Source organism: Psychrobacter sp. UBA3480 (assembly GCF_002377945.1).
In the GTDB taxonomy this organism is placed as follows: Bacteria; Pseudomonadota; Gammaproteobacteria; order Pseudomonadales; family Moraxellaceae; genus Psychrobacter.
Window position 1 is genome coordinate 1 of record NZ_DFQV01000015.1, and the last position, 57,671, is coordinate 57,671.

Below are 57,671 nucleotides of genomic sequence, written 5' to 3' on the forward strand. Positions count from 1 at the left end.
TTGAGCACTTGGTTGTCTAGAGCCAGTTGAATAAATTGATGAGATGAAAATGTAGGGTCTTGAGGGCGTGTTACATGAGACATTATGACATTCCTATCAGCAAAAAGAGGGGGCAAAAAATTTGCATTATTGTACGCATTATTGATCAGCTTGACCAACCATTGATCTCATAATCCTGCATATTGGCATAGCGAGTCAACAAACCACTACGCGACGAGATATTAAAATAGCTCTGTCCATCTGCTCGGACTTGTATCTCCCAACCCAAATGATAAGCGGCAACAATAATATGACCAGCAAATAGTCGAATCTGACGATATGCGTGGCGCTGCGATGGCTCACAAACGATCTGACTCAGCAAATAGCTACGCACATGCTGACATATTTCTGCGGCGCTATAACTATGATTGATACTCTTACGGGTACTACATTGCTTTAGCACATGGACGGCCACGCTACATGCCATGATATCCGTGGCCAAACTGCCCTCGCCTGTCTCAAACTGCTGCGGCTGTAGTATCACTTGCCAATCGTCGGCATACAGACTGTTGAGTAGCTCATCAGGATTATAGCGTTTGGTCAATGCGCGCATAGATAATGCAGAATTTTGAGCTTTGCTGTCATTATCTGAATCGTTGTTTGACTCAATTCCTGTAGCGCTATGAGTAGGCAAAAACCCATAACGGTTCAGTTTTGGATAAGCGCGAATCGCCTGTTGAATATCTGACATATCTAACAACGTCATATCCGATAATGTCGATATTAGTGGCTGCTCACTATGATTTTGATAAAAGCTATCCGGCAATTCGATAAGCTGTGCCGCATTCAGCAATGATAAATGCTCAGCCAGTGCTTCTGAAGCAATCAGCGACCATTTCGATAAGCTGTCTGCATTGGGCTGATAGAACCGAGTCGAGTTACCGTAGAGCCTGCGCAGTTGACCATTCAGGCGACGAGCAGGCTCAGGAATATCACTCAATGGTCTGGCAGGGTCAAGAGGAGATTGTTTGGGATCAAAGTTAGGATGTACGATCGCAGGTTGCTGTGAATCAGCTAATATAGACGATTGCTCAGCCTTTTTTTGGACATGACCTTCTGCTAGCTGCCCGCTTTCTGTTGCCAGATTAGCATGAGACAAACGGTCATCAGAAGTAGAAGGCTGGGACATGAAATCTCCATAAAATATGAAACAAATAAAAACGATTATACCAAGGGCTATTTTACTCTTTAAGGCTTAACTCTAAAGGCTTACTCTTGATGATTTAAAATATCGCGGTAGCCTGTCTGCCAGTCAGCATAATCAAGCCAAGCTAACGGAATGTTGCTGTGCAAACGTTTTCCTGTCACTGAGGTTTTTGTATTATCAATAGTAGGAGGTGTCTCGCCAACCTGCTCACTGAGCCAAACCCCTAGCTCAAACGTAGTAACAGGTCGATAGTCCGTTGCTAGATAGACAGACTTTGGTGTCTCTATCGTCAACACTTTGGCGATGATATTGACCAAGTCGCAATCCATAATACGGTTGCTCCAATGCTCAGCTGGCACTGGATCTTTATTTGGCTCACGAGCCTTGCGTAGTCGCATTAAGCGCTCGCGACCGTAGATACCACTGGGGCGAATAATAATGGCTTTATCACCAAAGCCTTGTTGCAGCGCTTGTTCTGCTTGCAATATGAATTTCGAGGCTTCACGCGCAGGCGTAACAGGTACAGTATGCTCATCAATCCACTCACCATTGTCCTGACCATAGACACCAGTAGAAGAAATAAATACTACACGCTCAAGTTTGGCGAGCTGTGGAGTAAGCGCTGCCAAATGCTGACTAATCGCTAGATAACTGTTGTGATAACCGCTGGTCGAATACTCATCAGGGGTGACGATAATCGCAATATGAGTAAACGCTTGTAGCTGATCGACCGTCAGCGTCAATGCATCAGCCTGCAAAAAATCTGCGCTATCTACCAAATCATAGTGGTCGCGCTGACTACGAGCAAGCCCAGTCACACAATAGCCATCTTGGGCAAGTTTATTGGTCACTGGCAGGCCGATATCACCTTGTCCGATAATTAGTAAATTTTGCGTACTCATAAAGCATCTTTTCCTTTATACAACTTCCTTTATACAACCATTACAGCACTTAGAAGCCATTTTGTTTAAATTAACGCCTAAATCAGTGTCTAAAAATACCGTCTGTACGATAGCTGTATATTATCATTGGCATCGATACGTTCTTGCCATTCGTAATTGGCATTGATACGTAATGCCTGTTTTTCATCAATGTCGTATTGCAGCCCTAAGCTTGAGATTGGTTGCCAATAATGACCACGGACGTAGGTTTCATCGCTGCTGCCATGATACCAATATGGCAATTGCAATTCAGCTTGCGCGCGTAACTGATTGTTAATCTGATAACGGCAGCCAGCATTGATACCTGCGCCTAGACGAAAGCCTTTATTGATACCGCGTCCTACTTGCCCCGTACCTGCCAAAAACGTATAGCACAGTTGCGGCGGCATCTCACCAGTACCTGCAGCTGGTGTACCAAATGCCCATGACCAGCCTTTTTCGTAACCCACGCTACCGACCAAATGATCCGTACCTGCCTCTTGCGATCCATCGTTTACTCGCGTCGCCTCAATACTGGCGCCCCAAGTATTGCCTTTTTTGACAGCATTAACAGGGTTAAAAGAGCGGCCACGAATCAACGTGACGTTTTGCAAGACCACACTGTCTGGCTGATTGGGCTTACTGTCATCTGTGTCATACAATCGTAATGTCGCAGCCAGCCCTTCTAAATTAAAGAATTGTGGATACCCTGAGGCGTGGTCAAGCGTATCATGAAACCCCGCTCGAAACCCAATATCCATATAGTCATCATCGCCACGCTGCCCTATACCTATCGTACCCAGTTGTAGCGGATGCCTGTCTATCGGATTATTATCCGATACGTCGATTTGACGCTTGAGTAGTGTTTGCCCATCAGCTGACATGCTCGATACAGGATTGAGCTGCGCAGACTTGATCTCATTCACGGTTTGTTTAGCGCTATTATGATAGCCCAACTGCGCGCGCTGTTGTTTTTTCTCATTGAGCTGAGATTGACGTAAGGTATTATCAGCAGGCGTATAAATCGTACTTGCCAGCAACTGCTCATCATTTAATAGTTGAATCACATCAGAAGGCACGACTGCGTAAGACAATTGACTCAGTAGGTTTTGCTGCGGACGGACCACATCAATAAGACGTAGAATCTCAGAAGCACAATTGTCCGTGGTAAAGTAATACGGCATCTTCAATGCTTTGGTTTCCCAAACGTGGCGCATAATCTGCTGAACTTCCTTCGGCGTCAGACCCAACTGATATGTCCACGTATCCCGTTCATCGTCTTGCAGGTATTTCGCTAGCATCTCTGGATAAGGGTCAATTTCGATAGCGCTGTTGTAGCTACCAATCATTGACTTAGTAGCATAGATCGGGAAACTGTCGTTTGGATCACCGTCTACCGTGTAGTTCAGCGCATAAGCCTTATCGATTTGATTTGGGTCGGTGATGCTCGCTTTTGAGTCAATGCGTAACAGCGTATGAGCAAATGCAGAGAGCGGATTGTCCAAATACTCCTGCGCAAACATGATAGATAGCTGCTCAGGTGCAATGGTCTGCATCCATTCATCCAGCTCTGGACACTCAGCAGATAGACTTGCAGCATCGATCGCTAGCACCTCTGTCAACCATGCCACTCGCGCTGGAAAACGGCATAAGACAGAATTGTTATTGGTATCAGTTTTTGCTTGGTCATTATCAGTCGCCGATGATGACACCAACTCTTGTGCAAGTGCCGCGAGCATTGCATCCAACTCTGCACCTGAATCTCGTTGACCATTTTCACTTAAAAAAAAGCTCGGATCATCAACCAAACTCTCGGTTTTCTTTTTACCCAATACACTGTTTTTATCATCGTAAAAATATAATAAACGTCGCCATGTTGTATGCTGTGCCAACTTGTCTGCTTTTACTTGTTGCCGCCATGTTGATAGTAGCTGCTCTGTCGCTAAGCTTGATTCAGATAAAGTACTATTTTGAATATTAGGTTCAGCACTACTGATGCTACCCGACTCAGATAATGCATCTGAATTAGAATAAGTAGGTGCTGTGCTAGTAGGTGCTATGCTAGATGCCTCAGGTGACAATGTATCTGATTCAAGGACAGAGAGCGGCGTTGGTAAAAACGCCTGTGTTTGAGCCGAGAGCAATAACCCTGCTACAGCTAATGGCAGACGTGCTCGCAGGCCAATGGTCATTAGCGTACAATCGATAGGTATGGACGTCAGTTTTATAGACATGAGTTAAAATCTCGCACGTTATTATTCATACGCTATCAGCGTTATTAAAGTTTCTGGGTCAAAAAACCAAACACGTCGCCCACTATCGTTTAGCTATTTAGATAGATTATCTATCACACCATTATCAATACTAGTATAAAAAGAGAGTATTATGCCCGTATTATCACCAAACTCAGCATCTACCTCACCAATGTCCATCAAAGATGGTCTACTATCAGCAGCCACTTGGCTAGCCTCACCCAATTACAATGTAAGGCCAAAAGGTTTAAGTATTGACGCAATCGTCGTACACAATATCAGTCTACCACCGAATGAATTCGGTGCCTGCGACGCTAGTGGCACGCATTATGTAAAAGCATTATTTACCAATCAACTAGACTGGGATGCTCATCCTTATTTTCAAACAATCAAAGGTGCGGAAGTATCAGCGCACTTGTTTATCGAGCGTGATGGCGCTATCACTCAGTTTGTCAATTTCAACGAACGGGCGTGGCATGCTGGGCGGTCTAGCTATTTGGGTCGACCTGAATGTAATGATTATAGCATTGGCATCGAGCTTGAAGGGTCGGATTTTGTGTCCTTCACCTCTGCTCAATATGAGCAGCTAGCCGAAGTAATTGCCGCCATCTATAAGGCCTATCCCAAAACACGTCGCCACTTAACAGGCCATAGCGATATCGCGCCTGGGCGTAAGACTGACCCTGGTGATTATTTTGAATGGGCAAGGTTGCGTGAGAGTATCTCGAACTTATTAAAGCAGGAAGTGGTCTAATATGAATTACTGTATGGAGAATTTATGACTTGAATCGAGGTAGTTGATTCAGCAGTTAAGATTGGCTTGGGTGCATTTATAACAGGCATTATTGCTTTTGTACTGTCTACAACTCAGCATCGTAATGATCGCAAGAAGGCGAAAGTTGCACGTGAATTCGAGATGCTAAAAGAAGTGGCAGAAAAAACAGAGTCTTTCAATAACGTTGCTTTAAGGTATTGGTCATTATATTCTGATTGGCGTAGAAGGTTAATACTAGATAGCTCTGTTCCCAAATCAAACATTTTATTAGATGCTCAACATGATCTATTCAATAGCTTTAGTGAATTGACTACAGCAGAATCCTTATTATTGCTATTTGGTTATAGCGAAGCTTCAGTTTCACTAAGATTATATGGTGAAACAGTGATAGCCTTCAGAAAAAGAGTGGCATCTTTAGATATACCTTTTGATGAAAATGACGCAGCTAGCTACAGAGAATCTATGATTGATAAGCGGGCTCAGTTATTTCAAATACTAAACGAAATTTATAAAACGATCTAAGATAAGAAGTCTCATTTTTCCACATATCATATTCCACACTCAATCCATTTATCTCAATGGTGAAAGTGATATAATTCGTCAGTTTTTTATCCATATCACATCAGCACATAACTCAATCTCAATATACAACTTAGCAAGATAGGTTCTCATGGCAAAAAGTCGGTTATTTCGTTCAACCATGGTGGTCAGTAGTATGACCATGTTATCGCGTATTTTAGGTTTGGTACGTGATGTTGTATTGCTAGGGGTTTTTGGTGCAGGTGGTTTGATGGATGCCTTTTTGGTCGCCTTCAAAATCCCAAACTTCTTAAGACGACTATTTGCAGAAGGTGCGTTTAGCCAAGCGTTCGTGCCAGTACTGTCTGAATACAAAGAAAAGTACAGCTTACAGCAAGTGCAGATTTTGGTCAGTCGTACCTCGGGCGCATTATTGCTAGTATTATCGATGCTGACAGTGGTTGTCATCTTAATCGCACCTTGGGTAGTGACGTTGTTTGCCCCTGGGTTTGCCGATCAACCCAACAAGTTTGCCATTACCGCTGAGTTATTGCGTCTTACCTTTCCATATTTGCTATTCATCTCTATGACAGCCTTTGCCAGTGGTATTCTACAAAGCTACGGTCGTTTTGCAGCACCCGCCTTTGCGCCAGTGCTGTTGAATCTGTGTATGATTGGTGGTGCTCTTATTTTTGCGCCAATGTTTGATACACCCATCATGGCGCTTGGCTATGCCGTTGCTATCGCAGGTTTGCTACAGTTTTTGATTCAACTGCCGCAGCTCTGGCAACAAAAGCTGCTTGTCGCGCCAAAAATCGACTTCCAGCACGAAGGCGTTCGTCGAATTTTAAAATTGATGTTACCTGCTATCTTTGGTGTTTCTGTTACTCAGATTAATTTACTATTAAACACCATCTTTGCCTCGTTAATGATTGGCGGTTCCGTCTCTTGGCTCTACGCAGCTGAACGTATGAGCGAGCTGCCATTAGGTCTGATTGGCGTGGCGATTGGTACCGTCATATTACCAAGTCTGTCAAAAAGTGAAGCTCAAAAAGACGATGTCAGTTTTAAAAAGACCATCGACTGGGCAGCACGTCTTATCATCTTGGTCGGTGTGCCTGCCTCAGCCGCCCTATTTGTACTCGCAGATGTATTGATGCAAGCGCTGTTTTTACGTGGTGAGTTTACCTTACGTGATGCCCAAATGAGCTCACTGGCTCTACGTAGTATGGCAGGTGGTATCTTAGGATTTATGCTTATTAAAATCTTTGCTCCTGCATTCTTTGCGCGTCAAGACACCAGAACCCCTGTCAAAATCGGCATCATCTCTGTCATCGCCAATATGATCTTTAGTGTTATTTTTATCGGGATATTTTATTTCTTAGAGATACCGTTACATGGTGGTCTAGCATTGGCTACGACTGGCGCTGCTTTTGTAAACGCAGGCTTACTATATTACTTCTTACACAAGCGTGATATTTTCCGTTTCGGTCCGCATTGGAAAAAGTTATTTACGCAGTTTGCTATCTCGACTGGCTCTATGATTGGCGTGCTTTATTTTATGCTACCTTACTTTCCTACCGATCAGGCTCAGTGGCAGCGTATCGTCGCGCTGATTATTATGTGTGCTGTCGGAGCGCTGGTTTACGGTGTGGTATTGCTAGCGACAGGGTTCCGTCCGCGTCAGCTAAAGCACGGTTAGGACAAAGTATAAGCAAACTTATGGCAGGCTTACGAAACCAAAACAAGCCTGTTATGAGAAATGACAATGCGCGCTGCTAATAATTGTCATAATAGATCATTAATGAATAAATGACATTTGAGGTTTGATATGACAACGAAACAGCCAATCTTTCAGCGCTTACCAATTTTGCTAGCAACTGGTGTACTAAGCACTGGACTCCTTATTAGCGGTTGTAGCAATAATGAGTCGGCTGAAACTGCTATCGATAATGAAGATGTGGCAGCGACCGTGGATACCTCAGAAGACGTCACATTAGACAATGATACGACTGACCAAGCAATGACCAATGACAGTGCTAGCGAAACAGGTAAAACTACAGATAGCGCTGAAGACAAGACAGCGATTGATAGTGATAATCTTAATCCAGTCACTGAAGCGGCCGAACAAAAAAGCCTAGTGACCAATCCGACTCAAGCCGGTACGCCAGACGATACTGTCAAGCAAGCCCTAAACAGCTTATATTACGGTGACGTGAAGGATGCGGCGTCATATTACCAAGTTGATATGGCAAACTTCGAAGAAGAGCTTGCCAATACCCAGTCTGCGTTTCAGCAAACGGTGGATGGCGTTACGATTACTGATACCAAATACAACGATGATAAAACTCGTGCCACCATCACCGGCGAGCTGATGCTAAAAGGACAGAGCGAACCTGCACCACTGACCTACCAGCTACAGAAGATAGAAGGTCAATGGAAGATTTTGGGTTAGAGCGTTTTAAGTTAAATTGTTTCAGACGCTTTATCTGAGATATCGTCTGATGTCACTGATTTACCAAGCATCACAACATCAGCGATAAACCCTTCCATATCACAAACTTCGGGCATATAACCCCATTGCTCAAAGCCAAGCTTACGGAATAATCCTAAGCTTGGATGGTTGTGAGCAAAGACGAGGGCGATGATATTTCGAATACCTAGGCTTGGTGCTTGCGTCAACATCCAACGAGTCAGCAAACTGCCTAACCCTTTGCCTTGATAATCTTGATTTAGATAAATGCTAATCTCGGTACTAATGTGATAGGCCGTACGTGCGTACAAATCACTAAAACTGCCCCATGCGACTATTGGCGCCTTTGTCTGAGCTCCATCATCTGATGGTAGTACTTTGACCACATATATCGGTCTGGTTGTGCTATCCAAATGTTCATTAAACCAAGCAGCACGCTCCTCTAGCGTAACCAATGCAAGATTGGCTGTTGCTTGTTTGCCCGGTATGCTTTGATTATAAATGGCTAAGACTTCTGCTAAATCTTCTTTACTTGCACGCTGCACAACGAACTGATCGGTGAGCTGATATGTCGATAGTTCGGTTGGTATAGTATTTAAGGCAGCAGCAGACATAAGATCTCCATCGTTGTCGAGATTGTTGTTAGGATTGGTATTAGCATCATTGGCAATAAAGAATAGCCACCCTATGCGCCATAGTTGCATTACACGTAGACTATAGGATGTTAGTGTGGCTATTTTACTTTATAATGGCTGGTTTTAGACACATCAATTTTAAGCATAGATGTGTTTTTTCGTTTTTTATTTGGTCTCATCATAGCTGAAAACTTATGAAAACCTATTTTCTTGAGCAACTGATTTCGTCGCCACACACTTCATCTACGGACACTGTCCCAGTAGAGTTGGCATCTTGCGTGCTCACTATCGGCAATTTCGACGGTGTGCACCTTGGTCACCAAGCCATGCTAGCCCAAGTTCGTGAGATTGCACATACCCAAAACTTGGGTGCGGCGGTCATGATCTTTGAGCCGCAGCCACGCGAATTTTTTGCACCTGCTAAAGCGCCTGCGCGTCTGACGAATCTGGCAGAGAAGCAAGCACTGCTAGCAGAATATGGCGTTGAGGCGTTGATCGTAGCAGGTTTTGATACAGAATTTCGCTCGCTATCAGCACAAGCGTTTGCCGATATATTAGCCAAGCGTTTGAACGTAAAAGCATTGGTGCTGGGCGATGACTTTCGCTTCGGCCATGATCGTACTGGCGACAGTCAGTTTTTGCGTAGTTATGGTTTGGATGTGACCAACCTGCATACGGTTACTGATAGCGACAGTATTGATACGACCGATAACGACGCTGCCCGTATCAGCTCTACTCGTGTTCGTGACTTACTATTGGCAGGTGACCTTCAGGCGGCCAACAGATTACTTGGTCGTGACTATGCAATCACAGGAGTGGTTGTGCGCGGCGACCAGATAGGACGAACAATAGACTTCCCTACCGCAAATATCGATTTGCAACGAATAAAGCCTGCCCTGCATGGTATTTTTGCAGTCGATGTGGTGAGCTTAGATGATAATGGTAATGTAATAGCTGATGGCTTGACTGCGCTTGCCACCGATAGTCATACAGGTATTGCCGGATTGCGTCCGCATAGTTTGTTCGGCACGGCTAATATTGGCAAAAGACCTTCTGTTGATAAAGGTGATGACTGGCGACTAGAAATCCATTTTCCACAGTTACAAGCTGACTTATACGGATTGAACTTACACGTACGTTTCCTACACTTTTTGCATGGTGAGCGTCGCTATGATGGAATAGAAGCATTAAAAGCAGGTATTCATCAAGATGTCGCAGATTTACTTGAGTGGCGCGAAAAGCAAATTTGATGTTTAGTGTTAGTCCAGACATAAAAAACCCCGCGATATTAAGACTATCGCGGGGTTTTTTATAATATCGTTATAAACTTCTATGCGTCAGGATGTAAACGGACATTTAGCTCATCGATGGTTTCTACCCATGCTGCATCTTTTTGCCATTCTTCCTGCAGGAACATACGCTGATTATCCGTCCAAATACTAGCCTCTGTTAGTTTTTCTTCGCTATCTAATTGGTTTGCTGCGATAAAATTATCAATTGCCTCATCAGAGCTGTCGAGGCCTAACTGAGCAAATAACTCATTCATACTGTATTCTGGTTCACCCAACATAATTTTTCTCCTTAAATGGTACGAATATAGTCGTACTTATTGTTTAATGTGCTTATTATTCAAATTGACATATTCATTGTAACAAGCTTTATTTTAATAGCTGTTAATCAACGTTTATCTAACGTTATCAATTGTATTAACGGTAAATCGCTTTTACCAGTTTAAGAAAGAAACATAGGTTATTTTCACTTGCCTACTTCTCATAGACACAAAAAAGCCCTCATATTTCAGAGGGCTTTTTTATACTACTTATCTTTACTACTTAAATCATAGCTTACTGGATAGCAGCTTAGATTTACGGTAGTAAATGTGCTACTGCATCACGCTCTTCACTAAGCTCTTGCTCAGTGGCAGCCATTTTCTCTTTTGAGAAATCTGATGATACATCAACGCCGTCTACGATAGACCAGTCGCCGTTAGTGCATGTGCATGGGAATGAGTAGATCAAACCTTCAGCAATACCATATTCGCCGTTTGAGTAAACGCCCATAGATACCCAATCGTTTTCATCAGTACCTAGCGCCCACGTACGCATGTGTGCGATAGCAGCGTTGGCAGCAGAAGCGGCAGATGATGCACCGCGAGCTTTAATGATCGCAGCACCGCGCTGTTGTACTTCTGGGATATAAGTCGCTTCGTACCATTCACGATCAACTAAATCTAGCGCAGGCTTGCCGTTTACTGTACAAGCGGTTAGATCTGGATACTGAGTTGACGAATGGTTGCCCCAGATGATCATTTTCTTCACGTCATTTACAGTGCTGTCAGTCTTGCCAGCCAACTGTGCCATAGCACGGTTATGGTCTAGACGAGTCATTGCAGTGAAGTTGCGTGGATCAAGATCTGGTGCATTACGCTGAGCGATAAGTGCGTTCGTGTTGGCAGGGTTACCGACTACCAATACTTTTACATCACGGCTAGCGACTTCGTTCAATGCTTTACCTTGTGCTGAGAAAATCGCAGCGTTGGCTTCTAGCAAATCTTTACGCTCCATACCTGGGCCACGAGGACGTGCACCAACCAGTAAAGCATAATCGATATCTTTGAATGCGACGTTAGCATCGTCAGTTTGGACGATACCAGCCAACAATGGGAATGCACAGTCTTCTAGTTCCATGACCACACCCTTTAGGGCGTCAAGAGCTGGCGTAATTTCAAGTAATTGCAAAATAACTGGCTGATCTTTACCTAGCATCTCGCCAGATGCAATACGAAATAGCATCGCGTAGCTGATATTACCAGCGGCACCAGTGACGGCAACACGTAAAGGCTGTTTCATTGACATTGAATACTCCCTAATTAATTATTAGATAATTCTAATGAACGATTATCATTTTAGATATCGACTTGTTTGCCGCATAGCAGCATGTATAAACCGAGAGCTAGTGTAGCACTTCATCGCAGTGACCGTCTAGATACAGTCATAGACCCGTCAGGGATTATATTGTTACATTTTATACGAGAGGATTTTTGTAGAGGCTAAGCGCTTACGAATAAAGTGCTAGAGAGCTTTATCACATGATAACTAAAGCACATTTTCACTATGTTATGCGTAGATATAATGGTCAAAACAGGCAATTTGTACTATTAAATTCGACTAAGTGAAATGAAAAACAGTATCAAAAAAGAAGTTTAAGCAGATAACTAAGTAAAGGCTATCGCCCGCCTGAAATGATAAATTTACTGCCACAGCTGTCTACAACGTCATGACAAGTGCCAAAGTCACTACCTTCATAACACACGTGTATATCAGTGAGTATCGATTGGCGACGGCTGCCTTCTTGACAGATGAGGTCCACGCTATTGGAAGACATACCACTATTAAGACGGGTCATTTGACTGACAAACCGTGATTTGGAAACGGTATAACTATTACCCGTATTTAGCTCATTCGGTAATTTCAATCCACCTGCATAGTTAGTAATCTGCCGAAAGTAACTGCTGGCGCTAAGCGGACTACAGGCTCCGTAACGTTGCCACGTCTGGCTACGTACCGTTGTGTCAGGCATGATGCGGTTAACGACTTTTAGTTGTAGCGGGGTAAGGCGTGGCTCACTACCGCGACCGCAGCGCTCACCATATCCCATGTCCAGACCAGATACGGTCAATGAATACCCTTCTAAACACTGACGCATACGTGCCCGCGTTGGCTGCATATTACATAATGCTGGGGTCATCTCAATCATCAGTACACGCTGACCAGTCTTAACCGTGCTAGCTGCCTGTGCTGGTAGCAGTATAACGCCTTGTATAAGCAGTAAAGCGCCGAAGCTCAATGTCGCTTTGATACTACCTACACGGTGTTTGCTAGCCAACTCTGCACGCAATCGCATCATAGAGTTAGCAGCCTTGTTGCTCAGGTTTGTATCTGTCTTTGTATTTGCCTTCGATAAAAAGCATATCCGATTAGATAACGAATATTTGGTTTTTGACGACGTAGACAGACTAAAATATTTTTTGATCATAGGACTGAAGGCAGTTAGTTAGCAATGATAAGACATAGGCTATAACTTAAATCATTAGACGCGATACATAAAACACGCATTGACCTAAGAACAAGACTGAAAAATAGGGTTTCCCATTAAGGCAATGGTAACAAAACGTTTTTTTTAATCTATAGCAAAAACGTAAACGTTGACGACATCGTCAGGAATCTCGATAAATGTTGATAAAGTACTGAAGGATAAAGACTGTGAAATTTACCTTGGCCAGATTAGTGCTGCCTGAGCAAATTAGCAGATAAAAATAAACCACTAACAATGAATCATTAGTGGTTTATCAAATGCAAGTTCAGTGATCAAAATCCAGCTGGCACCGTACCCATACGCTGAGTAATCGGCTGACCACGACCCAACAGACTGCTATAAATAGTGGCGTTTTCCATTACGTGTTTGACATAGTTACGTGTCTCAGGAAATGCAATCGACTCTACATATTGATCTGCGGCCAGTGAACCATAAACTGGCTGCCAGCGTTTGGCGTTATTAGGACCAGCGTTATAGCCTGCGGTTGCCAGTACTGGCTGATAATTGAGTTTGCCCAAGATATCACCCATATACCACGTACCATAGCGGATATTGGTATCACCACTGTTGGCACGGCTCGCACTATACGTCTCGCCTAGGTTGCGAGCGATATATTTTGCGGTATCAGGCATGACTTGCATTAATCCACTCGCGCCTACGTTTGAGCGCGCAGAAGATACGAAACGGCTTTCTTGACGCATGATACCGTACGCCCATGCTGGATCAATACCTGCTGACTCACTATAACGCACAACTGCGCTTTGATGCGGCATCGGATGCGAAAGTGCTAAGCTATCCACTCTATCAGTATTATCAACGGCATAAATCGCTCGATCGAGCCAACCCATATCATAGGCTTGACGAGCAGCGGCAATAATTAAATTGTCATCACGATTATCACGAGCTTGCTTCACCGCCCAGTTCCACTCGCGATTGGCATAAGCACGACTAGCCTCAGAGTTGTATAGCGCAAACGCACGAGCGAAGTTAGCGTCTTGCATGACACGCGCGCGGTCAGCAGTACTAACATTAGGCAAATTACTACCACCTAAACGGCTGGCATCGAAACGCTGCCCTATTTTATCTTTTGCCATCAAACCATAGTAGTCATTACTCTTTGCTAGGTTCTGATACATTTTTTTGGACGTATTACGCTTGCTACTATCGCTTGACTGCTCATACGCACGAGCTAGCCAATACTGCCACTGGGCTTCTTTTTGCGTTTCGCCATCCATTTTTGAGATAGCTTCTACCACATCATCCCAACGACCGAAGCGAATCGCCGCCATAGCGTAATCTTCAGCTTCTTCAAAATTAAAGTCATTGTCCAAACTATTGCGGAACCAATCGACTGCTTCAGCGTTAAACCCATCGTCAGTGTTGTGATTCATACGCTGTACGCCAAGCGTACGATAAGCATAGCGTCGGGTTTCGTCATTCAACAATCTGACCGCGCGCTGATTGTCTTGTTTGATATCAAAGTCTAACTGTAGCGCCGCCTCACGATAAGACTTATCAGCCATACGGCCGATTGCATACATATATAGGTATTGATTGGTTTGGCTTGCAGGCTCACGACCAAAACGGCTAAAGAAAGAAGACGGATTTAGCTGAATTTCACTGAGCGCCGAATAAGCAATTGGCGTACCAAGACGTGAGGACAATGCCATAATATCACCAGTCTTGCCTTTACGTAGCATACGCTTGAGACGATCCGCACGATCTTGATTACTAATTAGCGCGTTGTTGTTCATCTCCATCGCTAGCTGATCGCACAATGCTGGTTGCTTTTTGGTGGTCAGCCACACATCAGATTTGGCTGCCATAGCACGCATGGTGTCACCACCATTATTGAACCCAAGCGCAACCGCACAGCGCTCACTGGCATCCGCATTGGTAATCAAATTGGCTACCTGTCTAACCGAGGCATAATCATTCGACCCCGCTTTGGTCTCCGCAAAATCAGCCACCAATTTCTCAGCCATAACCGTATCTGGATACTGACGCACAAACTGCGAGACAGCTGCTGAACTCTGTGAATTGAGGTCTATATTCATACGCCAATAAGTGGGATACATCGCAAACAAGCCGCCACTCATGACCTGCTCATAATTATAGAGCGCACTCACATCACCACGATCTGCGGCGATAGCGGCTGCCATAAATGAGTCAATACTACTGTCTTTCTGATAATCTTGTTGATAGTTACTTTCTTGTTGGTAGCTTTCCTCATCGCCCCATGTCAACTCGGCACAAGCGACTTGTGACACACCAAGTGCACTTACCGCTGTTGCCACGCTCAACGCGCTCAACCGTAGCGTACCTACTGTAATTCGCTTTGACGCGTGTTTTTGACTGATAGACTTTTCATCCTTGATGCTATGCGCAACACGCAACTTTGTCATACTGACTCTCTTTATGATATCTCTATAAACATGTGAATAACGGTTCGCTAAGTACCGCCAAGGGTATAGCAATCATCATACTATACTCATTGTGCTTTCAACTATCTCCTTTACCTTTTGTTAATAAATAGGACAGCACGGTGTAACATAGAAGTGATAACGAGCCGCAGTTTTTATGAATAGTAATATGAACGACAGTAAATAATTGATACTGCTATGAATTATTTATCATATTGATACCCCATCGCTCGTGCTAATTTTTCACATTGGCACAGGGTTGTGATAAAATACGCCACCTGTTAATCGGCTACTCCGCTATATTTTTGGTCAATCATGGACTTATCCTTATGAGTGTTACTGTATTCAATCCCCGCATCGATGACGATGCTGTTGCTGAGACGACTGTCACCGCACGTGCTGTCACTGCACTCAAAGAAGCAAGTTCAGCCCAAGCGCCTGTCGAAAAAGTAGCGACAAAAAAGGTCTTTGTCACGACCCAAGGCTGTCAGATGAATGTCTATGACTCTGGCAAAATGCTAGACGTGCTAGGCGATTCACATGGTATGGAAGTGACCCATGATATCGATGAGGCCGACGTACTACTGATGAACACCTGCTCTATCCGCGAAAAAGCACAAGAAAAAGTCTTTTCAGAATTGGGTCGCTGGCGCAAACTAAAGGAAAAACGCCCTGACCTCGTCATTGGCGTCGGTGGTTGTGTGGCCTCACAAGAAGGCGATAACATTCAAAAGCGTGCGCCTTATGTCGACATGGTATTTGGCCCACAAACCTTGCATCGCCTACCAGAGCTATACGATCAATCAAATGAACAACGTGAAATCGCGCCTAAAAACCGTATTGGTACGATTGATGTGTCATTCCCTAGCATTGAGAAGTTTGACTTTTTGCCAGAGCCAAGAGTAGAAGGCTATAAAGCCTTTGTCTCTATCATGGAAGGCTGCTCAAAATATTGCTCATTCTGCGTGGTACCTTATACGCGCGGCGAAGAGTTATCCCGTCCACTTGATGACGTATTGGCAGAGATTGACAGCCTTGCCGCTCAAGGTATCCGTGAAATCAACCTGTTGGGTCAAAACGTAAACGGTTATCGCGGTGAAAAAGACGACGGCAGCATTTGCCGTTTCGCTGAGCTGTTGCACTATGTCTCGCATGTCGATGGTGTCGAGCGTATTCGCTATACGACCAGCCATCCGCTAGAGTTCACTGATGACATCATTGATGCGTATGCACAATTGCCAGAGCTGGTATCGCACTTACATCTACCGGTTCAAAGTGGTTCAAACGCTATCTTGGCAGCGATGAAGCGCAACCATACGATCGACGTTTACATCAATCAAATTAATAAGCTAAAAGCCATTCGTCCAGATATTCACTTGTCGAGCGACTTTATCATTGGCTTCCCTGGTGAAACTGATCAAGACTTCCAAGATACCTTGAACTTGGCAAAAGAGTTGAACTTCGATCACTCTTACAGCTTTATCTACTCTAAGCGCCCAGGCACGCCAGCCGCTGAGTTGCCAGATGATGTAAGTTTCAAAACTAAAAAAGAGCGCTTGGCAGAATTCCAAAAAGTCATCATTGATTCGACACTTGCGAAAACACATGAGATGGTCGGCACTACGACTCGTGTCTTGGTTGAACAAGTTGCCAATCGTCATCCTGACTGCTTAATCGGTACTGCAGATAACACCCGTACCGTCATGTTCCCTCATGATGTCGAAAAAATGGATGAGATGTTGGGTAAACTCGTGAGTGTACGTATTACTGATTTCGTCAGCCCGCACATGGTCAAAGGTGAGCTGATCGAAGTATTGGCATAGTGGTTAAGGTAACAATGGTTAAGTTATAAGTTTGAGTAAGAATAAGAATAAGAATAAGAAAAAGCCGTTCACTATCATAGCGAACGGCTTTTTTGTTGTTTAAATTTAAGATTAAGATGAACGATTGCTACTCCGATAACCAATCTGTCCGTCGCAATTGTTGCTTAGTCTCGCGGCGACGTTTTTTGCGCACGATGTCTATATCTTCCTTTTCGTGAATACCACCTTTCCTTAATAGTGGATCAAGCGCTAGATAATTACGTGGTTTGACAGTGCCTAGCGAGTGTTTCACACCTGTCATATTTTGACGTTCTAACTGCGCTTGCTGTTCTAGCTGCCGTTCAATTTGTTTGGCTTTTTTTAATGTTTGTTTTAAACTCATATTGTTACCTGTTTTTTTATTTCTTTGAGATACCAATGCCGAAAATCATCTTAGCGAGGAAAAGGAGTGCTAATTGTACATTCAGTACATTAAACGAGTTTGACGATACTAAGATGATTTGCAGGCTTGGTATTAGCCTTTAATACACATGACCTGCTTCAGCGTATGCACCACTTCAACCAAATCCGTTTGATTGGCCATCACTTCATCGATGTCTTTATAAGCGCCGGGTATCTCATCGATGACGCCTTTATCTTTGCGACATTCGACACCATCTGTCTGCGCTTTTAGCTCATCAATGGTGAACGCGCGTATCGCTTTACCACGGCTCATTTGTCGCCCTGCCCCATGTGAGCAAGAACAAAACGACTCTGCCGCGCCTAGACCACGTACGATAAAAGACTTTGTGCCCATAGATCCTGGGATAATCCCAAGCTCACCTGCATAGGCACTGATTGCGCCTTTACGGGTCACATAGACTTGCTCACCGAAATGCACCTCTTCATTGACATAATTATGATGACAATTGATGGCTTCTTTGGTCAGCTGAAATCGTGGCAATCCCGCTTGTGGCGACTGCAATGACTTAATGACGAGACGCATCATCTCGCGGCGGTTCTCTAACGCGTAGTCCTGCGCCCAGCCTACTGCTTCGACATAATCGGCAAAGCTATCAGACCCTTCGGCAAAGTAAGACAAATCTCGATCTGGCACATGACCAAAGCGTGATTGACGTTCTTTTTTTGCAAGGTTGATGAAATAGCGACCGATACAGTTGCCAATACCGCGACTGCCAGAATGTAGCATCACCCAGACATCGTTGTTTTCATCCAGGCACAGCTCAATAAAGTGATTACCACCGCCCAATGTCCCCAACTGCTTCGCCCAAGTACGCTCAAAACCTTTGAGCATTTTGAGTAAACCCGGGTGTTTATCAGTAATCGGTTTTAGGCGTTTTCCTAGTGGGTCAATCGTTGAGTCCTTGGCTTGGATTTGCTTGTGCATGTTGAAGCCGACTGGCACTTGTTGTTCAACGATCGAACGCAACGACTTTAAACTGTCAGGCAAATCACTCGCCGTCAGTGACAAACGCACCGCGTTCATACCGCAGCCAATATCCACACCGACTGCGGCAGGAATGATGGCTGACTTGGTCGGTATCACACTGCCGACCGTCGCACCTTTACCAACGTGCACATCGGGCATCACTGCAATGTGCGAATGTACAAACTCTAGCTGAGCTAGATTGCGTAGTTGCTGCATCGCACCTTGTTCAACATCTGAGGTGTAAATTTTGACTGGTACGCCGTGTTTTCGATTTTCATTTAATACTAATTGAATGCTCATAATTTGTTATTTCCATTTATTATTTTATAACCATGCATTTTTTATAATTACCAGTTTTTATAATTTTTAGATATTACTTATCTATCTCAATTAAACGAAAAGCTTAATAAGAAATGAAATTAATAAATTATAAAATTTAGGCAATAAAAAACCGTATTCTTATCAATTAAAAAATCAATAAAAATTCATGGTTAATTTATTATGGACATTTTAAAGAAATATAATATAGATCAAAACCGTCGGCCACAGCGTAAATAGTATACGCATAGAAAAGCTTTAGCTAAATCATAGCCTGAGTCGCTTTATTAGCAATAACGGTAAAGAAAAATGTTAGGTAAACAGATAACAGCAGGCGCAATATGGCTTAGCACAATCGCAGAGCAAATTTGGCACAGTAGACTTAGAAAAGAGATAGCGCAAGTAGATACAGAAAGCTATTCGCTGATATCGATGAATGGGATATCACTCAATAGCTTATATAAAAATTTAGCCAAACCTTTTCGAAGGTGTCATTGCTGTCATGTGGTTTACACATTCAATCTTTAAAAACGTCTTGGTAGTTATATAGGACACGATGATTCCTCCATAGGTTGTGGCTAATGTCAGGGCGACAATAGCAGATTAATTGAAACGATTTATCGCTTATGAAAGATAAGCGATATAAATCAATGAGCCAATAATAACGATTTAAAAATTAAAGTCAATAATTAATTTGGTTTGTATAGAAAATAATTTAATAAACGTGTGTTTAATTAATCACTTTAATTTGAAATCTTATCGGTAGTTTTTATACCATAAAACTATTTAACACTTCAGCCAATAAAGCAGCAGCGATAATTATAAATATCACCCCACAACCACGATTGAGCCACGCTAAACGATTACCCACATCGAGCCAACTTGCCAGCTTTTTGCCACCTAGCGTATATACGATTTGCCAAATCGTTTCGCTCAAAAACAAGCCGATGGTCAATAGGACATATTGTGGCCATAGTGGCGCACTGAAATTGATAAATTTAGGGAAAAAGGCCGCAAAGAACAAGATAGCTTTCGGATTAGATAGTGACACCCAAACACCAGTACGAAACAAGGTCGTGTTGCTCGGCGCTATTTTAGTAGCAGCACTAGAGAGTGAGCGCGGCTGTGGTGTAGGCAATCCATCAGTAGCAGCATAGTCTGCTGCTACCTCTGCACTCAACTCTTTAGCATCACTCATCAAGCTACTGTCACCAGCATCGCGCCAAGAGCTGATACCCAAATAGATTAAGTATACTGCACCCACGGCTTTAATGATTGTCAGTAGCCACGGTGACTGGCGACTGATTACGTCTAATCCAAGCAGTGTCGATAGCAGTAATACAAACAAGCCAAGGCTCAGACCTGCCAGTGTCCATAAGGTTCGTTTGACGCCATAGTTCATGCCATACTGAAATGCCAGTAGCATATTAGGACCAGGGGTCGCTGAAATAAAAAACGTACTTGCGAAAAACACTGCAAACAGATGCCAAGACATCAACCCACCCCTACTTTGTCATGTGTAAATGGTTCTAATACGAACGGCTATACGACTTAAATATGCGACTAAAAAATAAACACCGCCATTCAGACGGTGTTACTTATACCTATATGTCAAAAAAGTCTCGCAAAAATTCTTAAAGGAACGACACGCATTCTTCTAAATAACTATGACTGCATAAACGGCTGAGTCGTACAGCTATCTAACAGCTTCTTTAAGAATGCATCACAGCGTTCAATTTCGCTAAGCTCCACATACTCATCCGCTTTATGCGCCTGTTCAATACTACCAGGGCCACAGATAATCGTTGGGATACCTGCATTGGTAAACTGACCGCCTTCAGTCGCGTAAGCCACTTTATGACGCTCATCATCTCCTGTCAGTGCAGCGATTAGTGATTGCAACTCAGCACTATCGTCATCAGTCATTGCTGGTACGCTTTCTTCTTGCATCAGCTCAATGCCAGTCTCTGGCGCGCGTGCTTGCATTTGGGCATTTAGCTCAGCAACTTTGGCTCGAATGGGCGCTAGTATATCGTCTTGCGTCATGTGCGGCAGGTTACGATAGTCAAAAGTAAACTCGCACAAGTTGGGTACAATATTGGTCGCTGTACCACCATGTATGGTACCTACAGACAATGTCGAGTATGGCACTGTAAATAACGCATCGTTATCATCACGAGCGCTCAGCTCTTCAGCAAGCGTATCTACATAGCCAACCAATCTGCTAGCGTAGCTAATCGCATTGACACCTTGTGCAATCAATGACGAATGCGCCGACTTGCCATGTACACGGCAACGATAAACTGCGATGCCTTTGTGTGCAACTACCATAGCCATGTTAGTTGGCTCACCGACGATACAATAATCAGGCGTAATACCGCGTGCTTTTAGGTCTGCCAAAATCAATGGCGCACCCAAGCAGCCAACCTCTTCATCGAACGACAATGCTAAATGTAATGGACGACGTAGCTGACCGCTGTTCGATAACTGCACGGCTTGCGGCAATATCGTTAGCGCACAAGCGATAAAGCCCTTCATATCACACGCACCGCGACCATATAGCTTATCACCACGTATCGTCGCGGTAAATGGCTCTGAAGACCACGCTTGCCCATCAACTGGCACAACGTCGGTATGACCTGATAAGACCAGACCGTTATTGATAATATCAGCGTTTTCACCAGCTGGTACAGTCAAAAACAAGTTAGCTTTGGTCTTAGCTTCATTAAAGGTCAAATCTACCGTCAAACCCAACTGCTCACAGTACGACTTTACATCATTAATCAAAGCCAAATTAGAATGACGACTGACCGTATCAAAGGCGATGAGACGTGTTAACCAATCGAGGCTTTGAGTAGGATGCTCAGCATTTTTCAGCTGGACATCGCTGCTACTATCAACATTATCGCTATTACTGACATTGTCGCTATTACTACTGTTATTTTGGATCATAAAATATCCTTACTACAATTTTCAGAACTATGATGTGTCAGAGCTGCTTACGATGGATTGTTATGATTCATCACATCCACCACTGGCGGCATTGGTTTTGGTAACTTACCTTCTGCCTGTAGCTCTTTGGTTGTTTTGGCATCGATAGACAAACCAGCGATGAGCGCGATATCTTTGACAGCCTTACGCTTACGCGTAGCAAAGCTTACGGGTACCATACGAGCAAATTCATAGATATAAAGATAAGACTCTTCGCCACCTTCAAAATCTTCATCATCTTCGAGACGAATTGCGCCAATCTTAGCCAAATCAGATAGCATCTCGTTTTCTTCACTGGTCAAACCACAATCGGTAATACCAAAACCGGTCATAAAACCGTTTGCCCACTGTTTCAACGCCATCACGCGCTCGTATAAATCATGTTCATCATCTGGGATGAGCGGCATGTACGCGTAGGCATCATCTTTGTCTTTTAGCTGAAAAACGATGTCTTCCGCTTCTTCTGTCAGCAAGGTCAATGCAGGCTCTGGTAATGGGGCAAAGCTGAGCTCTTCAAACACCTTGGCCCAAGTTGCTTCGTCAGGCGCATTACAAGCCGTCATAAGCCCTGTCATCATGCCATGCACTTCGCTGATAGACACGTCCGTCCAATCATCAAACGCAGTCAGCCAAGTATTCCAGCCAGAGATATTATCATTCATAATAGATGTCCTAGTAATTGATTACTGCTCATAAAATAAAAATAGTCGCGATAAAATGTCATAGACAAATCATCGATAAATAAAAGTGAAAAGACAAAGCCTGATGCTTGTAATTACTTTGTTGATATAGATATTATGCGGTCACCTATGGCATTATTAAATGCAGCGAACAAAATTCATTCACGCTTACTTGTTAAGGATAAAAACTGACTATGTATGATCAACTTAGAATATTAGAAAAAATGGTACTCGACATCAAAAAACAGTATCAGCTTGTCAGTGCTGAACTTAGCAGCTTAAAACAACACCCTGTTACTGATTCAAAAGAATTTGCCGCACTAAAAACCAAATTAGACAACAGCCATAACGAACGTGACGGTGCCAAAAAACAACTGAACGATCTCGACAAGCGCTATCAGAGTCTTGCAGAAGCGCACCATATGATCGGTGAAGAACAAGACAAACTGCAAAAACAGATCAGCCAATTACAACAACAAAACAGCGAGCTGCAACAACACAATAATGAGCTAAAGCAGCAGTATAGCGATATCAAACAACAAAACAGTGAGCTGCAAAAGAAGAACCAATTGGCAGCCGAGCGTACGCAAGTCGTATTACAGCGCCTAACCCGTATCGATCAAGCAGAAGGCTAACGTTTTCTTGTAGCAGATAGTAGACGTACTGCTTATTAAACTGCCCAACGCTATTTGTAAAATCTGATATCACTCATTTCACTGACCAGACATTGTAGGATTTATCATGACCGATGACCAAAGCAAATCGATAGAAAAACAACCAAAAAATACTCAAGCGCCAAGTGCGCCAGCAACAAGTGTGCCAATACCAGCGCAAAAAATGACACCAGCAGCGTCAAATATAACAAGCGCCATGGCACAATCTAATACCAAAACACCTAAAGCGCCTGAACCACAAATCAAAAAAGTTGATATCGCGATTGCTGGGGTCACTTATCCAATCTTTTGTCCAGTACATGAGCAAGAAGAGCTACTGTCAGCGGTTTCGTATATCAACAACTATGCGCTCGATTTAAAAAGAGATGCGCCAAGCCTTAGCCAAGAAAGCATACTGGTACTGTGCTGCTTGAACCTATATGAAAAAATTCATGCCAATCAAAGAAGTGATGAAGATCGCTTGCAGAAAGACAAACAGTCCGAAGCATTGCTGAATAAAATTATGAAAGATGCTCATTCTATTCTATAGATGCATCGTACTGTACTAAACTCATAAGCGCCTAGCCAATGAAGTTAGGCGCTTTTTTATGGTCAATCATTTATCTATTTATGCATAAGGCGTGTAGGTCTTGCCTGCGTGAAAGTCTGCCTGATGCTCATAATTGCAAAAGAATAACTCTTGGTTCGCTTCAACATTGCCATCGGTAGCTATACTTGGTTTGGTCTCGAGTACGCCGCGATATTCAGCCAAGCTGTTGCCACAGAAATTACACTGACGCGGAGTGGTCACATCCCCTTCTTTTGGCATCATGCTTTTAGGCGCACGTGGGTACATAAACTTATAAAAAGCCCACATTGAAGCCCAAATAATAAGGATGACAATAATAACAGCAAACACGGCAGTGCTCCTTCGATTACGGGTAAACGTGAGAAATAATAAAATCTACTAAATAAGATTATTTAAGACGTTTTGATAGCATAAATTTTACCGTCAATAATAGCGATAATACAATGCCTTTACCGTTTAATTGCTAATTGCACTAACGGATTTATATCCAACGTATAGCTGTATGAGTAAACCAGTCAACTGTACAACAAAAAAACCTGGCCACGATAAGCCAGGTTTTTTATCAAAAGTAACCGTCAAGTTAAAACAACAATCAGGTTAAAGTAACAATCAGCTTTTAGCAGGGTTACAGCTGTAGCTCACTGATATCAGCTACCGTCAAGAACAAGGCGCGAACCTGTTTGAGCAATGCCAAGCGATTGTTTTTAAGCGCAGCATCTTCGCTGTTGACCATTACTTGATCAAAGAACTGTGTCAACGGCTCATCTAAGCTAGCCAGCGTTTGCAATACTTGCGTATAGTCCGCTTGCTCCAGCAATGGCTGTACCACTGTCTGTGCTTGCTGCACATTTGCATATAAATTTTGCTCAGCTGGTTCAGACAGTAGAGTTTCATCGACTGTATCAGCAACGCTCACTTCTGACTTGGCCAATATATTAGCAACACGTTTGTTTGAGTCAGCCAACATCGACGCCTGTGACAGCTCGCTAAATGCTTGAACTGCACGGATACGCTGATCAAAATCTAGCGGCATATGCGGGTTAATCGCTTGTACGGCTTGAATCGTATCGACACTAACGCCCTGCTCCGTATACATCGCACGGTAGCGCGAGTTTAGGAATGCCATGACTTGGGTAAAAGTATCACCCATTTTGGCAATCTTGCTACCTTCAGCATCGCTATAGCCTTTAATCGCTTGCTCAACGAGCGCTACCAGATTAATCGGCAACTGCTTTTCGATCAAAATACGTAAGATACCAATAGCAGAACGACGTAAGCTAAACGGATCCTTTGAACCCGTCGGTGCTTGGTCAATCGCAAAAATACCAACCAATGTGTCCAAACGATCCGCCAATGCTAGGCAAATACCAATCGGTGTTTGTGGTAATACATCACCGCTGAATTTCGGCAGATACTGCTCTTCTAAACTGGCAGCGACCGCTTCTGGCTCATCATTCAAACGTGCATAATAAGTACCTGCGATACCTTGTAATTCAGGGTACTCGCCGACGAGCGAGCTGGCTAAATCTGCTTTAGACAAAATGCCCGCACGTACGGTTTCATCGACATTGATATCGTGACCCTGCTGCTGCATCAACGTGGCGATAAACGCAGCAAGCTTAGCAATACGCTCAGACTTCTCCCAAATCGTCCCCAATTTATCTTGGAATACGCGATTTTTTAGGCTCTCTGTGAGCGCGAATAATGGCTGCTTTTGATCTTGTAAGAAGAAAAACTCTGCATCAGCCAAACGTGGACGCACAACTTTTTCATTACCTTCGATAATCTGGTTAGGATCTTTTGATTCAATATTGGTAATAAAAATGAAATACGGCTGCAATTTGCCAGTTTTATCAGTTAAACAGAAATACTTTTGATCCGCTTGCATAGTCGAGATAAGCGCTTCTTGCGGTACTTGTAAAAAGCGTGCTTCAAAGCTTGCTCGTAGCGCAATTGGAAAATCGACCAATGCGGTGACTTCGTCCAACAAATCTTGCGGTACGATGGCGTCAGAATTGACTTCATCTGCCAAAGCTTTGACTTGGTTTTTGATCAGCATTTGACGCTTATCGAAATCTGCCACCACTTTTAGACCGTCTAGCAATTTCTCATAATCATTGGCATGAGCAATATTGTGATAATCAGGGCTGTGGAAGCGATGACCACGCGTTTGCGTACCAGTCTGATGACCCTGGATAGTGGCATCAATGACAGTATCATCCTGCATCAATACTGCCCACTGTACTGGACGTACAAACTCGTTGCGGCTAGCACCTGAGCGCATACGCTTAGCAATTGGCAAATTATCTAGCGCGGTTTGGAAAATAGCAGGCAGTAGCTCAGTTGTCGCTTGACCACGGATAGTCTGCTCAAAACCGACATAGTCACCTTTATCGGTATTAATCGTTGTAAGCTCGCTAGCTTCAATACCCAAACCTTTGGCAAAACCCATGGCCGCACGTGTTGGATTACCCTCTGCATCGAACGCCGCTTTAATCGCTGGTCCGCGTTTTTGCTCTGTGCGATCAGGCTGCTTATCGCTAATACCTTGAATCTGAATGGCCAAACGTCGCGGAGCAGCAAAAGCTTTGATACTATCAAAGGTGATATCTGCTGCAGTTAATTGCTCAGTGATACTGGCTTGTAGCGCATCACGTAGTGGTTTTAGGCTCTTTGGAGGTAGCTCTTCACACCCCAGTTCAAATAGAATAGTACTCATGGGATGCTCCTATTTATGGTTAGTAGATTGGTTAGTGTCGGTAGTTTCTTTTGTTATGCCGTCTGCTGCTAAGTTGTCTGCTGCCACGTCTTCTTTTGGCAAATACTTATCAAGCGCGGCTTGGCGATGTTCTTCATCAGCCAATGGGAAGCCCAATTTGGCACGAGCTTCGACATAACCAAAAGCAACCTTACGAGCAAGTGTACGCACACGTAGGATAAAACGCTGACGCTCAGTCACTGAAATAGCGCCACGTGCATCAAGCAAGTTAAACGCATGAGATGCTTTTAATACCATCTCATAAGCTGGCAATGGCAATCCTGCATCGACCAATTTGTCGGCTTGTTGCTCATAAAAATCAAACATCTCGCCCATCATTGGCACATCAGCGTGCTCAAAGTTGTAGGTAGACTGCTCGACTTCGTTTTGATGAAAGACATCGCCATACGTGACACGGCCAAACTCACCGTCTGCCCAGACCAAATCATAAACGCTATCAACGCCTTGTACATACATGGCCAAACGCTCAAGCCCGTAAGTGATTTCGCCAGTGACTGGGAAGCACTCGATACCGCCGACTTGCTGGAAGTACGTGAACTGCGTGACTTCCATACCGTTTAGCCAAATCTCCCAACCAAGTCCCCACGCACCAAGCGTTGGCGATTCCCAGTTGTCTTCTACAAAACGCACATCATGCACCAATGGATCAATACCAATGGCTCGTAGTGAGTCCAAATACAACTCTTGGATGTTCGGTGGATTCGGCTTTAGCACGACTTGGAACTGATAATAATGTTGCAGGCGGTTAGGGTTATCACCATAGCGCCCGTCAGTAGGACGACGTGATGGCTGTACATACGCTGCATTCCAACGCTCAGGACCTAACGAGCGCAAAAACGTCGCGGTATGAAAAGTACCTGCACCGACTTCCATGTCGTAAGGCTGCAATACAACGCAGCCTTTATCGGCCCAATAATTTTGCAAAGTTAAGATTAAATCTTGAAAAGTCATCGGTTGAGAGTCTTTATCTTGTGTCATCGGGGTTATCGCTTGGGATGTCATAGTTTCGGTTTTCATAGTAAAGCCACTGTGAAATGAGTATTATTAAATAAATCTCTGATAGCGCACGCGCGACCTATTCGGCAACGACTCTATCTGCCTGCTCACCTTACTAAAAATTGACTATTTTATCCATATTTACATCAACTAAATTTGCATAGTGAGCATAAAACCTCGGTTGTATAGCGTATTTTCAGGCAAATCATCATGGAAGTCGCACTAATATAATAAATAAAAAAATACCCAAATGCGCTAGCATTCGGGCAGGAGGAAAATTGTATCTTGGGCATCCTGATTGATCAGGCTTTTTATTTTTTGGAGGTCTACTGTTTTTAGCAACTACGTCTAACTTAAACTTGATTCTTTAACTGGTTCAGAAAACCTAATTTTAAAAATGCCTATCAGGCTTCTATTATTGATAAGACTGACTATTGGCTTTTGGCATAATTATCCATAGGATGATATAAATTAAAATGCCTGGTACTGCTGCGCTTAACGATGAGATAATGACGAATAATACTCTCACCCATGTTGGCGACCAACCAGCATATTCTGCAATGCCACCCATCACACCTGCTATCATGCGATTATTTGGTGAGCGATGTAATTTTGCTAACTTAGCCAAATCAAATACCCCTCTATTTTCTATTCTTGTTTATTTTTTATTCTATTTTTCTGATTGTCTTACGTATTTAACTAAAACATTATCTTGCTTTGCTAACTTACGAATCAGTATATCAATAATTCAGGATTTATCTGTTGAAGGTATAGCAGTACTTTGTGAGTTTATGCTACTCAAGCTTACCCTAATCTGTCATAGCACCATGCAAGCCCCTGATTTTAAATAGTTATTTCAAAATGTTTCAGAATCATCTTTGTTGCTATAACCTTGCAATCTAGCTTTACATATCTTGTTATTTTTAATTTAATCAAAGAGATAAGCTCGCTTTATAACGCTAAAATCGAGTCAAACTTTTGATAGTCTGAATAATCTTTTAGCTGACCAATTTTACTCGATTAAAAGAACTCTCAATTAAAAAAACTGCGATTCCGTGTACGTCCGATATACCTTATTTTTACAATAACCCACCTGCAAATCATCTAAAACCTTTATACCATGCTGATAAGTATACTGTGCTGATAAGCAACTTAGGTTTTTAGACGTTCTACTATGAAAGCTAGGACACTGCTCAACTATTAGATAAAAGTACCTTTACGAAGAATATTAGAAGTAAGGAACGTGTTTGGTATTACGATTCTTAATAGATTTCTGCTTTGGATTATCTAACTTAGACAGCATCGACCGTATTTTTTGGAATAGACATGCAACGCTGAGATTAGAATAAAAAAATAATAAGGATAACTATGTACGATACTGGATTAATGATTGGACATTTCGAGCCCCTACATTTAGGACAGATGCGCAGCATATTGGATGCAGCAGGACAAGCCAAAACCTTACATATCGTCATTATGGCGCATCCATTGCCGCATCCAGATTTTACCATCACCTTACAAGACAAAGCGCGTTGGCTACAGATGGCCTGTGCCGACTTGCCATTTATTCATATTCATACTACTCATGAGATAGAGCTACCGCTGCACGAACATCTGTATAGTGCCAGTGATGATGTCAGTATCGATGTCGCTGCTAGTAATGCCAAATTGCAACGTTTGATAGACGCCTTATCACTATCAGCAGAGACTGTATTATTTATGGCGGAAAACCATCCGCTCACCCGCAATGACCTACAGAAGCAGCTGCTTTTGCCAGTGGTCACTACGCCGCTACAGTCTGAGTTTGACTCTTATGCCATCGCTCATAATCCAGTCGCCCATTGGTCAGCACTTCATCCGCAAGCACGCGCCGACTATACCAAGACTGTCGCTATCGTCGGCGGTGAAAGCTCAGGTAAGACGACGCTAGTCCATAAGCTTGCCAATTATTATGGTGCTAGCTTTGCCCTAGAAATGGGACGCCTATATGTCGGCACCGATTTGGGTGGTAGCGAGGTTGGATTACAGTACAGTGATTATGGCCCTATTTGTCTGGATCATGCTGAGGCAATCCGAGAAGCTAAAGCCCGTGCGACGGCCCCTATCACCATCGTTGATACTGACTTTGTCACTACGCAAGCATTTTGTGAAGAGTACGAGGGTCGCACGCATCCTTTCGTGACTGCTTGTATTGATGAGTTTCGTTTAGACCACACCATTATGTTAGATAACAATACGCCATGGGTTGATGATGGTATGCGATCTTTGGGTACGCCTGAAGCGCGTGGACGCTTTGAGCAGCGTTTGATAGATATTTTTGCGCGTCACGATATTACGCCGCATATGATTGATCAGCCCGACTATGACGCTCGCTATCAACAAGCACTACTATTGATTAATCAATATATCTATGGCAAAAAATCATAAACTGTACTGAGCATATTTATAATAATTTATTCAATTAGCACATGTTATTTAACTAGCACACTTTATTTAACTAATACATGACAGTTAGCACTATATTGATATCAGTATTTACTTTAGGGGAAAAGCGATGCGTATTCAGCTATTGGACAACATCACCGGAAAATGGGCGATGCAATGGATTATCATTTGGTTTATTTGCGGTGTTATTGCTTTGTCCGCAGGTTTTTGGCTCACGACAGACCATACCACGCTTGATTGGTTTTATTTAGTGGTCTCGTTCATTGGTTTGGTTTGCGTGGTCTCGCTATCATTCCGCAAAAACGTCATGGGCAATGGCTTTGGTATGGGGGCAACGGCTGGCGAAGTCATCGTACAGGCAACGTCTGGCGCAGTTGGTTTGATGCTTGCTCCACTATTTAACTTTTTTACCCATGTTTACGGTATTTTTTATTGGTCAAAACATACTGATCCTGATGGCGATATGATACCTAAATCAGCAAGCAAAGCTGTCTGGTTAATCACTGCTGCATTCATTATTATTGGACTTGCACTGTTCCCTACGGTAAATGACTTATTAGCAAGCTATGGTTATGCGGTCGTACAAGATGATAGTAGTCTGTTTTTGGGATTTATCTCTTTCTTTTGGATTAATGTGATTGCCTTTGTGCTTTCTATTACCGCTCAGGCAGCTATGATTCTGCGTTATTCATTTAATTGGTGGTTGTGGATTATCGTCAACTTTGTCTGGCTCATTGTGAATCTGATGTCTGGCAACTATATCTTTGCTATTCAAACTATGGTGTATCAAGTAAACGCCTTTATCGGCCTTTATGAGTGGCATCGTAGCGAGCAAGGATAATGCGTCTCTTATAGAAAAACCCCTTGGGAATTTGAATAAAATCTTGCTGATATAGCACCCATAGTACGAATGAACTTGACTGTGCCGTCTATCAGATAACATGGTAGACAGGCGCAATTAGTGCTACAACTGATATTAACAATTGTCTTCATACTGAGATTAGTAGCGAGTCCATTAGCTAGTATGAGTTACTCATCTTATTTACTAACAGGGAGGTTAGTATGTCTCGTCAACCAAAAGTGTCCAAACGTACGCTAGAGCAATGGCTTAGTGAGTACTCGGTCAGTCACCAAAACTTGGTCAATAAAAAAATCCATTGGCTATGTGTGCCAACCATTTTTGTTAGTCTGCTAGGTATGGGTATGTCACTATCCGTATGGTTTACCTTAGTACTAAGCGCACTGGTATTACTGTTTTATATTCGCTTATCTACGCCACTGTTTTTAGCGATGGGGATGTTTATTCTTATCTGTCTATCAGTGATGGCAGCGATGCCATGGGGCTTTAAAGCGTGGGCAGCGGTATTTGTCGTTGCATGGATTGGCCAATTCATTGGTCATAAAATCGAAGGCAAAAAACCTTCTTTCTTTAAGGATCTACAGTTTTTATTAATCGGTCCAGCATGGGTGGCTAATAGTTTGATGCAGCGTAAATAGTTGTCAATTTATGCGTAATTTTTGCAGGAATTCATCTTAGCTGTAGGCTATTGATAACATCTACAACTGTTACCCTTAACAAAATAATATCACCAATAAAAAAGCGCCACTCAGAGATTACTGAGTGGCGCTTTGTTTACGTAAGCTTTTGGGGCTATTAAGATTTTAGGGCTATATAAAATAGACTCCCCTATCTTACGCACCAAACACTTTCATACGCTCTTCGACTGGCTTAAATGCTTTTTCACCCGCTGGCTGCTCAATCGTTCCAAATACCAATTGTGCATTTAGCGTCCAGTCTTTATCGATATCCCAAGCGCTAGCTACTTTTTGATCGATTACTGGATTGTAGTGCTGTAAGTTTGCGCCAACATCGATACTGGCTAGTGCCGTCCAGATAACATATTGATGCATGGCGCTGGTTTGACTTGCCCAGATTGGGAAGTTGTCAGCATATAGTGGCGCGGCTTCTTGCATACCTCTGACGACTGCTTGATCTTCAAAAAACAATACAGTACCAGCACCGTTACGGAAACCATTGACACGCTCTTTGGTCGATTTGAACTTCTCTTCGTCACCAACGATTTCGCGTAATGTATCTTCGGTCATATCCCACAACTTACGATGGTCATCGCCAAACAATACAACGATACGCGTTGATTGCGAGTTAAACGATGATGGCGTGTGCAAAATAGCATGTTCAACTATTTTCACGATTTCGTCATTAGCTACTGGTAGCTGGTTGCTTAGCGCATAGATAGAACGACGTTTTTCTGCTAGCTGCTGTAATGTTGTTAAATCTGACATAGTGTTTCTCCATGTGGTTAGTAAAATAGTTGTTAATAAAAATAATGTTTAGCGTCAATATTTACTGGTATGAGTACTTTAATTGATAAATCGCTTTGCTTCTCAATGACTACGTAAATAGCGGTACTTCCATCACTAGCACACGGCTAGCTACTGTTGCGTCCATCATAAAGCTCTGAGTATCCCAAATGCAAAGGCCGTCACGAGTAGACAGGACTTGGCCATTTATTACGACTTCACCGCTGAGGACAAATACGTAGACACCGTTGTTAGGATTATTTAACTGATAAGTTTGCGATATGCCTTCGTCAAAACCACCCATGCTAAACCAAGCATCTTGATGAATCCAAACCCCTGCATCATCAGCATTAGGTGATAGCACTTGGCTAAACTCGTTAGGTCGCATGATATCGCCCATATGCACCTGCTGATAACGCGGTGCGACATCCATTTTGTTTGGTATCACCCAAATTTGCAAAAACCTCACAGCCTCTGTATCGTCACCGTTCATTTCACTATGGGTAATGCCTGTACCCGCTGACATCACTTGAATTTCACCAGTTTCTATGACGCCCTCGTTGCCGATACTATCGCCGTGAGCGAGCTTGCCGGATAGAGGAATACTGATAATCTCCATGTTACGGTGCGAGTGATTGCCAAACCCTTGACCGCCAATGACAAAATCATCATTAATAACGCGTAAGGCCCCAAATCCCATACGTTCGGGATTATGATAATTGGCAAAGCTAAAAGTATGTCTGCTTTTAAGCCAGCCATGATTGGCATCGCCACGTGAGTCTGCTGCGTGATAGATTGTTTTCATAATTCGTCCTTAGCTATCAACAGATTAATCCTCTATATACTTATTATCGATTAATCTATTTAAACAATGGGATTATTATAATTATTAATTCTACATAGATAAACAACGCTAAATGCAATTAACTATTCTTTTTTATAGAACAATCAGAGCGGTTTTAACGTAATATATATTTTTTACATATATTAGCACAGCTAACTTTATATAAATTACTTTAAGTTATGCTTATATAAAAACTGTCTGCTGTTGAGGTTTTCTGTGAAAATTTCATGACGCTCTTTATTTGAAAGTACCCCTTTATGATTGTTCTTCGTAAACGTATAAAAGGTAACTCAGCCACTTACTGTTTATCGCTTATTGTCTATTGAGTAAGCACCCGCACCATGAGCAAAAATCATCAAAAACCCACCTGCGATCGAAATATTTTTCATAAATGAGATCATCTGTGATTCGTCAGTCCAGAACTGATGAAAAATAATAGCTGACACGATGCTAAACCCAGCAAACAAGAAAGCGATTGGCCGAGCTTTATAACCTAGCAAGATAGCGATACCACCTAGTACCTCAAACGCGATTACCAATGGTAGTAACATACCAGGCACACCTACTGACTCCATATAGCCTTGAGTAGTCACATAATCTGTGATTTTACCAACGCCTGCAAAGATGAAAATGATTGATAACAATAGAAGACCGAGCGTTGCGCTAAATTACTGTAATTTGTCCATAATGATACTCTAAAAGTGTGTTTAATCATGTCTCTAAGTAGAGAATAGCGCGATTATAGGCGTTGACTAGCATGGGATAAATAGCAATAATCACAAATATAAGTTCTTGGTGTAAGAACAATCATGAGGCATCGATAATGGGTCAATTAGAAGATATGGCGATGTTTGTACGCATTGTTGAGGCAGGTAGTATTACGAAGGCTGCTGAGCAGTTAAATATTGCAAAATCAGCCGTCAGTCGCCGACTTAAAGAATTGGAAGAGCGTTTAGGCAGTCAATTAATCAACCGTACTACCCGCCAATCTAAATTGACGCAAGCTGGTGAGCAATATTATCAGCAAGTGAACAATATCTTGCGCGCGGTTGACGCTGTCAATGAGCATGCTACTGACGCTCCCATGCGTATTGAAGGTACATTGAAAATGACAGCGCCGTTGTCCTTTGGACTCATGCATCTGAACGATGTGATTGATAAATACGCCAATCAGCATCCCAATCTGAGATTCGATCTGGATTTTTCTGATCGGCGTATCGATTTGATTGAAGAAGGCTATGAGTTGGCCATTCGAATCGGAGAGCTACAAGATTCTAGCTATCAAGCAAAAAAGTTGGCATTGATTCGTTGTGTGATTTGCGCCAGTCCCGATTATTTGGCAAGAATGGGCACTCCTGAAACGCTAGACGACTTAGACAACCATGCGCTGTTGCAATACAGTCTCGGTCAAACCAATATTTTAAACTTGGTGGATACTGAAGGCAGAAGTCATCATCGTACGATAGATGCCAAAATCAAAGCCACCAATGGTGAGTTTTTAGTGGATTTGGCAGTCAAAGGGCATGGGATTACCTTTGTACCGACTTTTATTGCTTATAAAAAACTGGCGCTGGGCGAGCTTGTACCTGTCTTCCAACACTATCAATTGCCAACCCTAACCGCTTATGCTGTTTATCCAAAGAATCGTTTTTTGTCGCAGCGTTGTCGTTACTTGATTGATTTTATTGCCGAGCAATTCGGTGATAATCCGTACTGGGATCAGTATTAATCAACACTCTTATTATCCTTAACGATATCAATTGCTATTGATTTTGGGGCGCCGTCCCTTCTTTCACTTTACTAATCGTCAGCCCCGTGAACCCGAATAGCAGTGTCAGCAGTAATGACAAATAACAGAAAAACGCATAAGGCAAATACTCTAATACTGGCACCCCTAGCGCCTGACTAATAAATACCCCGCACACACTCCAAGGCACTAATGGATTAATCACCGTTCCTGCATCCTCAATCGTCCGAGACAAATTCTTCGGATGTAAATTCAAGCGCTCAAACGTTGATCGAAATGCTGTACCTGACAACAAGATACTCAAGTACTGCTCACCGATCAGCACGTTAATGCTCAGTGCCGACATCGCTGCGGCGAATATCGCTCGGCCTGATGTCGTCAATGTGTCCTTAATACCAGATAGCAGTGCTGGCAGAATACCCAGTGCCGTTAATAGACCACCTAAGCTTAATGCCAGTATCACAATCGCCTGGGTAAAGAACATACTCTGTACACCGCCACGTGACAGCATACCACCTACCTCACCTAGCTCCAATGACTCAGCAGGAGCGTAGCCTGCAAATAGATAGCCACCTAATTGACCAAAGCTTGGTGAACTGTGTACATAAGTAATGATTAGTGCCGCAGCAATAGTACAGATAATCGTATAGATCGCATTGACCCGAAACAGGGCTAACCCCACCAATACCACAAAGGGTAATACCGAATACCCATGTACCAAACCACTATCTATCAATTGTCCTTGTAGCATGGTTACTTGACTTAGATCAGCGCTAGTCGTCTGTCCTGAGAACATCCAAAACAAGATCACCGTCAATATCCACGCAGGTACTGTCGTATACATCATATTACGAATGTGCTCAAACAGATCGATACCGACTACTGAAGACGCAATCGTACAAGTATCAGACAAGGGCGACATCTTATCACCAAAGAACGCCCCTGAAACCACTGCCCCTGCTGCTATCGCCACATTGGCATCGAAAGCATTACTCATACCAATAAACGCCACGCCCAAAGTAGCTGCAGTCGTCAAACTACTGCCTAGAGCAATACCGATAATAGAGGTTAAGATAAAGGCAGAGATATAGTAGTACTCAGGTGAGATCAGCTGAAAGCCTACATACATCAGTGTGGGAATCGCACCCGACATCATCAAAGCCGCAACCATCAGTCCAATAAAGAAGAATAGGTAGATGGCACCGATACCACGCATGACACCTGAGGCCATTTGCGCTTGCATGTCATCAAAGCTGAGTCCTTTATACATACCGATAGCCAGTAGCACACAGATAGCCAATATAAGAGACAGATGCGGCACCCAGCCAAAGCCAATCATGGTGATGCCCATGATACCGATGACGATGGCGGATATAATAAAGGCGAGCTTGGCACTGATTAATGTGAGGGGTTTTGGTGGCATTGGATGCCCTTATGTTGCTATAGGTTTAGTTTGCTCAGGTATTCGGGGGTGCGCATCTGTTTTTCAATAGTGATAATCTCTGTCTTGCTGATAGTTAGCTTTAGTTTTTGATTTCTATGTTTTCGCTATTAGCTGACTTAGGACAGATTTTACACATAAAAAAAAGCCTCACTGTGAAGTGAGGCTTTTTGCGCTTTTTCAAGCCATATTTGGAGCGGGAAAAGAGATTCGAACTCTCGACCCCAACCTTGGCAAGGTTATGCTCTACCACTGAGCTATTCCCGCTTAGTATCAATCCGTAGCGTTGTTAACAACTACTCCGTCTCGATAGGCTGGCTATTTTAGCAAATATTCTGTGGGTGTCAACACCTTTTTTAGAATTTATTTCTAATATTTTTAGCTAAATACCCTTTTTATCGGATAAACCAACATAAGCAATTGATTTAAAAACAGGAATTAATTTTAGCTAAATAAAAAATATTTCACATTAATTATAGAAATTTAAGTCTGAGCTTTACTTCCCTTAGCTTTATAACGGTCATAAGACAATCGATAAAGGAAAAACGCACTATTTTCACTCTAATAAAAACATATCACACTTACAATCATACGCTTTATTGTTACTTTTCCTATCTTGGTTTTAGGTGGTTAACATTATTATACTTATGTCCAATGGCAGTTAAGGTAAACTTTTACTGTTTAAGCGGATCAATGAGCACTACTAAAAGATCAATAAACACGGCTCCCACATCTGCTGCACTATTTTTCAACTTGTTTGACTTTACGTTTTTCCATCTTATAGAGAGGATATTTTTATGAAGAAGTTATTAACCACGACAGTGATGGCCGCTTCGTTGTCAGCACTGACTTTAACTGGTTGTACCAGTACTACCAATTCTGGCGCAGTTGGTGTTGATCGTCAGCAGTTGCTATTGGTGTCTAGTGAGCAAGTATTGGCGCTATCTGCCCAAAGCTATGCCAAAACAATACAAGACGCAAAATCAAAAGGTGTGTTAGATACCAATACCGCTCAGCTAAACCGCTTAAAAAATATTGCGAATCGGTTGGTTGGTCAAGTTGGCGTCTACCGCGCTGATGCAGCCAAATGGCAATGGGAAGTACACACCATCAAGTCTAACGATTTAAATGCATTTGTGGTGCCGGGTGGTAAGATTATGTTTTATTCAGGCATCATCGATCGTTTGAACCTTACTGATGATGAGATTGCTGCCATTATGGGTCATGAAATCTCTCATGCATTGCGTGAGCATTCACGTGAGCGTCTATCACGCGAGTATGCAACCCAAACTGGTATCGGTCTGGCTGCCAGTATATTTGGCCTATCACAAGGACAGGCTGAGTTAGCTGGTACTGCTGGTAATTTAGGCTTAAGCCTACCCCACAGTCGCACTCAAGAAAGCGAAGCCGATCAGATCGGTCTTGAGCTGATGGCACGTGCAGGTTATAACCCTCAGGCGGCTGTTACGCTTTGGCAAAAAATGCAAAAAGCAAGCCAAGGTGAGCCGCCACAATTCCTTAGCACTCACCCAACGAGCAGCAGCCGTATCGCAGAGTTACAGTCATTGATGCCAAAAGTTACGCCTCTATATCAACAGTCGCGCCGCTAATAAGTAGCTAATTAGCTACCTTTACGCTTTAACAGTGCGAGTTTAGATATCATAGAAGCAAAGTACAGCCAAAGCGTTGTGCTTTGCTTTTTTAGTTATAGCCATACATGGCAGGTTTTATAATTGACAAGCATTGCAGTTGATAAGCATTGTAATCGACAGGGTTTGCAATTGTTCGATTTGGCAATCGCACGCTATCCCGCTTATCGTGTCTGTTATAATGCCGATAAATATTATTTGCAGATTGCTCAATCAAATTGCGCAAAACACACTGAAGGATTGTTATGAGTACCACACCTACTGCCGACGCACTTCATACCGAATTACAGGCACTAGAGCCGCAGCATATCGAACTGATCAATGAGTCGATGTCGCATGCTGGTTACTTTGAAGGTAAAGAAAGCCACTTTAAACTTACTATTGTTAGCAATGCTTTTGAAGGCAAACGACTGGTCGGGCGTCATCAGCTGATATATGGCCTAGTCACGCCTTTACTCACTTCGCAAGGCGGCCAAGTGCATGCCCTCGCTATCCATGCCTATACTCCGACAGAATGGCAAGGTCAAAGCCCTGAGAGTCCATTATGTGCTGGTCAAAACAAATAGGCGACTGGATTTGAATCGCAACTACATATTTTAAATTAGCCTATATACTGCAGTTTTAGAGGGAGCAATATTCAATGAAACATCTACATATGCTGATGGCAGCGCTGACTGTTGTGCTATTTTTATATCAAAGCTACTTAGTACTCAGCGCGGATAGACGCGCACCACGTGTGGTCAAAATAGCCACGCATGTTATCTATGCCCTACTTATCCTGTCAGGGGCAATGATGCTAATGCAATTGATGGGTGCCAACGCTCCTGTACAGTGGGTATTTGCCAAAATCATCTTACTTATCGCGGCTATTAGCTCAAGTATCAAAGCGTTTAAAGTTGATGCGACACCTGTGCAAAGAAAAACAGGTATTCTTATCGCTGCCGTTGCTTATATCGGGATCGTAATACTTGCCTTTGCCAAACCAGCAAACTTATTTTAATAAGCGATTTTCTGTTTTAATAAGCAACCGTTTTAGAAAGCTGTCGATATGTTGATGACATGATACGAAAATTTTTCATCATCGATGGATTTTCAATATCTTAATCGCGCTATTTTTGCTATCTTAAATAGATATAAATACAATCACTTAGCCACTGGAGCCATTATGAAAACGTTTACGACAGCGACACTACTAGCTGGCATTTTTGCGCTCTCAGGCTGTGCCTCTACTGGTAACATCACCCCGCAATATGTACCGCCAAGTACTTATCAAAACTACAATTGCCAAGCCCTTAGCCAAGAGTACACTCGCGTCAACCGCTATGTCGAAGCGGCTCGCAACGAGCAATCTACGCTATCGGCATCAGGCGTCGGTGTAGGCGTCTCTGCAGGACGCTGGGGTATTTCGCCGAATATCAGCTTTGGTCTAGGCAAGAGCAACAATACCAAAGCACGCGATGCAAAATTATCGCGTCTCTACGGTGAGCGTGATGCAATTGTCCAGTCGGCGCGCATTCAGCGTTGTAGCTTTGCCAATGGCATCAAGATTTATGGTGAATAAGCTTAAGCAAGTGCAAAGCTATCTACACGGCTAAAACAGTGTATGACACCGTAAAATAGTACATGAAATAGCAAAAAGCCAATATGCAGATCGCATATTGGCTTTTTTATTGCTACGGTTTTTTATAAGAAAACATGATTGCTTGGATAGATAGCTTGGAGAAAAAGTAATCTAGCCTGACTAATACTACGACTGTAAGCTTTGCACCCATTGGATGATTTGATGACTTGGTAACGCGCCTGATTGACGTGCGACTTCTTTACCATTTCTAAAAGCAACCATCGTTGGCAAGCTGCGAATATTGTAAGGAGCGGCTGCCTGCTCGTATCTATCCGTTTGTACCTTGGCAAAGAACACTTGTGGCAATTGACTAGCAGCGCTCTTGAACTCTGGCGCCATCATAATGCAAGGCTGACACCAACTCGCCCAAAAATCCACGATAGTCAGTACATCGTTCTTTTGGATAACCTTATTGGCTGTTTGCGCATTTAGCTCATGCGGACTAGCAGTCAATAATGGTTGACCACATTTACCGCATTTTGGCGCAGCGCTTAATCGTGCAGCAGGTACACGGTTGGTTGCTTGGCAATGTGGGCATACTAGATGAAAACTTTGCTCACTCATTATTTAATTCCTATTCTAATTATTTTGTTATTTCAAATACTCTTCATGAACGCTCTTATCTAAAAAATAGTTACGTTGCTTGCTGTAGTTATAGTCGTCGTCGCGTTGATTGGTAAATAATTTTAGCATAGTTAATTGGGCTTATCCTTTATGCCAGTTGCTGTGCCACACCGCTATATACATAGCTCATTGGTCTTGGGCCGGGCAAATACGCTTCGCTCAACTCGTCAATGACAAACCCACTTTCTCTGATAAGCGCTGGAATATCGCGATCTAAATGACATCCTCCCGCTATAGGTTTCCAAAAAGGCGTCAATCGATGCTGCCAACGCTCAACAGAAGAGTCTGGTGCCAGTCCATGCTCACAAAATAATAAGCGTCCGCTAGGTTTTAACACGCGCGCCATTTCCCGAAGCGCCGCTATTGGATCATCAATACTGCACAAGGTAAAAGTCATCACAATCGTATCAAATTGATCCGTATCGGCATGGATACCTTGTACATCGACGGCTATCACTTCAACTGGAATGCCAATGTTAGCCGCACGCTCACGTGCAAGCGACTGCATTTGAGCCGCTGGATCCACACCGATGATAGAGGAGACTTTGTTAGCATCATAAAACTGTAAGTTCAGACCGCTACCAATGCCGATCTCTAACACCTTACCGAGCGCTTGCGGAACAATTTTGGAACGTGCTTTCATCACATTGCCTGTACTACAGGCAATATCTATCATCTTTGGCAACACATAGCGCTCGTAAGGGTTCATTGCTCTCTCCAGTTATTGCCGCACTTAGCGCTTGCAGGTGGTCATACATAGCATCTAAAAATGAACAGTCTATAGGTTAGCATTCTTATAGATATTGATCATACGATACTTACGTAGAGCTGCATCAGGTAATGATCTTCAGTTATTAAACTGTTTAACCTATCCACCGAGGACATTGATCGGAACTTTTAGATAACGTGTACCGTTGTCTTCTGGCTCTGGAAAATGTCCTGCATCGATATTGATTTGTACAGCAGGAATGATAAGGCGAGGCATATCTAGAGTCGCATCACGGCGCTCACGCATCTGCACAAACTCTGCTTCGTTTATACTGTCCTTAACATGGATATTTTCTAGTTTTTGCGCGGCTACTGTCGTCGTTGGGCAATGCTGACGACCTTTGCTTGGATAATCATGACACAGATACATGACGGTATCTTCAGGAAGTGCTAGCAGCTTCTGAATAGACTGATAAAGCGTTTTGGCATCGCCACCAGGAAAATCACAGCGCGCTGTACCGACATCAGGTGCGAACAATGTATCTCCAACGAATACCACTGTTTTCTCATTATCAGCGGCTAGATAAGCCATATCGGCACGTGTGTGACCGGGTACATACATCGCAGTGATAGTAATATTGCCAAGCTCTAAGGTCTCGCCTTCGTCTGTCAAGATATCAAACTGGCTGGCATCAGTGCGGAAACTCGTGTCAAAGTTAAAAATTTGCTTAAAGATTTTTTGTACTTCGGCGATATGCTGACCGATGACTAATTGTCCGCCAAGGCTTTCTTTTACATGAATGGCCGCCGATAAATGATCTGCATGCGCATGGGTTTCAATAATGTACTTGAGCGCCCAACCCTGCTCACGTACAAACTCAATCACTTCATCGACACTGCTGGTATTGGTTCTGCCTGACTTAGCATCGAAGTTCAATACAGGATCGACAATGGCGCATAATTTTTGCTCAGTATCAGCAAGTACATGGGTATAGGTTTCTGTATCGCTATCTAAAAAAGAATGAACTTGCATGGCGGCCTCTTTAGTTATTTATACATAAGTTATTTATACATATTTTGGACATAGGGATTTTTATCTTTAATTAACCCTTAAGTATGATATTCAGTCGTATATAATGCGTTCCTACGATTTACCTGATGCCACCAATATAACAACCACTATACAATTTATCAATTTATATAATGTAATTAATGATAACTTGCTATGTGGCGTGATATCATTGATAATCAACTATATATTGTTCAAAACATCATGGCACTTGTTACCATCTAATGTAAGGAATTTGTTCTGACTATTTCTATTTCAGCCGAAGGTACACCTACTCGCAGTACCACTGACGATGGGTCATCTGATACTGCAGATTTAGTACCTGCCGATCTTGCTAAGCAAATGCAGCAAGCATCGCTACAAGCCAGCCAACTATTAAAGTCGCTATCGCACCCTGATCGCCTACTTCTTCTGTGCCAATTGACCCAAGGTGAATATTGCGTCGGTGAGCTTGAAGACTTGGTTGGGGTTGGACAGCCGAGCTTATCGCAGCAATTGGGTATATTGCGTAAAGACGAGCTGGTCGCCACACGCCGCGAAGGTAAGCAAATTTACTATAGTATCGCAAGCGAGGATGCGCTAGCTGTACTCGATCTACTGTATCAACGTTTTTGTGCCAAAGCAGAATAAATCTGCCCTCGCCTAATTATTTGTACTATCTACTGTGGTGATTGATATGTCCTCTATCGTCGCTCGTCTGATTCCAGCTTGGCTGCGTCAATACCAGCTCTCAGCGTTGCCGACTGATCTCGTCGCAGGCATAGTGGTGGGCGTGTTGGTCATACCGCAGAGCCTAGGTTACGCCGTATTGGCAGGACTGCCGCCTGTCTATGGCCTATATGCAGCGATCGTACCTGTCCTCGTTTATGCTTGGCTCGGCTCTAGCAACGTGCAAGCCGTAGGACCGGTTGCCATTACCGCCATCATGACAGCCAGTGGCCTACTGCCTTATGCTGAGCAAGGCACTGAACAGTATGCACTGATGGCCAGCCTATTGGCACTGATGGTAGGTGCACTGCTATGGATAGCAGGACGGTTAAAACTTGGCTGGATCATGCAGTTTATCAGCCGCGGCGTGTCCGCAGGGTTTGTAAGCGGCGCAGCGGTACTTATATTTGTCAGTCAGCTCAAATATCTGACCGACATTCCGGTCACTGGCAATAGTTTGATTGGGTATCTATCTACCATGCAACGCTATGCCAGCCAGCTGCATCCATTAACCTTAGCTATCGGTATTACCGCATTTGCGCTATTGGTTGCCAATCGCTATGCAAGTGAGTGGATATGGCAGACGTGGCTATCATCGTCATATGCCAAATGGGCAGAGCGCTTATTCCCGCTTATTTTACTTGGCATCGCTATCCTACTCAGTATGGCACTGCATTGGAGCACACATGGTGTGGCGACCATCGGTCGTATTCCACAAGGGCTGCCAAGCTTTACGTTACCGCATATCTCAGACCTGCAAGAAGCACTGAAGCTTTTACCAACCGCAGGATTGATGGCACTGATCGTATTTGTATCGAGCAGTTCAGTTGCCAGTACTTATGCGCGCTTGCGTGGTGAAAGCTTTGATGCCAATCGTGAGTTAACTGGACTTGGGCTGGCCAATCTGTCTGGTGGACTGTTCCAAAGTTTTGCGGTTGCAGGAGGTTTTTCGCGTACGGCTATCAATGCCGACTCAGGCGCGAAGACACCACTAGCTAGTCTCGTTACCGTACTGGTAATGATTGCCGCGCTCATAGCCTTTAGCAATGCGCTTGCTCCACTACCCTATGCACTACTGGGCGCAACTATCATGGCCTCTATCATTGGCCTGATAGATATTGCGACGTTGAAATCTGCATGGCAGCGTGATCGCTTAGATGGTGCTAGCTTTTTGGCTGCGTTCGTCGGTGTGCTTATATTTGGACTAAACACGGGGCTGGTCATTGGTCTCATGGTGTCATTCGCCAGTCTCATCTGGCAGTCGAGTAAGCCGCACGTGGCTGTCGTTGGACAGTTGGGCGGCACAGGGCATTTTCGTAATATTAATCGCCATGATGTAGTGACTTTTAGCAATTTATTGATGTTACGTATCGATGAGAGTCTGTTCTTTGGTAATAGTGAATCCGTACACCGACACATCCTAAATGCCATGCAGCAATATCCCAATGCCAATGAAATCATATTGATTATGGCTGCTGTCAATCATATAGATCTGACTGCTCAAGAAATGCTTTGTACCTTAAACCACGAGTTGGCGTTACAGAATAAGCGCTTACATTTTAGCTTTATCAAAGGTCCTGTGATGGACATTATCGGTCACACCCCATTGATTAGTGAGCTATCAGGGCAGGTCTATCTGAGTACTTTAGATGCTGTCGATGCATTAAAATAATCTATAGTTTGACCACAACAAAGTCGCTGCGACATTAACTTCTCTCAACCTCAATTACTATTGTCGTCTACAACACAATATCGCTATGATAGCGCCTGTGTTATGCTAGACGCACTAAATAGGGAATCAATTAACCTATAAATCCGCCTAAAGAATGCTGGTGTATAGTCCTTTGATATTCTTAGCCCAACCCTCAATAATAAATATACTTTAACAAATATAACTGAACCTATTTTATGACCGATGATTTAACGATTTATAAGCAAATATACCCAAGCCAATGCGTTAAGATTGCTGAGCTTGGTTATCGCTCAGTGCTTAATATTCGCCCAGATGCCGAAATTGAAACACAGCCTAATAGCTGCGATTTGGCGACTGCTACCGAACAGGCAAACCTAGCGTATCAGCATCTGCCATTTGATGATGAGCGTTTAAGTATGCTGACGGTCGAGCAGTTTGCCGATTTCTATCACTCAATGCCCAAGCCTATATTAATGTTTTGCGGTACTGGGGCACGCGCCAAGCTACTGTACCAAAGTGCATTGATGCAAGGTCTGTTATAACGATAACCGTCGCACGAACTCACACGTTTTATAAACCCAACAACACCAATAAAAACAAGGAGCTCTTATGAGCCATGAAGTTAGCTTTACCGGACAAATCACGCCTGACCAAGTGCCTATGATTGCCGAAAATGGTTTCAAAACCATTATCAACAACCGTCCTGATGGTGAAGAGCCAAATCAGCCAACCAGTGCCGAAATCGAAGCAGCAGCCAAAGAAGCTGGACTTGCTTATAAAGAGATTTCTTTTGCAGGTAATGAGCTGAATCAAACTCACGTCGAAACGTTTGCAGATTTCTTTAATCAAGCTGAGCAGCCAATGCTGATTTTTTGCCGCACGGGTAACCGCTCAAACGGTATCTATGAAGCAGCTAAGCAAATGGATTTACTAGATGACTAGTGCAGCATGAACAGACTAGACAGTTAGAGTATTTAGCCCACAGAATCTTGTGGGCTTTTTACTGCGCTTATCATTATGCTCGAAGTGTCATTAGCCACAAGCAGCCCAATCACTACCTAGTCACAGCCCAATCACTTCCCGTTAGCTGCACAGCAACCTCAATAGTCACGACAAGTGGGTTACTATACGAGCGTAATACCGCTATTATCATTTGATATGCTTGATCTAGCTTAGTGGTTAAGACACCTCATTAGCTAGACGATTAAATACCTAAACACATGGAATGTGAGCAGCTGTATGGTGACAAGGTTGCCCCGCTGCTATTTACTTTCAAAACGCCATCTTGATATGGCATTTTAGTTTTACAAGGAATGTTTGATGAATAATACCGCGCTAGCATTACTGCCACTAGCCCTTGCCTACATTATGTTCACTCTAGGAGCAGGGCTAAAACTTAGTGATTTTAAGGTCATTGCCAAATATCCAAAAGCGTTCTTTGTTGGCTTAATCAATCAAGTTGTGTTGGTACCGTTGGTTGCGCTAGCAGTCGTGTTAGTAACGGCTCCGCCACCAGCGATTGCTTTTGGGATTATGCTGATTAGTTTTTGTCCCGGTGGCGTCACTAGCAACATGCTGACCTACTATGCCAAAGGAAATGTCGCTCTCTCTATCGCGTTGACCGGTGTAGTCAGCATATTGTCGGTCATTACATTGCCCATTTTAATTACGTTGGCTTTTGATCATTTTATGAAAGATCAGGCGAACTCTATTAGCGCCATAAAGATTGGCCTAGTCATGTTCTTATTGACCACATTGCCCGTATCTCTTGGTATGCTTGCTCGCCACAAATTTACTGACTTTATGGTACGTCGTAGCAGTCTGCTTAACGGCTTGGCCAGCGTGTTTTTTGTCTTAATTGTCTTTGCTGCTATTGCCTCTAACTGGCAACTACTACAATCACAGTTCACTCAAATTGGTTTAGAACTTATCTTTATCATTGCTATTTTATTTGCTATTAGCATCTTAATTTCTAGAGTCCTAAAGCTTAGCTGGTTTGATACCAAAACCATCTCGATAGAAACCAGTATCCAAAATAGTACAACGGCTATTACCTTAGCTCCTATCATCATGGGTGTGAGCACACTGCCAGTTATAGCACTGCCTGCTGCTTTGTACGGTGTGCTGATGTATGTCGTTGCGCTGCCCGTTATTTTCCTAATCAAAAACAAAAACTGATTGTAGTAAGTACGAGAAATAAAAAGCGCACTTCTAAATATTAGATGGGCGTTTTTTTGTAATATGATTTAAATGATAGAAATATAGCTCGGGTTATAGACTGGTCAATACTCAACATTGAGTACATAATAAAATGCTACTGTTATCGCTTAATAGGACTCTATGATGCAAAAACCGCTATTAATTATTGGGAATAAAAACTATTCATCTTGGTCGCTACGAGCGTGGCTGTTGCTCAAAGCATTCAATGTTGATTTTGATGAGCAGCTTGTTGAGTTGTTTCATCCATCAGCACGTCCAACGCTCGAAACGCATTCACCAACGGGTAAAGTACCTATTTTAGTCTATGGTGAAAAAGATAATAAAGTAACCGTTTGGGACACCTTAGCGATTGCGATGCATGTTAATGAGTACTTTACGGATATTGATATTTGGACAGGCATTGATAAATCTAACGCTGAAAAACGAAATAATAATCAAAGTAGAATAAATAACGCCTATTGCCAAAGCATCGTGGCGGAGATGCACTCAGGATTGACAGGTATTCGTAATGAAATGCCGATGAATATACGAGCAACGGCTAAGATACAGCCAAGTAGTGCTTGCTTAGCAGATATCACTCGTATCGAAGACATCTTTGACGATTGTTTAAAAGGTCGCTCAGCAGACAGTTTCTTATTCGGAGATTTCACAGCAGCCGATGTGTTTTTTGCTCCAGTGGTGCTGCGATTACAGACTTATGCTGATGCGTCCAATATTGCTTTGCAGCCAATGACCAAGCAGTATTGCCAAACTATGCTAAATCATCCACACATACAGGCGTGGCAACAATCAGCACTGACAGAAACTCGAATTATTGAAGAAGACGAAGCAGGAGAGATACTGTCTGTCGTTGGCGTATTGGCGAATAACCATTCATTTTAGGCATAAATAATATCTTGCATAAAAAAACCACTTCAGCTTAGCTAAAGTGGTTTTTTGTTTGATAAGACTTCGAGCATAACGTTTTACTGCTTTTGCTCTAATGCCTCTTTTACTGCTTTTTTACCCCATGCGCTCAAATCGAGATCCAACTTTTCATACTCTTGCGCATCGAATAAAGGCTCTTTGACCCCAGCTTTTAATTGTCTTGCAAAGTCATTGAGCAAACGCTTGGCTCGCGGGAATAACATAATCAATGCCAATAAGTTGGCTAGCGCCAGTACACCCATGAGAGGATCAGCGAAGAAGAACACAGTGGTTGCCGCTGGCGCAACTGCACCGATGAATAATATCGCAATAACCACAACGCGTAAGACCAAAGTCGCCATTTTGATATTCTTTTTGACCAAAAAGTTAATCGCATTTTCGCCCATATAATAATTATACATAATAGAGCTGAGGGCGAATAACAATAACGATATGGTCAAGATATACTGTGACCAATCGCCAAGCTGATTACTCAATGCTTGCTGCGCCAGTACAATGCCATCAACTTCAGCGCCTGGCTGATATACTCCGCTCAGTAAAATCATAAATGCGGTGGCACTACATACGATTATCGTATCAATAAACACAGACAGTGACTGTGAGATACCTTGACTCACAGGATGAGTGGCGTAAGCGGTGGCGGCAATATTAGGCGCAGAACCTAGACCTGCCTCATTAGAGAATAAACCACGCTTCATACCCTGCTCAATCGCCACACCAATACCACCGCCCACGACAGACTCGATACCAAAAGCATTTTTTACAATCAAAACCAACAATGCCGGTAATTCTGTAAAGTTCAGCCCTATGATAATAAGCGCCATAGCGATATAGATGAGCGCCATCACCGGAATGACCACATCGGCGACTTTAGCAATACGCTGGATGCCGCCAAAGACAATAAAGCCACCTGTAATCACCAATACTACGCCCGATATCCAACGCTCAATCCCAAAGCTTTCAAGCGCTGAGCCTGCTACCGTGTTGCCCTGAAACGCCACAAACCCGATAGAAAAAGACAGTAGTAGCGAGATCGCATAGATGACAGCGAGCCAGCGATAGTCTTTACCTAACCCATGTAAAATATAGGTCGCAGGGCCACCGCGAAAGTTACCATCATTGTCTCTACGCTTGTAAAGCTGGGCTAAGCTACACTCGACAATGCTGGTCATCATGCCAATTAAGGCCACAACCCACATCCAGAATACCGCTCCCGGTCCTCCTAAAGAGATGGCAACAGCAACGCCAGCAATGTTACCGCCGCCCACACGTCCACCGATAGAAACGAGCAACGCCTGACGGGCAGAGATTCCGTCGTCTCCTACTTCATCCGTTTTGAACACACGGAACATACGTTTAAAATATCTAAACTGGGCAAACCTACCTACGATGGTGAATAGTAAACCAAAGATAATTAGCATAGGCACGAGCGCCCAGCCCCACGTTAGATCCCCGACTAGGGCAAAAAAAGCTTCAATGTATTCCATGCCTATTTTCCTTATAGTTCATGACGCTATGATAGGTTTTATTGCATACATTATTGCATCAACAACACGAGTTTGTAATGCAAATGTCGAATTTGTAACGTAAATACTGATATTTTCTGAGTGAAAACGCGTTATTTGTTTACTTAAGAGTCCATTTTCTAAATATCAGGATTTTTTATATAGACGTATTTATGCAATAGCACAAAAAAACCACCTCAACCGAGGTGGCCTTTTATACTGAAACTAAACTGAACAGCTTACTGCATGACTAGGTATTCAAAGGCTGACAATGCTGCTTTACTACCTTCACCCATCGCAATGTTAATCTGCTTAAATGGTACGGTGGTTACGTCACCACAAGCAAAGATACCTTTACGATCTGTACGGCAGCGCTCATCGATTTCGATCTCACCAAAGCGGTTTAGATCAACGAAGCCTTTGATGAATCCAGTGTTTGGAACTAAACCAATCTGTACAAACACCCCTGATAAATCACGCTCATGAGTCTCACCTGTGCTGCGATCTTGGTAGACGATAGACGATACTTTGCCATCAGTCGCTTTGATCTCTTGCGTCGCTGCACCGGTAATGAACTCAATATTGGTTTTCTCTTTGGCTTTGTTGATCAGTACTTGGTCAGCTTTTAATTCATCAGCGAACTCGAGTACAGTAACGTGATTGACGATACCTGCCAAATCTAGTGCTGCCTCAACGCCTGAGTTACCACCGCCGATCACTGAGATGTCTTTACCTTTAAAGAATGGACCATCACAATGCGCACAGAAAGCCACACCTTTACCGATATTTTCTTCTTCACCCGGTACGCCAAGCTTTCTCCACTGAGCACCTGTCGCCAAGATAATACTACGAGTCTCGAACGTCTCACCAGTATTTAGATGGATACTGTAGTTCTCTTCTTCAGTCTCGCCGATTTCTTTAACGCTCACATGCTCTTTTAGCGTGATATTATATTCGGCCAAGTGCTTAACAAAGTTGGTCGATAAATCTGTACCATTGGTTAGCGGCACTGAAATCAAGTTCTCAATGTCTTGCGTGTCTTTTACCTGTCCACCGATACGGTCAGCGACCATCGTAACTTTTAAGCCTTTACGCGCTGTATAAATGGCAGCGGCCACACCTGCAGGGCCAGCACCGATGATAGTGACGTCTTGCTGCTCTAATTGCTCAGCATCATCTTCTACTTCTGACAATAAATCAGGGAACTGCTCTTGCAATTTTCCGATCAATTTAGCGGTGTCGATTAGGCCATTAGCAAATGGTTTACCGTTCAAAAATACAGCTGGTACGCCTTGGATTTTGTTCGCTTCTACTTGCTCTTGAAACAATGCACCATCGATCATCTCATTGCTGATACCATCGTTTAGTAGCGCAAACTGGTTCAATGCCTGAACGACTTCTGGGCAGCTATGGCATGACAATGACACGTAGGTCTGGAACTGTAATGGCTTATTAAAGCGCTTAACTAACTTTTGGATACCTTCATCCAACTTTAGCGTATGACCACCGGCTTGCAGAATCGCCAAAATCAACGACGTAAACTCATGACCACCTGGGATACCGCTGAATACGATACCAGTATCGTTTGATGCGCCATCAATGTGACTGACTACTTTAAAACTAATCGCACTAGGCAAACTATCGTCAGTTGCTTCTGCATCGAAGTTGATTTTGTCTGTTGTTCCAGCAATCTTGGTCAAAAAATCTACCAATTCTGCACGTTTTGCATGCGTACCATTACCTAATACAAAAGTAATTGGGCGTGTCATGTTTTCGCTATAGCTCTTAACGGCATCTAATAAATTCTGATCTATCATGTTTGTTCCTCATTATGACTGAATATGTAACGGCAGCTATCAAGCCACGCGTCTAAATATGAAATAGTTGGTGTTAATAATTTTGTATAAAAGGTTATATATAGTGGGCTCTTGCCCTTTGATGTGTCTATTATCAAGCGTTTAGCGAGTTTCGGCAAGCTGAGAAACTCAAACTTTATGTTTTATAAAACCAATCGTTTATTGCTTTAAATAATTAAATACAAATACACAAACAAATGATAGTGATGGTACATGGTCTATTTTTTCGCTACAATCGAATGGTATTGATAGCAATATGCATTATCAATATCGTGAAGTAGCTATCTTTATTACCATTAAACTTTCACCCCTTCCAAACAAAGTCTCACCATCATAAGCGTCTTAACCATAACGTGCTTACGCTTATTCTAAGCTTGCACTAAATAACAAGGATGACAACATGACAATGACAGACACATGGCAAGATCACAGTGATATTATCGATGAGCTCAAGCAAAAGGACACGCATTTTGCGAGTATCTTTGACGAGCATACGACTCTAGATAGGCAAATTAATAAGCTTGAAAACGATGTAGTCAAGCATGCCAGTCGCGACGAAGAAATCGAACAGATGAAACGACGAAAGCTACAGCTCAAAGACGAGATTTATAAAACCATTGATAAAAATAAAGCACAGTCTCGCGCTTAATATTGCGCCTATACTTAGAGATATGCTGAAAAAATAGTACTAACAATATCTATGCTTAAGACGTAAAAAGACCCCATCAACTTATGTTAATGGGGTCTTTATTTGTAGCACTGACTTAAATCAGATGTTTAAGATACAGCACTACTTTTATCTAAGTATGAAATACCTACTTAGATTTTACCAACTAGGTCAAGACTTGGCTTTAATGTGTCGCCGCCTTGTTCCCAAGCTGCTGGGCAAACTTCGCCATCGTTTTCACGAACATACTGTGCTGCTTTTACTTTACGTAGCATGTCTTTTGCACTACGGCCGATACCGCCAGCATGGATTTCAGCGACTTGGATCAAGCCATCAGGATCTACTAAGAATGTACCGCGCTCAGCCAAACCTGCTTCTTCAATCATGACGTTGAAACCACGAGTGATTTTACCAGTAGGATCGCCGATCATTGGGTATTGTACTTTACCGATAGCTTCTGAAGAATCATGCCATGCTTTGTGCGTGAAATGCGTGTCAGTAGATACTGAGTATACTTCAACACCAAGACCTTTTAGCTCGTCATAATGAGCGGCCATGTCTTCTAGCTCAGTTGGGCAAACGAACGTGAAATCAGCTGGGTAAAATAGGAAAATCGCCCAGTTGCCTTTTACGTCTTCTGAAGTAATGGTTTTGAACTCACCGTTTACGTATGCATCTGCTGAAAATTCTGGGATTTCTTGATTGATGATAGACGCCATGGTTGGCTCCTCTATAGTTAAGTAAATTGGAAATTAATTATGTGGTTTTTTCAATTAGCCCTCCAGCTCTCTGGGCTACCTGACAAACTATACGCGAATTCTACGGTTAATCCAGTTAAAAGTTTTTAATGTGATGTTTTGTTTTATTAAACTTGTTAAACTATTATCTCTACATTTTATCATTGGTGCTTAATTGGTAATTTGCTACCTTGTAAAGGTTGACCAAACATAATAAATTGCATTAAAAACCCACTAACAGAGAGGTTTTATGATTACTTTACGACAACTTGAGTTTGCCCTAGCCGTCGCCAAACATCGTCATTTTAAACGTGCGGCTGAAGATTGCAATATCTCGCAATCTGCACTGAGTTTGGGTATCGCAGAATTAGAAAAACAGTTAGATACTCAGATTTTTGAGCGCAATAATAAGCAGGTATTGATTACCCCTATCGGTCAAGACATTCTCACGCGGGCGCAGCGAGTGTTTTCTGAAGTCAGCGATTTGACCACGCGTGCTCATAGCCATCAGACGCCGCTTGCCTATCCCATGACTGTCGGTATCATTCCAACGATTGCGCCTTATTTGCTGCCAAAAGTACTGCCTGCGCTGCGTGCACAATATCCAGAGTTCCGTATGACCATCGTCGAACAACAGACAGAGCGTTTGCTTGAACAGGTACGCTACGGTCATATCGACACCGCTATTATTGCGCTACCTTATGCGGTAGATGGGCTACACAGTTTTGAGTTTTGGAGTGAAGACTTCTTTGCTGTATTTCCAAAAGATGACATACATGCCAAGCTTGAGACCATCAATGCTGATGAACTGGCGACTGCCAACCTGATGTTACTTGGTGAAGGTCATTGCCTAACCGACCAGACGCTGTCTGTCTGTCATTTTGACCGTGCACAAATGAAATCAAGCTTCTCAGATGCCAGTCTAAATACTTTGATTCAAATGGCGCTTGCCAATATGGGCACGACGCTAGTACCTGAAATGGCGCTCGATCAGCTACACCTGCAAAACCAAAATGCCGTCGCCATACCATTGGCTGAAGACGGGCCGCATCGCCATATTGCCTTTGTCACCCGTCTGAACTATGCGCGTGTCGATGATGTTAGCTTGCTTGGTGAGGTGTTTAATAAAGCATTTAAAGATGCGGTAGCTAACAAAGAATAATCAAACCATCTTTACCACGGTCATATTGAAAAATGACATATGAAAACTGTCTCAAATAAGCATGATGAGCTTGGCAAGTGCTTTGCACAACATTTATCAACTATGACTAGCGATATTTCGCCAAAGCAAATAGATAGACTTTGGCAAAATATCGTGACGCGCTATGGTGAACCACAACGTGCCTATCATACACTCAATCATATTGAACAGCTCTTGGTACAGTTTGAGAGTATTAAGCACATTCTGTCTGAGCAACATATCATTGCATTGGCACTGTACTATCATGATGTGATATATGACCCAACACGCTCCGATAACGAGCTAAAAAGTGCAGAATTTGCAACAGATGCCCTGAGCTCGTATCTCAGTCAAGAGCAATGCCAACAGACTCATGCTCTCATTATGATGACGGCTAATCATCAGCTAGATACGTTGGTAGACAGTGACAAATATAACGATGCTGCGTATCTATTAGATATGGATTTGAGTATGTTGGGTGCGCCTTGGCCTACCTACAAGCAGTATGCAAAGGCGATACGCCAAGAATATAAGCATATCGCAGATGACAACTACCGTGATGGGCGCACTGCAGTGTTACAAGGATTACTAGCACATCCCAAACTTTATCTGACTGACCATTACTACAATCAGTTAGAAACGCAAGCTCGAGATAATATCAAGCGCGAGCTTACTTTGCTCGCAGCTTTATAAACAGCTCACTACCCTGCCGCGCTGGATGTGAATTATAGCTAGGCTCCATAATATCGATATCAAAATGACTTTGAAAGCGCTGTTGGTACTCTTCCTTGCTGCCGCCGAATGGTGGCTCTTCCCGTCCAAAATCTGTGTCGAATAACAACCCAACTAATTTGCCTTGTGGCTTTAACAGCCTTGCCATCTGTTGCACATATTCATCACGGCGAGATGGATTAATCGCACAAAAAAACGTCTGCTCAAGTATCCAATCAAATTGATACTGCTCAGCTGACAAGCTAAAAAAATCCGCACAGATCAAGTGCTCAGAGGGGAAAGTAGGATAGCGCTCTGCAAACGTCTCAATCGGTGCAGGGGCAAAGTCAACTAGCGTAATATTGGTAAAACCTTGCTCATATAAGTAGCCCACTTCATAAGCATTACCTGCACCTGGCACTAGTATCGCCTGATTTTTTGCACTCTCAGGTAACTGGTCGATATAAGCTTTGAGCGGTGGCGATACCTGCCCCATATCCCAACCGATGCTGTTCTTCTCATAACGCTGCTGCCAAAACTCCGCTTGGTTGACGTTTTCCATATGACATCCCTGTATATAAAACCATTGTTTAAACGACACGATTTGTACCGTTATTCCTTATCATATCAGGCTTATTCAGGTGTGTCCCTATTTTAAAAATGATGATAAAAATAGGACTTAATGCTCTGCATAATGAAAGTTACACAGATGATATCGAGGTGCTTACGAGAACTATTTAGCTGATTAGATGGTTAAATAGTTAGATGATACGTTTAGTCCAGCTGTCCTGTCTTGCCCGCTAGGATATTATGCCATTGCTGGTAATCTGGCATCGCTGTCGCAACCGTTTGCCAAAACACACGGCTATGGTTGGCATGATGCAAGTGGCACAGCTCATGAACGATTACGTATTCGGTGCATTCGATAGGATAGGCAGGAAGATAAACCGATAGCCAAATTCGTTTTGCGCGCGTGTTGCAGCTGCCCCAACGTGTGTGCATTTTTTTTAACCGTATTTCATTGGCGTAAGCGCCAACGATTGGCTGCCACTTTTCAAATAGTGCAGGTGCGACTTCGGAGAGTTGTTGCCGATAGTAGGTGATTTTTTCATCAGGACTGAGCGTAAATGATTGCTCTGTACCCCATAATAACACTGAATTATTAGCAGTTGAAAAGTCTGATGACGTATTCTGTCTACGTTTGTATTGCTCTAATACTTGTTGGTGATTTGCAATAGCCCACGGCACCCGCTTAGCCACAGCATGCAACATTTGTGATGCGCTGACATGCATCGGTGCAGAGACCATCAACGTATAAGGCTTTAAGCGAAAATTAATATTTTTAACACGCTTTTTACTGATATGTAGCTCGATGCCTGCCTGTGCAAGCTGCTGTCTGACAGTATCTAAATTGGTGTTTAAGCTAATGCTCTACCTCCTTGGCTGACTATTACTGCCATTCTAGTAATAGTCATTATTAATCGCCGTGCCTATTCAGCTGTCGCTCTTGCTGAACGTCATGGATCACAGTGCTTGTAAGTGGTTGTCAAACGACATCATATGCAGTTGACTGTCTTTGATAATCCGCTCATGAGGTTCAACATCGTCTACGTTCGATTTTACTTCTGGTAAAACAGTTACTTTTAGCGCTGTTAACTGCCCTTGACCATCACTAACGATAAATCCTGTCGGCTCGGTATGTTTATCAATTGTACTCATTGAAGCACTAGAACTAGCTAACACCGAAGCCCCTGCACAATCTGGCAGATTTACATCATCAATCAGCTCTCGGGTATGTAAATCATAAATTGCTGCACAGCCGCCAATCGGTGTAGTCACACACAGTAGGTTACGCTCACTATCTACCGCCACGCTAGCGATATATTGGTGAAAGCGTTGCCATTGATTGTTTGGCATGGTCAGTGGGGTAAAGCTAGCATCACCACGTTTATGGGTTAATACCAATGGAACATTGATATGTTTTTCACCTTGAAACTGAATACCAATCATCACTGTGCCATCATCGTGCATGGCTAAATGACGCACACTCATCTGATTATGTTCGGGAGTCACTTGCTCAAGCAGTGTGCCATCGTGACGATTCAAATAAACCAGTGAGGGTCGCATGGTATCTAGATTTAGCTCTTCGCGTGAGGCCTGCTCGGTTTTGATACCACCGTTTGCAATGACGAGCGTTTCGCTATCAGGATGCATAATCAGCTCATGCGGCCCAATACCATATGAATCAAACTCTGCTACTTTTTGATAAGCATCATTGGCATCATAGATACCAATTTTGCCTGCCAAACTCACCGTGTCATTCTCAGTTACGTAGAGCAAGCTGCCATCTAAGCTATAGCAAGCATGACCATAAAAGTGACGGTCTACATCAGCTGTAATCGCATGTTGTACTTGCCCATTTGATGTATTAAGCACCCAGAATCTTTCGCTTGGACGACGACCCATCACAACAACATCACGTCTTTGATCCACAGTGCTATGCTGAGTTTGAGCTTCAGATACATTGATAGGTAGAGGCTGAACAACGATGTCGTGGACACGCTCAGGCATAGTTGTCTGCCAAACGATTTGTCTGTCAGCATCAATACCTACCACGCCAAAGTCGTGCTCACTCTGGCCTGATGTAGCCTGATCTTTTGGCAGTGATGCAACGCCACTGACCCAGCTGACTGGGCGCGCTAGCATCGTTGTCGTATGTACAGCAGCAAAGTCAGGCGTGTTACTTTTATCATCACCTACAGCATGATAAGCCTGCTTCCAGGTTACCGCTGCTTGCTCACAAGCATAACGTAAGCGCGAAAGCTTCGGCGTTGAAACAGGTGCCGCACTTAATGCTTGCAACTGCGTACGAATACCATCTACATAATCTTGTAGACTGGCATCTGGATGCTGCTGCTTACGATAACGATGGTGAATACCGACCAGCGCCGCCGTACCAACTGCTGTCAGCACTGAAGTCGTCAAAAGCTCATGAGTTGACGAAGTTCTCCCAGACCGATTAGACCTATTCATCTGGTCATGAGTCTGGGCTGCTGACATTGCTGTACTCGCTTCGATAGTAGACATTGTCTAATCGCCATCAGTGCTGTTAAAGCCCACGCGAATACCAAGTGCTGGGATTAACTGGCGTTTAATCAGACGAGTGACATCAGTCAGATGATCGTATAACGCTTGTTGATCGTCCTTACTAGCCTCTGATAAATCTTCTGGCATTTGTGCTAATAATGCGGTTGTATCAGCCAATGCAGTTGATAGATTATCCGAAACTTTGTTTTCATCATTGCTACCAAGAATAGCTATCAGTACTGGGTCAGTCATGGCTTTATTAATCGTATCTAACTTAGCATTGATGATAGCGCGGCTTTGACCAGCAGTAGCAGCAGGCAAATGACCTTTTGCCTTACCTGTCAGACCGAGTGGCTGATCAATAGCATTAGACT

Annotated in this window: 56 protein-coding genes and 1 tRNA gene (1 of these 57 running past the window's edge); 25 read left to right on the forward strand and 32 right to left on the reverse strand. The window is 43.2% G+C overall.

Annotated features, from left to right (window positions below):
• Positions 1-145: 145 nt before the first annotated feature.
• The 3 genes from B2863_RS05325 to B2863_RS05335 form a co-directional block, all read right to left on the reverse strand.
• A complete protein-coding gene (locus tag B2863_RS05325) occupies positions 146-1,168 on the reverse strand; it encodes a hypothetical protein (protein ID WP_296208037.1) in 1,023 nt (340 codons plus the stop codon).
• A gap of 80 nt (positions 1,169-1,248) precedes the next feature.
• Positions 1,249-2,088 (reverse strand): SDR family oxidoreductase, encoded by an 840-nt coding sequence (locus tag B2863_RS05330; protein WP_296208038.1) that lies wholly within the window; start codon positions 2,086-2,088, stop codon positions 1,249-1,251.
• An 89-nt stretch (positions 2,089-2,177) separates the two neighbouring features.
• On the reverse strand, positions 2,178-4,340 hold the full coding sequence (locus B2863_RS05335; protein ID WP_296208039.1) for a DUF4105 domain-containing protein: 2,163 nt from the start codon (positions 4,338-4,340) through the stop codon (positions 2,178-2,180).
• Between the two features lie 151 nt (positions 4,341-4,491).
• On the opposite strand from B2863_RS05335, the gene ampD reads away from it, so the two are divergent.
• From ampD to B2863_RS05355, 4 genes are all read left to right on the forward strand, one after another.
• Positions 4,492-5,112 carry a 1,6-anhydro-N-acetylmuramyl-L-alanine amidase AmpD gene (ampD, locus tag B2863_RS05340; RefSeq protein WP_414706890.1) on the forward strand — a complete coding sequence of 207 codons (621 nt, stop codon included), beginning with the start codon at positions 4,492-4,494 and terminating at the stop codon, positions 5,110-5,112.
• A gap of 66 nt (positions 5,113-5,178) precedes the next feature.
• Positions 5,179-5,655, forward strand: coding sequence for a hypothetical protein (locus B2863_RS05345; protein ID WP_296208040.1), 477 nt, complete (start codon positions 5,179-5,181; stop codon positions 5,653-5,655).
• A gap of 148 nt (positions 5,656-5,803) precedes the next feature.
• Positions 5,804-7,354, forward strand: coding sequence for a murein biosynthesis integral membrane protein MurJ (gene murJ, locus B2863_RS05350; protein WP_057761456.1), 1,551 nt, complete (start codon positions 5,804-5,806; stop codon positions 7,352-7,354).
• A gap of 129 nt (positions 7,355-7,483) precedes the next feature.
• Positions 7,484-8,107, forward strand: coding sequence for a hypothetical protein (locus B2863_RS05355; RefSeq protein WP_296208043.1), 624 nt, complete (start codon positions 7,484-7,486; stop codon positions 8,105-8,107).
• An 11-nt stretch (positions 8,108-8,118) separates the two neighbouring features.
• On the opposite strand, the gene B2863_RS05360 is transcribed toward B2863_RS05355, so the two are convergent.
• A complete protein-coding gene (locus B2863_RS05360) occupies positions 8,119-8,829 on the reverse strand; it encodes a GNAT family N-acetyltransferase (protein ID WP_296208045.1) in 711 nt (236 codons plus the stop codon).
• A 125-nt stretch (positions 8,830-8,954) separates the two neighbouring features.
• Here B2863_RS05360 and ribF point away from each other — a divergent pair, with 125 nt between their 5' ends.
• Positions 8,955-10,010 (forward strand): bifunctional riboflavin kinase/FAD synthetase, encoded by a 1,056-nt coding sequence (gene ribF, locus B2863_RS05365; protein WP_296208047.1) that lies wholly within the window; start codon positions 8,955-8,957, stop codon positions 10,008-10,010.
• Between the two features lie 80 nt (positions 10,011-10,090).
• Here the strand turns inward: ribF and B2863_RS05370 are convergent, their stop codons facing one another.
• The 4 genes from B2863_RS05370 to B2863_RS05385 form a co-directional block, all read right to left on the reverse strand.
• Positions 10,091-10,330 carry a DUF2789 family protein gene (locus B2863_RS05370; RefSeq protein WP_296208048.1) on the reverse strand — a complete coding sequence of 80 codons (240 nt, stop codon included), beginning with the start codon at positions 10,328-10,330 and terminating at the stop codon, positions 10,091-10,093.
• 295 nt (positions 10,331-10,625) lie between these two features.
• On the reverse strand, positions 10,626-11,609 hold the full coding sequence (locus B2863_RS05375; protein ID WP_101205831.1) for a malate dehydrogenase: 984 nt from the start codon (positions 11,607-11,609) through the stop codon (positions 10,626-10,628).
• 376 nt (positions 11,610-11,985) lie between these two features.
• Entirely contained in the window at positions 11,986-12,666 is a 681-nt protein-coding gene (locus B2863_RS05380) for a hypothetical protein (RefSeq protein WP_296208049.1), read from the reverse strand.
• 461 nt (positions 12,667-13,127) lie between these two features.
• Complete coding sequence (locus B2863_RS05385) at positions 13,128-15,260, reverse strand: lytic transglycosylase domain-containing protein (RefSeq protein WP_296208050.1); 2,133 nt, start codon at positions 15,258-15,260, stop codon at positions 13,128-13,130.
• 347 nt (positions 15,261-15,607) lie between these two features.
• On the opposite strand from B2863_RS05385, the gene miaB reads away from it, so the two are divergent.
• Positions 15,608-17,101 carry a tRNA (N6-isopentenyl adenosine(37)-C2)-methylthiotransferase MiaB gene (gene miaB / locus B2863_RS05390; protein ID WP_296208052.1) on the forward strand — a complete coding sequence of 498 codons (1,494 nt, stop codon included), beginning with the start codon at positions 15,608-15,610 and terminating at the stop codon, positions 17,099-17,101.
• 127 nt (positions 17,102-17,228) lie between these two features.
• On the opposite strand, the gene B2863_RS05395 is transcribed toward miaB, so the two are convergent.
• The 5 genes from B2863_RS05395 to B2863_RS05415 all read right to left on the reverse strand — a co-directional run bounded on the left by B2863_RS05395 (position 17,229) and on the right by B2863_RS05415 (position 22,501).
• Positions 17,229-17,483 carry a hypothetical protein gene (locus B2863_RS05395; protein ID WP_296208056.1) on the reverse strand — a complete coding sequence of 85 codons (255 nt, stop codon included), beginning with the start codon at positions 17,481-17,483 and terminating at the stop codon, positions 17,229-17,231.
• A 132-nt stretch (positions 17,484-17,615) separates the two neighbouring features.
• On the reverse strand, positions 17,616-18,830 hold the full coding sequence (locus B2863_RS05400; protein WP_296208058.1) for an RtcB family protein: 1,215 nt from the start codon (positions 18,828-18,830) through the stop codon (positions 17,616-17,618).
• Positions 18,831-19,617: 787 nt separating this feature from the next.
• On the reverse strand, positions 19,618-20,343 hold the full coding sequence (locus tag B2863_RS05405; protein WP_296208060.1) for a LysE family translocator: 726 nt from the start codon (positions 20,341-20,343) through the stop codon (positions 19,618-19,620).
• A 170-nt stretch (positions 20,344-20,513) separates the two neighbouring features.
• Entirely contained in the window at positions 20,514-21,800 is a 1,287-nt protein-coding gene (argE, locus tag B2863_RS05410; RefSeq protein ID WP_296208061.1) for an acetylornithine deacetylase, read from the reverse strand.
• Between the two features lie 47 nt (positions 21,801-21,847).
• Positions 21,848-22,501: a UPF0149 family protein gene (locus tag B2863_RS05415; RefSeq protein ID WP_057761477.1), complete on the reverse strand. Its 654-nt coding sequence runs from the start codon at positions 22,499-22,501 to the stop codon at positions 21,848-21,850.
• A gap of 212 nt (positions 22,502-22,713) precedes the next feature.
• Here B2863_RS05415 and B2863_RS05420 point away from each other — a divergent pair, with 212 nt between their 5' ends.
• On the forward strand, positions 22,714-23,154 hold the full coding sequence (locus B2863_RS05420) for a hypothetical protein (protein WP_057761479.1): 441 nt from the start codon (positions 22,714-22,716) through the stop codon (positions 23,152-23,154).
• Between the two features lie 106 nt (positions 23,155-23,260).
• Positions 23,261-23,722: a cell division protein ZapA gene (locus B2863_RS05425; RefSeq protein ID WP_296208063.1), complete on the forward strand. Its 462-nt coding sequence runs from the start codon at positions 23,261-23,263 to the stop codon at positions 23,720-23,722.
• 78 nt (positions 23,723-23,800) lie between these two features.
• Here B2863_RS05425 and B2863_RS05430 read toward each other — a convergent pair whose 3' ends face one another.
• From B2863_RS05430 to B2863_RS05445, 4 genes are all read right to left on the reverse strand, one after another.
• Positions 23,801-24,091, reverse strand: coding sequence for a hypothetical protein (locus tag B2863_RS05430; RefSeq protein ID WP_290178762.1), 291 nt, complete (start codon positions 24,089-24,091; stop codon positions 23,801-23,803).
• 295 nt (positions 24,092-24,386) lie between these two features.
• Positions 24,387-26,480 (reverse strand): glycine--tRNA ligase subunit beta, encoded by a 2,094-nt coding sequence (gene glyS / locus B2863_RS05435; RefSeq protein WP_296208066.1) that lies wholly within the window; start codon positions 26,478-26,480, stop codon positions 24,387-24,389.
• Between the two features lie 9 nt (positions 26,481-26,489).
• The gene (glyQ, locus tag B2863_RS05440; RefSeq protein WP_296208247.1) at positions 26,490-27,491 is read right to left on the reverse strand and encodes a glycine--tRNA ligase subunit alpha; all 1,002 of its coding nucleotides are present in this window, start codon (positions 27,489-27,491) and stop codon (positions 26,490-26,492) included.
• Positions 27,492-27,951: 460 nt separating this feature from the next.
• Complete coding sequence (locus B2863_RS05445) at positions 27,952-28,164, reverse strand: PspC domain-containing protein (RefSeq protein ID WP_057761485.1); 213 nt, start codon at positions 28,162-28,164, stop codon at positions 27,952-27,954.
• A 740-nt stretch (positions 28,165-28,904) separates the two neighbouring features.
• Between B2863_RS05445 and nadR the strand changes: the two genes are divergently transcribed.
• From nadR to B2863_RS05460, 3 genes are all read left to right on the forward strand, one after another.
• Positions 28,905-29,963, forward strand: coding sequence for a multifunctional transcriptional regulator/nicotinamide-nucleotide adenylyltransferase/ribosylnicotinamide kinase NadR (gene nadR, locus B2863_RS05450; protein WP_296208068.1), 1,059 nt, complete (start codon positions 28,905-28,907; stop codon positions 29,961-29,963).
• Between the two features lie 127 nt (positions 29,964-30,090).
• Entirely contained in the window at positions 30,091-30,822 is a 732-nt protein-coding gene (pnuC, locus tag B2863_RS05455; protein ID WP_296208070.1) for a nicotinamide riboside transporter PnuC, read from the forward strand.
• Positions 30,823-31,043: 221 nt separating this feature from the next.
• Complete coding sequence (locus B2863_RS05460; protein ID WP_296208073.1) at positions 31,044-31,478, forward strand: DUF962 domain-containing protein; 435 nt, start codon at positions 31,044-31,046, stop codon at positions 31,476-31,478.
• Positions 31,479-31,673: 195 nt separating this feature from the next.
• On the opposite strand, the gene B2863_RS05465 is transcribed toward B2863_RS05460, so the two are convergent.
• The 3 genes from B2863_RS05465 to B2863_RS05475 all read right to left on the reverse strand — a co-directional run bounded on the left by B2863_RS05465 (position 31,674) and on the right by B2863_RS05475 (position 33,791).
• Positions 31,674-32,285 (reverse strand): nitroreductase family protein, encoded by a 612-nt coding sequence (locus B2863_RS05465; RefSeq protein WP_057761493.1) that lies wholly within the window; start codon positions 32,283-32,285, stop codon positions 31,674-31,676.
• A gap of 109 nt (positions 32,286-32,394) precedes the next feature.
• On the reverse strand, positions 32,395-33,108 hold the full coding sequence (locus tag B2863_RS05470) for a pirin family protein (RefSeq protein WP_296208075.1): 714 nt from the start codon (positions 33,106-33,108) through the stop codon (positions 32,395-32,397).
• Between the two features lie 344 nt (positions 33,109-33,452).
• Complete coding sequence (locus tag B2863_RS05475; RefSeq protein ID WP_296208077.1) at positions 33,453-33,791, reverse strand: DoxX family protein; 339 nt, start codon at positions 33,789-33,791, stop codon at positions 33,453-33,455.
• 179 nt (positions 33,792-33,970) lie between these two features.
• On the opposite strand from B2863_RS05475, the gene B2863_RS05480 reads away from it, so the two are divergent.
• Complete coding sequence (locus B2863_RS05480; protein WP_296208079.1) at positions 33,971-34,876, forward strand: LysR family transcriptional regulator; 906 nt, start codon at positions 33,971-33,973, stop codon at positions 34,874-34,876.
• Between the two features lie 34 nt (positions 34,877-34,910).
• Here the strand turns inward: B2863_RS05480 and B2863_RS05485 are convergent, their stop codons facing one another.
• Both B2863_RS05485 and B2863_RS05490 read right to left on the reverse strand, forming a co-directional pair.
• Positions 34,911-36,317, reverse strand: coding sequence for a Na+/H+ antiporter NhaC family protein (locus tag B2863_RS05485; protein ID WP_296208081.1), 1,407 nt, complete (start codon positions 36,315-36,317; stop codon positions 34,911-34,913).
• A 210-nt stretch (positions 36,318-36,527) separates the two neighbouring features.
• Positions 36,528-36,602, reverse strand: a tRNA-Gly gene (locus B2863_RS05490).
• A 530-nt stretch (positions 36,603-37,132) separates the two neighbouring features.
• Between B2863_RS05490 and B2863_RS05495 the strand changes: the two genes are divergently transcribed.
• The 4 genes from B2863_RS05495 to B2863_RS05510 all read left to right on the forward strand — a co-directional run bounded on the left by B2863_RS05495 (position 37,133) and on the right by B2863_RS05510 (position 39,545).
• Entirely contained in the window at positions 37,133-37,945 is an 813-nt protein-coding gene (locus tag B2863_RS05495; protein WP_057761502.1) for a M48 family metallopeptidase, read from the forward strand.
• 284 nt (positions 37,946-38,229) lie between these two features.
• A complete protein-coding gene (locus B2863_RS05500) occupies positions 38,230-38,550 on the forward strand; it encodes a BolA family protein (RefSeq protein ID WP_296208083.1) in 321 nt (106 codons plus the stop codon).
• Positions 38,551-38,624: 74 nt separating this feature from the next.
• The gene (locus B2863_RS05505) at positions 38,625-38,984 is read left to right on the forward strand and encodes a SirB2 family protein (protein ID WP_296208085.1); all 360 of its coding nucleotides are present in this window, start codon (positions 38,625-38,627) and stop codon (positions 38,982-38,984) included.
• Positions 38,985-39,149: 165 nt separating this feature from the next.
• Complete coding sequence (locus tag B2863_RS05510; RefSeq protein ID WP_057761508.1) at positions 39,150-39,545, forward strand: hypothetical protein; 396 nt, start codon at positions 39,150-39,152, stop codon at positions 39,543-39,545.
• A 186-nt stretch (positions 39,546-39,731) separates the two neighbouring features.
• On the opposite strand, the gene trxC is transcribed toward B2863_RS05510, so the two are convergent.
• The 3 genes from trxC to B2863_RS05525 all read right to left on the reverse strand — a co-directional run bounded on the left by trxC (position 39,732) and on the right by B2863_RS05525 (position 41,970).
• The gene (trxC, locus tag B2863_RS05515) at positions 39,732-40,169 is read right to left on the reverse strand and encodes a thioredoxin TrxC (protein ID WP_296208087.1); all 438 of its coding nucleotides are present in this window, start codon (positions 40,167-40,169) and stop codon (positions 39,732-39,734) included.
• 148 nt (positions 40,170-40,317) lie between these two features.
• A complete protein-coding gene (locus B2863_RS05520) occupies positions 40,318-40,938 on the reverse strand; it encodes a class I SAM-dependent methyltransferase (protein ID WP_296208089.1) in 621 nt (206 codons plus the stop codon).
• Positions 40,939-41,097: 159 nt separating this feature from the next.
• Positions 41,098-41,970: an MBL fold metallo-hydrolase gene (locus B2863_RS05525; protein WP_296208091.1), complete on the reverse strand. Its 873-nt coding sequence runs from the start codon at positions 41,968-41,970 to the stop codon at positions 41,098-41,100.
• A 378-nt stretch (positions 41,971-42,348) separates the two neighbouring features.
• On the opposite strand from B2863_RS05525, the gene B2863_RS05530 reads away from it, so the two are divergent.
• The 6 genes from B2863_RS05530 (at position 42,349) to B2863_RS05555 (ending at position 47,509) form a co-directional block, all read left to right on the forward strand.
• Positions 42,349-42,636, forward strand: a complete 288-nt coding sequence (locus B2863_RS05530; protein WP_057761516.1) for an ArsR/SmtB family transcription factor — start codon at positions 42,349-42,351, stop codon at positions 42,634-42,636.
• Between the two features lie 46 nt (positions 42,637-42,682).
• Positions 42,683-44,386 carry a SulP family inorganic anion transporter gene (locus B2863_RS05535; protein WP_296208094.1) on the forward strand — a complete coding sequence of 568 codons (1,704 nt, stop codon included), beginning with the start codon at positions 42,683-42,685 and terminating at the stop codon, positions 44,384-44,386.
• A 236-nt stretch (positions 44,387-44,622) separates the two neighbouring features.
• Positions 44,623-44,949 (forward strand): beta-lactamase hydrolase domain-containing protein, encoded by a 327-nt coding sequence (locus B2863_RS05540; RefSeq protein WP_057761519.1) that lies wholly within the window; start codon positions 44,623-44,625, stop codon positions 44,947-44,949.
• Positions 44,950-45,016: 67 nt separating this feature from the next.
• On the forward strand, positions 45,017-45,349 hold the full coding sequence (locus B2863_RS05545; RefSeq protein WP_057761521.1) for a TIGR01244 family sulfur transferase: 333 nt from the start codon (positions 45,017-45,019) through the stop codon (positions 45,347-45,349).
• A gap of 378 nt (positions 45,350-45,727) precedes the next feature.
• A complete protein-coding gene (locus B2863_RS05550) occupies positions 45,728-46,585 on the forward strand; it encodes a bile acid:sodium symporter family protein (protein WP_114701569.1) in 858 nt (285 codons plus the stop codon).
• A 162-nt stretch (positions 46,586-46,747) separates the two neighbouring features.
• Positions 46,748-47,509, forward strand: a complete 762-nt coding sequence (locus tag B2863_RS05555) for a glutathione S-transferase family protein (RefSeq protein WP_296208101.1) — start codon at positions 46,748-46,750, stop codon at positions 47,507-47,509.
• An 83-nt stretch (positions 47,510-47,592) separates the two neighbouring features.
• On the opposite strand, the gene B2863_RS05560 is transcribed toward B2863_RS05555, so the two are convergent.
• Both B2863_RS05560 and ahpF read right to left on the reverse strand, forming a co-directional pair.
• Positions 47,593-49,041, reverse strand: coding sequence for an alanine/glycine:cation symporter family protein (locus B2863_RS05560; protein WP_296208102.1), 1,449 nt, complete (start codon positions 49,039-49,041; stop codon positions 47,593-47,595).
• A 257-nt stretch (positions 49,042-49,298) separates the two neighbouring features.
• Positions 49,299-50,876 (reverse strand): alkyl hydroperoxide reductase subunit F, encoded by a 1,578-nt coding sequence (gene ahpF / locus B2863_RS05565; RefSeq protein WP_179797528.1) that lies wholly within the window; start codon positions 50,874-50,876, stop codon positions 49,299-49,301.
• A gap of 439 nt (positions 50,877-51,315) precedes the next feature.
• On the opposite strand from ahpF, the gene B2863_RS05570 reads away from it, so the two are divergent.
• Positions 51,316-51,564: a YdcH family protein gene (locus tag B2863_RS05570; protein ID WP_057761532.1), complete on the forward strand. Its 249-nt coding sequence runs from the start codon at positions 51,316-51,318 to the stop codon at positions 51,562-51,564.
• 170 nt (positions 51,565-51,734) lie between these two features.
• On the opposite strand, the gene ahpC is transcribed toward B2863_RS05570, so the two are convergent.
• Complete coding sequence (gene ahpC, locus B2863_RS05575) at positions 51,735-52,301, reverse strand: alkyl hydroperoxide reductase subunit C (RefSeq protein ID WP_057761534.1); 567 nt, start codon at positions 52,299-52,301, stop codon at positions 51,735-51,737.
• Between the two features lie 268 nt (positions 52,302-52,569).
• On the opposite strand from ahpC, the gene B2863_RS05580 reads away from it, so the two are divergent.
• Both B2863_RS05580 and B2863_RS05585 read left to right on the forward strand, forming a co-directional pair.
• A complete protein-coding gene (locus tag B2863_RS05580) occupies positions 52,570-53,481 on the forward strand; it encodes a hydrogen peroxide-inducible genes activator (protein ID WP_101206008.1) in 912 nt (303 codons plus the stop codon).
• Positions 53,482-53,520: 39 nt separating this feature from the next.
• Entirely contained in the window at positions 53,521-54,192 is a 672-nt protein-coding gene (locus B2863_RS05585; RefSeq protein ID WP_296208106.1) for a hypothetical protein, read from the forward strand.
• On the opposite strand, the gene B2863_RS05590 is transcribed toward B2863_RS05585, so the two are convergent.
• The 4 genes from B2863_RS05590 to B2863_RS05605 all read right to left on the reverse strand — a co-directional run.
• The gene (locus tag B2863_RS05590) at positions 54,170-54,772 is read right to left on the reverse strand and encodes a methyltransferase domain-containing protein (RefSeq protein ID WP_296208108.1); all 603 of its coding nucleotides are present in this window, start codon (positions 54,770-54,772) and stop codon (positions 54,170-54,172) included. The genes B2863_RS05585 and B2863_RS05590 overlap by 23 nt on opposite strands.
• A 212-nt stretch (positions 54,773-54,984) precedes the next feature.
• Complete coding sequence (locus B2863_RS05595; protein WP_339343194.1) at positions 54,985-55,518, reverse strand: M48 family metallopeptidase; 534 nt, start codon at positions 55,516-55,518, stop codon at positions 54,985-54,987.
• 216 nt (positions 55,519-55,734) lie between these two features.
• Positions 55,735-57,297 carry a DUF1513 domain-containing protein gene (locus B2863_RS05600; protein ID WP_296208110.1) on the reverse strand — a complete coding sequence of 521 codons (1,563 nt, stop codon included), beginning with the start codon at positions 57,295-57,297 and terminating at the stop codon, positions 55,735-55,737.
• A 3-nt stretch (positions 57,298-57,300) separates the two neighbouring features.
• A protein-coding gene (locus B2863_RS05605; protein WP_296208112.1) for an imelysin family protein crosses the window boundary here: on the reverse strand, positions 57,301-57,671 show its 3' portion. The gene runs 781 nt beyond the window's last position; the window shows 371 of its 1,152 coding nt (coding positions 782-1,152); the start codon falls outside the window, past its right edge — the gene reads right to left on this strand; the stop codon is at positions 57,301-57,303.

Excerpts from the sequence above, each read along its gene's own strand:
- B2863_RS05325 (WP_296208037.1), bottom strand. The coding sequence starts at position 1,168 with ATGTCCCAGCCTTCTACTTCTGATGACCGTTTGTCTCATGCTAATCTG.
- B2863_RS05330 (WP_296208038.1), bottom strand. The coding sequence starts at position 2,088 with ATGAGTACGCAAAATTTACTAATTATCGGACAAGGTGATATCGGCCTG.
- B2863_RS05335 (WP_296208039.1), bottom strand. The coding sequence starts at position 4,340 with ATGTCTATAAAACTGACGTCCATACCTATCGATTGTACGCTAATGACC.
- ampD (WP_414706890.1), top strand. The coding sequence starts at position 4,492 with ATGCCCGTATTATCACCAAACTCAGCATCTACCTCACCAATGTCCATC.
- murJ (WP_057761456.1), top strand. The coding sequence starts at position 5,804 with ATGGCAAAAAGTCGGTTATTTCGTTCAACCATGGTGGTCAGTAGTATG.
- B2863_RS05355 (WP_296208043.1), top strand. The coding sequence starts at position 7,484 with ATGACAACGAAACAGCCAATCTTTCAGCGCTTACCAATTTTGCTAGCA.
- B2863_RS05360 (WP_296208045.1), bottom strand. The coding sequence starts at position 8,829 with ATGCAACTATGGCGCATAGGGTGGCTATTCTTTATTGCCAATGATGCT.
- ribF (WP_296208047.1), top strand. The coding sequence starts at position 8,955 with ATGAAAACCTATTTTCTTGAGCAACTGATTTCGTCGCCACACACTTCA.
- B2863_RS05370 (WP_296208048.1), bottom strand. The coding sequence starts at position 10,330 with ATGTTGGGTGAACCAGAATACAGTATGAATGAGTTATTTGCTCAGTTA.
- B2863_RS05375 (WP_101205831.1), bottom strand. The coding sequence starts at position 11,609 with ATGAAACAGCCTTTACGTGTTGCCGTCACTGGTGCCGCTGGTAATATC.
- B2863_RS05380 (WP_296208049.1), bottom strand. The coding sequence starts at position 12,666 with ATGATGCGATTGCGTGCAGAGTTGGCTAGCAAACACCGTGTAGGTAGT.
- B2863_RS05385 (WP_296208050.1), bottom strand. The coding sequence starts at position 15,260 with ATGACAAAGTTGCGTGTTGCGCATAGCATCAAGGATGAAAAGTCTATC.
- miaB (WP_296208052.1), top strand. The coding sequence starts at position 15,608 with ATGAGTGTTACTGTATTCAATCCCCGCATCGATGACGATGCTGTTGCT.
- B2863_RS05395 (WP_296208056.1), bottom strand. The coding sequence starts at position 17,483 with ATGAGTTTAAAACAAACATTAAAAAAAGCCAAACAAATTGAACGGCAG.
- B2863_RS05400 (WP_296208058.1), bottom strand. The coding sequence starts at position 18,830 with ATGAGCATTCAATTAGTATTAAATGAAAATCGAAAACACGGCGTACCA.
- B2863_RS05405 (WP_296208060.1), bottom strand. The coding sequence starts at position 20,343 with ATGTCTTGGCATCTGTTTGCAGTGTTTTTCGCAAGTACGTTTTTTATT.
- argE (WP_296208061.1), bottom strand. The coding sequence starts at position 21,800 with ATGATCCAAAATAACAGTAGTAATAGCGACAATGTCAGTAATAGCGAT.
- B2863_RS05415 (WP_057761477.1), bottom strand. The coding sequence starts at position 22,501 with ATGAATGATAATATCTCTGGCTGGAATACTTGGCTGACTGCGTTTGAT.
- B2863_RS05420 (WP_057761479.1), top strand. The coding sequence starts at position 22,714 with ATGTATGATCAACTTAGAATATTAGAAAAAATGGTACTCGACATCAAA.
- B2863_RS05425 (WP_296208063.1), top strand. The coding sequence starts at position 23,261 with ATGACCGATGACCAAAGCAAATCGATAGAAAAACAACCAAAAAATACT.
- glyS (WP_296208066.1), bottom strand. The coding sequence starts at position 26,480 with ATGAGTACTATTCTATTTGAACTGGGGTGTGAAGAGCTACCTCCAAAG.
- glyQ (WP_296208247.1), bottom strand. The coding sequence starts at position 27,491 with ATGACTTTTCAAGATTTAATCTTAACTTTGCAAAATTATTGGGCCGAT.
- nadR (WP_296208068.1), top strand. The coding sequence starts at position 28,905 with ATGTACGATACTGGATTAATGATTGGACATTTCGAGCCCCTACATTTA.
- pnuC (WP_296208070.1), top strand. The coding sequence starts at position 30,091 with ATGCGTATTCAGCTATTGGACAACATCACCGGAAAATGGGCGATGCAA.
- B2863_RS05460 (WP_296208073.1), top strand. The coding sequence starts at position 31,044 with ATGTCTCGTCAACCAAAAGTGTCCAAACGTACGCTAGAGCAATGGCTT.
- B2863_RS05465 (WP_057761493.1), bottom strand. The coding sequence starts at position 32,285 with ATGTCAGATTTAACAACATTACAGCAGCTAGCAGAAAAACGTCGTTCT.
- B2863_RS05470 (WP_296208075.1), bottom strand. The coding sequence starts at position 33,108 with ATGAAAACAATCTATCACGCAGCAGACTCACGTGGCGATGCCAATCAT.
- B2863_RS05480 (WP_296208079.1), top strand. The coding sequence starts at position 33,971 with ATGGGTCAATTAGAAGATATGGCGATGTTTGTACGCATTGTTGAGGCA.
- B2863_RS05485 (WP_296208081.1), bottom strand. The coding sequence starts at position 36,317 with ATGCCACCAAAACCCCTCACATTAATCAGTGCCAAGCTCGCCTTTATT.
- B2863_RS05495 (WP_057761502.1), top strand. The coding sequence starts at position 37,133 with ATGAAGAAGTTATTAACCACGACAGTGATGGCCGCTTCGTTGTCAGCA.
- B2863_RS05500 (WP_296208083.1), top strand. The coding sequence starts at position 38,230 with ATGAGTACCACACCTACTGCCGACGCACTTCATACCGAATTACAGGCA.
- B2863_RS05505 (WP_296208085.1), top strand. The coding sequence starts at position 38,625 with ATGAAACATCTACATATGCTGATGGCAGCGCTGACTGTTGTGCTATTT.
- B2863_RS05510 (WP_057761508.1), top strand. The coding sequence starts at position 39,150 with ATGAAAACGTTTACGACAGCGACACTACTAGCTGGCATTTTTGCGCTC.
- trxC (WP_296208087.1), bottom strand. The coding sequence starts at position 40,169 with ATGAGTGAGCAAAGTTTTCATCTAGTATGCCCACATTGCCAAGCAACC.
- B2863_RS05520 (WP_296208089.1), bottom strand. The coding sequence starts at position 40,938 with ATGAACCCTTACGAGCGCTATGTGTTGCCAAAGATGATAGATATTGCC.
- B2863_RS05525 (WP_296208091.1), bottom strand. The coding sequence starts at position 41,970 with ATGCAAGTTCATTCTTTTTTAGATAGCGATACAGAAACCTATACCCAT.
- B2863_RS05530 (WP_057761516.1), top strand. The coding sequence starts at position 42,349 with ATGCAGCAAGCATCGCTACAAGCCAGCCAACTATTAAAGTCGCTATCG.
- B2863_RS05535 (WP_296208094.1), top strand. The coding sequence starts at position 42,683 with ATGTCCTCTATCGTCGCTCGTCTGATTCCAGCTTGGCTGCGTCAATAC.
- B2863_RS05540 (WP_057761519.1), top strand. The coding sequence starts at position 44,623 with ATGACCGATGATTTAACGATTTATAAGCAAATATACCCAAGCCAATGC.
- B2863_RS05545 (WP_057761521.1), top strand. The coding sequence starts at position 45,017 with ATGAGCCATGAAGTTAGCTTTACCGGACAAATCACGCCTGACCAAGTG.
- B2863_RS05550 (WP_114701569.1), top strand. The coding sequence starts at position 45,728 with ATGAATAATACCGCGCTAGCATTACTGCCACTAGCCCTTGCCTACATT.
- B2863_RS05555 (WP_296208101.1), top strand. The coding sequence starts at position 46,748 with ATGATGCAAAAACCGCTATTAATTATTGGGAATAAAAACTATTCATCT.
- B2863_RS05560 (WP_296208102.1), bottom strand. The coding sequence starts at position 49,041 with ATGGAATACATTGAAGCTTTTTTTGCCCTAGTCGGGGATCTAACGTGG.
- ahpF (WP_179797528.1), bottom strand. The coding sequence starts at position 50,876 with ATGATAGATCAGAATTTATTAGATGCCGTTAAGAGCTATAGCGAAAAC.
- B2863_RS05570 (WP_057761532.1), top strand. The coding sequence starts at position 51,316 with ATGACAATGACAGACACATGGCAAGATCACAGTGATATTATCGATGAG.
- ahpC (WP_057761534.1), bottom strand. The coding sequence starts at position 52,301 with ATGGCGTCTATCATCAATCAAGAAATCCCAGAATTTTCAGCAGATGCA.
- B2863_RS05580 (WP_101206008.1), top strand. The coding sequence starts at position 52,570 with ATGATTACTTTACGACAACTTGAGTTTGCCCTAGCCGTCGCCAAACAT.
- B2863_RS05585 (WP_296208106.1), top strand. The coding sequence starts at position 53,521 with ATGAAAACTGTCTCAAATAAGCATGATGAGCTTGGCAAGTGCTTTGCA.
- B2863_RS05590 (WP_296208108.1), bottom strand. The coding sequence starts at position 54,772 with ATGGAAAACGTCAACCAAGCGGAGTTTTGGCAGCAGCGTTATGAGAAG.
- B2863_RS05595 (WP_339343194.1), bottom strand. The coding sequence starts at position 55,518 with ATGGTCTCTGCACCGATGCATGTCAGCGCATCACAAATGTTGCATGCT.
- B2863_RS05600 (WP_296208110.1), bottom strand. The coding sequence starts at position 57,297 with ATGTCTACTATCGAAGCGAGTACAGCAATGTCAGCAGCCCAGACTCAT.